41 protein-coding genes are annotated in these 44,014 nt (G+C 61.0%); 14 read left to right on the forward strand and 27 right to left on the reverse strand.

Features of this window, described 5'->3' with window-relative positions; genetic code table 11:
* Positions 1-78 precede the first annotated feature (78 nt).
* The 4 genes from dps to glnQ all read left to right on the forward strand — a co-directional run bounded on the left by dps (position 79) and on the right by glnQ (position 3,105).
* Complete coding sequence (gene dps, locus QMM04_RS03655; RefSeq protein WP_021508421.1) at positions 79-582, forward strand: DNA starvation/stationary phase protection protein Dps; 504 nt, start codon at positions 79-81, stop codon at positions 580-582.
* Between the two features lie 311 nt (positions 583-893).
* Positions 894-1,640: a glutamine ABC transporter substrate-binding protein GlnH gene (glnH, locus tag QMM04_RS03660; RefSeq protein WP_021508422.1), complete on the forward strand. Its 747-nt coding sequence runs from the start codon at positions 894-896 to the stop codon at positions 1,638-1,640.
* Positions 1,641-1,726: 86 nt separating this feature from the next.
* Positions 1,727-2,386, forward strand: coding sequence for a glutamine ABC transporter permease GlnP (gene glnP, locus QMM04_RS03665; RefSeq protein WP_021508423.1), 660 nt, complete (start codon positions 1,727-1,729; stop codon positions 2,384-2,386).
* Positions 2,383-3,105, forward strand: coding sequence for a glutamine ABC transporter ATP-binding protein GlnQ (gene glnQ / locus QMM04_RS03670; RefSeq protein ID WP_021508424.1), 723 nt, complete (start codon positions 2,383-2,385; stop codon positions 3,103-3,105). Before glnP ends, glnQ begins: the two co-directional genes overlap by 4 nt.
* 65 nt (positions 3,106-3,170) lie before the next feature.
* On the opposite strand, the gene rlmF is transcribed toward glnQ, so the two are convergent.
* Entirely contained in the window at positions 3,171-4,097 is a 927-nt protein-coding gene (rlmF, locus tag QMM04_RS03675) for a 23S rRNA (adenine(1618)-N(6))-methyltransferase RlmF (protein ID WP_278427585.1), read from the reverse strand.
* Between the two features lie 179 nt (positions 4,098-4,276).
* On the opposite strand from rlmF, the gene QMM04_RS03680 reads away from it, so the two are divergent.
* Positions 4,277-4,906, forward strand: coding sequence for a flavin reductase family protein (locus tag QMM04_RS03680; protein ID WP_021508426.1), 630 nt, complete (start codon positions 4,277-4,279; stop codon positions 4,904-4,906).
* Between the two features lie 33 nt (positions 4,907-4,939).
* Here the strand turns inward: QMM04_RS03680 and hutH (QMM04_RS03685) are convergent, their stop codons facing one another.
* The 7 genes from hutH (QMM04_RS03685) to hutI all read right to left on the reverse strand — a co-directional run bounded on the left by hutH (QMM04_RS03685) (position 4,940) and on the right by hutI (position 11,897).
* Positions 4,940-6,424, reverse strand: a complete 1,485-nt coding sequence (gene hutH / locus QMM04_RS03685) for a histidine ammonia-lyase (RefSeq protein WP_282995655.1) — start codon at positions 6,422-6,424, stop codon at positions 4,940-4,942.
* Positions 6,421-7,221: an ATP-binding cassette domain-containing protein gene (locus QMM04_RS03690; protein ID WP_021508428.1), complete on the reverse strand. Its 801-nt coding sequence runs from the start codon at positions 7,219-7,221 to the stop codon at positions 6,421-6,423. The genes hutH (QMM04_RS03685) and QMM04_RS03690 overlap by 4 nt, the downstream gene beginning before the upstream one ends.
* Before the next feature lies 1 nt (position 7,222).
* Entirely contained in the window at positions 7,223-7,951 is a 729-nt protein-coding gene (locus tag QMM04_RS03695; protein ID WP_058757808.1) for an ABC transporter permease subunit, read from the reverse strand.
* A gap of 11 nt (positions 7,952-7,962) precedes the next feature.
* Positions 7,963-8,682 (reverse strand): ABC transporter permease subunit, encoded by a 720-nt coding sequence (locus QMM04_RS03700; protein ID WP_031279871.1) that lies wholly within the window; start codon positions 8,680-8,682, stop codon positions 7,963-7,965.
* A gap of 12 nt (positions 8,683-8,694) precedes the next feature.
* Positions 8,695-9,546 (reverse strand): transporter substrate-binding domain-containing protein, encoded by an 852-nt coding sequence (locus QMM04_RS03705; protein ID WP_058775333.1) that lies wholly within the window; start codon positions 9,544-9,546, stop codon positions 8,695-8,697.
* 348 nt (positions 9,547-9,894) lie between these two features.
* Positions 9,895-10,686, reverse strand: coding sequence for an N-formylglutamate deformylase (gene hutG / locus QMM04_RS03710; protein ID WP_282995656.1), 792 nt, complete (start codon positions 10,684-10,686; stop codon positions 9,895-9,897).
* A complete protein-coding gene (gene hutI / locus QMM04_RS03715; protein WP_059009040.1) occupies positions 10,683-11,897 on the reverse strand; it encodes an imidazolonepropionase in 1,215 nt (404 codons plus the stop codon). Before hutI ends, hutG begins: the two co-directional genes overlap by 4 nt.
* 84 nt (positions 11,898-11,981) lie before the next feature.
* On the opposite strand from hutI, the gene QMM04_RS03720 reads away from it, so the two are divergent.
* Positions 11,982-13,337 carry a formimidoylglutamate deiminase gene (locus QMM04_RS03720; RefSeq protein WP_282995657.1) on the forward strand — a complete coding sequence of 452 codons (1,356 nt, stop codon included), beginning with the start codon at positions 11,982-11,984 and terminating at the stop codon, positions 13,335-13,337.
* On the forward strand, positions 13,334-13,870 hold the full coding sequence (locus QMM04_RS03725) for a HutD family protein (protein ID WP_104092736.1): 537 nt from the start codon (positions 13,334-13,336) through the stop codon (positions 13,868-13,870). Before QMM04_RS03720 ends, QMM04_RS03725 begins: the two co-directional genes overlap by 4 nt.
* On the opposite strand, the gene hutC is transcribed toward QMM04_RS03725, so the two are convergent.
* Entirely contained in the window at positions 13,854-14,609 is a 756-nt protein-coding gene (gene hutC, locus QMM04_RS03730; RefSeq protein WP_021508436.1) for a histidine utilization repressor, read from the reverse strand. The two genes, QMM04_RS03725 and hutC, sit on opposite strands and share 17 nt — an antisense overlap.
* 319 nt (positions 14,610-14,928) lie before the next feature.
* Here hutC and hutH (QMM04_RS03735) point away from each other — a divergent pair, with 319 nt between their 5' ends.
* From hutH (QMM04_RS03735) to QMM04_RS03745, 3 genes are all read left to right on the forward strand, one after another.
* Complete coding sequence (gene hutH, locus QMM04_RS03735; protein ID WP_058757812.1) at positions 14,929-16,482, forward strand: histidine ammonia-lyase; 1,554 nt, start codon at positions 14,929-14,931, stop codon at positions 16,480-16,482.
* A 10-nt stretch (positions 16,483-16,492) separates the two neighbouring features.
* A complete protein-coding gene (gene hutU / locus QMM04_RS03740) occupies positions 16,493-18,178 on the forward strand; it encodes a urocanate hydratase (protein ID WP_241797956.1) in 1,686 nt (561 codons plus the stop codon).
* A gap of 342 nt (positions 18,179-18,520) precedes the next feature.
* The gene (locus tag QMM04_RS03745) at positions 18,521-19,678 is read left to right on the forward strand and encodes a M20 aminoacylase family protein (protein WP_282995658.1); all 1,158 of its coding nucleotides are present in this window, start codon (positions 18,521-18,523) and stop codon (positions 19,676-19,678) included.
* 114 nt (positions 19,679-19,792) lie between these two features.
* Here QMM04_RS03745 and ybiB read toward each other — a convergent pair whose 3' ends face one another.
* From ybiB to QMM04_RS03760, 3 genes are all read right to left on the reverse strand, one after another.
* The gene (gene ybiB / locus QMM04_RS03750) at positions 19,793-20,761 is read right to left on the reverse strand and encodes a DNA-binding protein YbiB (protein WP_282995669.1); all 969 of its coding nucleotides are present in this window, start codon (positions 20,759-20,761) and stop codon (positions 19,793-19,795) included.
* Positions 20,762-20,832: 71 nt separating this feature from the next.
* Positions 20,833-22,968, reverse strand: coding sequence for an ATP-dependent DNA helicase DinG (gene dinG, locus QMM04_RS03755; RefSeq protein WP_282995659.1), 2,136 nt, complete (start codon positions 22,966-22,968; stop codon positions 20,833-20,835).
* Positions 22,969-23,022: 54 nt separating this feature from the next.
* Positions 23,023-23,919 (reverse strand): LysR family transcriptional regulator, encoded by an 897-nt coding sequence (locus tag QMM04_RS03760; protein WP_282995660.1) that lies wholly within the window; start codon positions 23,917-23,919, stop codon positions 23,023-23,025.
* Between the two features lie 128 nt (positions 23,920-24,047).
* On the opposite strand from QMM04_RS03760, the gene QMM04_RS03765 reads away from it, so the two are divergent.
* A complete protein-coding gene (locus QMM04_RS03765; protein ID WP_282995661.1) occupies positions 24,048-25,133 on the forward strand; it encodes an iron-containing alcohol dehydrogenase family protein in 1,086 nt (361 codons plus the stop codon).
* Between the two features lie 181 nt (positions 25,134-25,314).
* Here QMM04_RS03765 and QMM04_RS03770 read toward each other — a convergent pair whose 3' ends face one another.
* From QMM04_RS03770 to argH, 7 genes are read right to left on the reverse strand one after another with little or no spacing between them, the layout of a single operon-like run.
* The gene (locus QMM04_RS03770; RefSeq protein WP_282995662.1) at positions 25,315-26,676 is read right to left on the reverse strand and encodes an MmgE/PrpD family protein; all 1,362 of its coding nucleotides are present in this window, start codon (positions 26,674-26,676) and stop codon (positions 25,315-25,317) included.
* A complete protein-coding gene (locus QMM04_RS03775) occupies positions 26,660-27,547 on the reverse strand; it encodes a polysaccharide deacetylase (protein WP_282995663.1) in 888 nt (295 codons plus the stop codon). Before QMM04_RS03775 ends, QMM04_RS03770 begins: the two co-directional genes overlap by 17 nt.
* Positions 27,540-28,385, reverse strand: a complete 846-nt coding sequence (locus QMM04_RS03780) for a polysaccharide deacetylase (RefSeq protein ID WP_021508446.1) — start codon at positions 28,383-28,385, stop codon at positions 27,540-27,542. The genes QMM04_RS03775 and QMM04_RS03780 overlap by 8 nt, the downstream gene beginning before the upstream one ends.
* A gap of 11 nt (positions 28,386-28,396) precedes the next feature.
* Entirely contained in the window at positions 28,397-29,218 is an 822-nt protein-coding gene (locus tag QMM04_RS03785; RefSeq protein WP_282995664.1) for an ABC transporter substrate-binding protein, read from the reverse strand.
* An 18-nt stretch (positions 29,219-29,236) separates the two neighbouring features.
* Positions 29,237-30,001, reverse strand: coding sequence for an amino acid ABC transporter ATP-binding protein (locus QMM04_RS03790; RefSeq protein WP_021508448.1), 765 nt, complete (start codon positions 29,999-30,001; stop codon positions 29,237-29,239).
* Positions 30,002-30,014: 13 nt separating this feature from the next.
* Positions 30,015-30,893: an amino acid ABC transporter permease gene (locus QMM04_RS03795; RefSeq protein WP_282995665.1), complete on the reverse strand. Its 879-nt coding sequence runs from the start codon at positions 30,891-30,893 to the stop codon at positions 30,015-30,017.
* A 9-nt stretch (positions 30,894-30,902) separates the two neighbouring features.
* A complete protein-coding gene (gene argH, locus QMM04_RS03800; protein WP_282995666.1) occupies positions 30,903-32,330 on the reverse strand; it encodes an argininosuccinate lyase in 1,428 nt (475 codons plus the stop codon).
* Positions 32,331-32,486: 156 nt separating this feature from the next.
* Between argH and QMM04_RS03805 the strand changes: the two genes are divergently transcribed.
* On the forward strand, positions 32,487-33,458 hold the full coding sequence (locus tag QMM04_RS03805) for a LysR family transcriptional regulator (RefSeq protein ID WP_282995667.1): 972 nt from the start codon (positions 32,487-32,489) through the stop codon (positions 33,456-33,458).
* Between the two features lie 144 nt (positions 33,459-33,602).
* On the opposite strand, the gene QMM04_RS03810 is transcribed toward QMM04_RS03805, so the two are convergent.
* Entirely contained in the window at positions 33,603-34,121 is a 519-nt protein-coding gene (locus QMM04_RS03810; RefSeq protein WP_021508452.1) for a GNAT family N-acetyltransferase, read from the reverse strand.
* Entirely contained in the window at positions 34,118-34,681 is a 564-nt protein-coding gene (locus QMM04_RS03815; RefSeq protein ID WP_058775322.1) for an XRE family transcriptional regulator, read from the reverse strand. Before QMM04_RS03815 ends, QMM04_RS03810 begins: the two co-directional genes overlap by 4 nt.
* A gap of 152 nt (positions 34,682-34,833) precedes the next feature.
* Between QMM04_RS03815 and QMM04_RS03820 the strand changes: the two genes are divergently transcribed.
* Complete coding sequence (locus QMM04_RS03820; protein ID WP_031279872.1) at positions 34,834-35,568, forward strand: MerR family transcriptional regulator; 735 nt, start codon at positions 34,834-34,836, stop codon at positions 35,566-35,568.
* A 167-nt stretch (positions 35,569-35,735) separates the two neighbouring features.
* Here QMM04_RS03820 and QMM04_RS03825 read toward each other — a convergent pair whose 3' ends face one another.
* From QMM04_RS03825 to QMM04_RS03840, 4 genes are read right to left on the reverse strand one after another with little or no spacing between them, the layout of a single operon-like run.
* Positions 35,736-36,467 (reverse strand): ABC transporter permease, encoded by a 732-nt coding sequence (locus tag QMM04_RS03825; protein ID WP_125308403.1) that lies wholly within the window; start codon positions 36,465-36,467, stop codon positions 35,736-35,738.
* Complete coding sequence (locus tag QMM04_RS03830) at positions 36,467-37,402, reverse strand: ABC transporter ATP-binding protein (RefSeq protein WP_021508457.1); 936 nt, start codon at positions 37,400-37,402, stop codon at positions 36,467-36,469. The genes QMM04_RS03825 and QMM04_RS03830 overlap by 1 nt, the downstream gene beginning before the upstream one ends.
* Positions 37,395-38,561: an ABC transporter permease gene (locus QMM04_RS03835; RefSeq protein WP_282995668.1), complete on the reverse strand. Its 1,167-nt coding sequence runs from the start codon at positions 38,559-38,561 to the stop codon at positions 37,395-37,397. Before QMM04_RS03835 ends, QMM04_RS03830 begins: the two co-directional genes overlap by 8 nt.
* A 3-nt stretch (positions 38,562-38,564) precedes the next feature.
* Positions 38,565-39,473, reverse strand: coding sequence for an ABC transporter substrate-binding protein (locus tag QMM04_RS03840; protein WP_058780854.1), 909 nt, complete (start codon positions 39,471-39,473; stop codon positions 38,565-38,567).
* A gap of 217 nt (positions 39,474-39,690) precedes the next feature.
* Here QMM04_RS03840 and QMM04_RS03845 point away from each other — a divergent pair, with 217 nt between their 5' ends.
* A complete protein-coding gene (locus tag QMM04_RS03845) occupies positions 39,691-41,157 on the forward strand; it encodes an MFS transporter (RefSeq protein WP_104092730.1) in 1,467 nt (488 codons plus the stop codon).
* A 31-nt stretch (positions 41,158-41,188) separates the two neighbouring features.
* Here QMM04_RS03845 and idi read toward each other — a convergent pair whose 3' ends face one another.
* Complete coding sequence (gene idi, locus QMM04_RS03850) at positions 41,189-41,722, reverse strand: isopentenyl-diphosphate Delta-isomerase (RefSeq protein WP_152391206.1); 534 nt, start codon at positions 41,720-41,722, stop codon at positions 41,189-41,191.
* 193 nt (positions 41,723-41,915) lie between these two features.
* The gene (locus QMM04_RS03855) at positions 41,916-43,811 is read right to left on the reverse strand and encodes a methyl-accepting chemotaxis protein (RefSeq protein WP_058769488.1); all 1,896 of its coding nucleotides are present in this window, start codon (positions 43,809-43,811) and stop codon (positions 41,916-41,918) included.
* Positions 43,812-44,014 lie beyond the last annotated feature (203 nt).

Here is a 44,014-nt window from a genome sequence, read left to right on the forward strand (position 1 = left end):
ATCCTGCAGAGTGAAAAACTGCTGCTATACTTATTCCCGTGCTTGATTAGGACAACCATCAATAAGAGGACATTAATGATGAGTACCGCAAAACTGGTTAAAACAAAATCTTCCGATCTGATTTATACCCGCAATGACGTGGCTGATAGCGAGAAGAAAGCTACCATCGAGGTGCTCAACCGTCTGGTCGTGGAATTTATTGACCTGTCGCTGATCACCAAGCAGGCGCACTGGAACATGCGTGGCGCGAACTTCATTGGCGTACATGAAATGCTGGATGGCTTCCGTACCGCGATTACCGATCACCAGGACACCATTGCAGAACGTGTGGTGCAGCTGGGCGGCGTGGCGCTGGGCACCACGCAGGTGGTTAACGACAAGTCACCGCTGAAAAGCTACCCGCTGAACATTCACAGCGTACAAGATCACCTGAAAGCGCTGGCCGACCGTTATGCTGTGGTGGCTAACGATACACGCAAAGCCATCAGCGAAGTGAAAGACGAAGACACGGCGGATATCTTTACTGCCGCATCGCGTGACCTTGATAAGTTCCTGTGGTTCATCGAATCCAACATCGAGTAATGCTCAATCAGGCGGGTTATCCCGCCTTTTTTATGCCTGCTACCCGCCCGGCTTTTTTGACGCCGTTAACAATTCCTTAATCCTTTCTTTCCCTTATTATCACTCTGATGCACACTGTGCCTGCACCACCACAGCACAATGCACCATTTTGGTGATTCATTCTGGTGCAAACTTTTCCCCGCGTGCAGAATCGTGTCAGCCTGCCCCGGCAATCTGTTGATTTTGGCGTTTGAGAAAAGTTGGCATAATTTTTTCATATGATGAGCCGTACATCGGGCCACCAGGCCTGACGGGTAATAAGGAAAAAAATGATGAAGTCGTTGATTAAAGTCTCCGTGGCCGCGCTGGCGCTGGCCTTCTCGCTTTCCTCCACTGCAGCAGACAAAAAACTGGTAGTCGCTACCGACACCGCCTTCGTTCCGTTTGAATTTAAACAGGGCGACAAGTACGTCGGCTTCGATATCGACCTGTGGGACGCTATCGCTAAACAGCTGAAGCTGGATTACACCCTGAAGCCGATGGATTTCAGCGGCATCATTCCGGCGCTGCAAACCAAAAACGTTGACCTGGCGCTGGCCGGCATCACCATTACCGAAGAACGTAAAAAAGCCATCGAATTCTCTGATGGCTACTACAAAAGCGGCCTGCTGGTAATGGTGCGTAACAACGAAAATGACATCAAAGGCATCGACGATCTGAACGGTAAAGTGGTCGCAGTGAAAAGCGGCACCGGTTCGGTGGATTACGCCAAAGCGCATATCAAAACTAAAGACCTGCGCCAGTTCCCGAACATCGATAACGCGTACATGGAGTTAGGCACTAACCGTGCTGACGCCGTACTGCACGACACGCCAAACATCCTGTACTTCATCCACACCGCTGGCAAAGGCCGTTTCAAAGCCGTCGGTGACTCCATCGAAGCGCAGCAGTATGGCATCGCTTTCCCGAAAGGCAGCGACGACCTGCGTGAGAAAGTGAATGGCGCGCTGAAAACCCTGCACGACAACGGTACCTACAACACTATCTATAAAAAATGGTTCGGCAGCGAACCTAAATAATTCAGGCCTGACGCCTTTTTATCAGCAGGGAGCTTTGTTCTCCCTGCTTTTTACATTTCCACTGCAACAGATTCTGGAGTCACACCATGGAGTTTGACTGGAGCGTCATCTGGCCCGCCTTACCGATCCTGATCGAAGGCGCCAAAATGACCCTGCTTATCTCGATCCTCGGCCTGATTGGCGGCCTGGTTATCGGCCTCGTGGCCGGTTTCGCCCGCGCCTACGGCGGCTGGATCACCAACAACATCGCGTTAGTGTTTATCGAACTGATTCGCGGCACGCCAATCGTGGTGCAGGTGATGTTCATCTACTTCGCCCTGCCGATGGCCTTCCCGGACCTGCGCATCGACCCGTTCACCGCTGCCGTGGTGACCATCATGATCAACTCCGGTGCTTACATTGCGGAGATCACCCGCGGTGCGGTGCTGTCGATCAACAAAGGCTTCCGTGAAGCTGGTCTGGCGCTTGGCCTGTCGCGCCGCGAAACGCTGCGCTACGTAATCATGCCGCTGGCGCTGCGCCGCATGCTGCCGCCGCTGGGTAACCAGTGGATCGTCAGCATCAAAGACACCTCGCTGTTCATCGTGATTGGCGTGGCGGAACTGACCCGTCAGGGCCAGGAGATCATCGCCGGTAACTTCCGCGCGCTGGAGATCTGGAGCGCCGTTGCCATCATTTACCTGGTTATTACGCTGGTGTTGAGCTTTGTGCTGCGCCGTATTGAGAAAAGGGTGAAAATCCTGTGATTGAATTTAAAAACGTCTCGAAAAACTTCGGCCAGACTCAGGTACTGCACGACATCAACCTGAAAATTAATCAGGGTGAAGTGGTGGTAATCATCGGGCCGTCCGGCTCCGGTAAATCGACCCTGCTGCGCTGCATCAACAAGCTGGAAGAGATCAGCAGCGGCGAACTGATTGTCGATGGCATGAAAGTTAACGATCCGAAAGTGGATGAACGCCTGATTCGTCAGGAAGCCGGCATGGTGTTCCAGCAGTTCCATCTGTTCCCGCAGATGAGCGCGCTGGACAACGTGGCCTTTGGTCCGATCCGCGTGCGCGGTGCAAAGAAAGACGCCGCACACAAGCTGGCGCGTGAGCTGCTGGGCAAAGTAGGTCTCGCCGAGCGTGCGCACCACTTCCCTTCTGAGCTGTCCGGCGGCCAGCAGCAGCGCGTGGCGATTGCCCGTGCGCTGGCGGTGAAGCCGAAGATGATGCTGTTCGATGAGCCTACCTCGGCACTCGATCCCGAGCTGCGTCACGAAGTGCTGAAAGTGATGCAGGATCTGGCGGAAGAAGGCATGACCATGGTGATCGTGACCCATGAAGTGGGCTTCGCGCAGAAAGTGGCGTCGCGCCTGATCTTTATCGACAAAGGCACCATCGCGGAAGATGGTAATCCGGACGATCTGATCACCAACCCGCCAAGCGACCGCCTGCGTGAGTTCCTGCAGCACGTCTCTTAATACGGCGTAAAAACAACAAAGCCGCTGCGGTTCCCCGTAGCGGCTTTTTTTTACCTGAGCAGCGCTTAGCGTGCCAGCCGCTGTGCGCGCGTGGCGGGCGGTAAAAATGTCCAGGCGATAAAGCGGCTCTGCTTCTGGCCCTGCGCCATGTCGACAATGCGTACCTGATAAGCGTCCTGCGCCTTCAGGCGATCGCGCAGCTCAGGCAGGTGCTCTTTGCGCGACACCAGCGAGGTAAACCAGACGATGCGATCGCCTAATGCGACGCTTTCATCAATCATCCGGCCGATAAACGCGCGTTCACCGCCGTCACACCACAGCTCGTTATGCTGACCGCCAAAGTTCAGCGGTGCCTGCTTGCCGAGGCCAAGATTGCGCACTTTACGCTGGCTGCCGGCCGCCGCATCGGCCGCCGAGGCGTGGAACGGCGGATTACACAGTACTGCGTGATAGCGTTCGTTCTTATGCACCACGCCAGCAAAAATCGCGCTCTCCTGCTTCTGACGGCGCAGGCGAATGGCGCGCTGCAGGCCGGGATTGCTGGACACAATCTGACTGGCGGCGTTAACAGCGTCCGCGCTGATGTCGGTGCCGGTAAAGCGCCAGCCATACTCCGCGTGACCGATCAGCGGATAGATGCAGTTGGCACCGCAGCCAATATCCATCACGTCGAGATCGCGCGGCAGCACGCCACCGTTATCGCTGGCCAGCAGATCCGCCAGCGCATGGATATAGTCAGCGCGGCCTGGCACCGGCGGCGTCAGATAGCCTTCCGGCAGCTGCCAGTTCAGATTATAAAACAGTTTCAGCAGCGCCTGATTCAGCAGCAGCACCGCGTGCGGATCGGCGAAATCAACCGACAGCTCACCGTAACCGTTGGGGCGCACTTTGTCCGCCAGCGGCGGATGCGCGGCAGTCAGGGCAGCAAAATCATAACGGCCCTGATGGCGGTTACGCGGATGAAAGAGCGCGGTAGCGGCAGGCTTGTTCATAGATTCTCCGGACATTAATGCGCGCGTAAGATACGCTGGATGACGGCAGCGCACAATCCGCCAGGAAAATTTAGTGCAACGAATTTAAATCTATTCTCCCTAAAACTGCATCCGCAATACTGCGTCCAGCCGCCAGCGCCGCCGGAACACGCAGTATAAAGGACGAATCAGGAGCGCAAATGCGTCAACGTTACACTTATCAGCCACGCAGTGGACACGGTCTGCCTCACGATCCGCTCAACGCCATCGTCGGCCCGCGCCCGATTGGCTGGGTCAGCTCGCAAAGCGCCAGCGGCCAGCGCAATCTGGCGCCCTATAGTTTCTTTAACTGTTTTAACTACCATCCGCCAATCATTGGTTTTGCCAGCAGCGGCTGGAAAGACAGCGTGCAGAATATCAGTGAAACCGGCGAGTTCGTCTGGAACCTGGCGACGCGTCCGCTGGCAGAAGCCATGAATGAGAGTTCCGCCTCAGTACCGCCCGATCACGACGAGTTTGCCCTCGCCGGCCTGACGCCGCTGGCCGCTTCCCACGTTAACGTCAGCATGGTGGCAGAAAGCCCGGTAAACTTTGAGTGTCGCCTGACGCAGCTGATTCGCCTGCAGGATGCACAGGGAGGCGAGCTGGAGAGCTGGCTGGTACTGGGCGAAGCGGTGGCGATTCACATCGATGAAGCGCTGCTGGAGAACGGCATCTACCAGACCGCCAAAGCGCAGCCGATTCTGCGCGCTGGCGGACCTTCCGCCTATTACGCGATCAGCGAAGATCAGCGTTTTGATCTGGTGCGCCCGGACGCGCGCCGCGGTTAAATCAGGCCACTGGCGGCGCGACACATTGCGCCGCTAGCAGGCCAGCGTCTGTAACACCTTCACCGCCCGGGCTATCTCCGGTGCCAGCCAGCGATCCTCCTGCCAGGTAGCAACCTCAGCGCGCAGCGCGCGTAGCGCCCGGCCCGTGCCGCTGGCCAGCTGCGCCTCACCGTGAAAATCCAGCGCCTGCGCCGCCAGCAGGTACTCAATCGCCAGCACCTGCCAGAGGTTATTCAGCAGCCTGAGCAGCTTGAGCGCCGCGCCGGTACCGAGGCTGAGGTGATCCTCCTGCAGTCCCGAGGTGACGTAATTGTCCAGCACCGCCGGCTGCGCCAGCTGACGATTCTCCGCGCACAGGGAAGCCGCCACGTATTGCGCGATCATCATGCCGGAGTTGACGCCCGGTTGCGCCACCAGAAACGGCGGCAGCCCGCTGACCAGCGGATTGACCAACCGGTCCAGCCGGCGCTCGGCTATGCTGCCAATCTCCGCCATGGCAATCGCCAGCAGATCGGCCGCCATGGCGACCGATTCACCGTGCGGATTGGCCTGCGACACCACGCGCCAGTCGTCCGGCGTGCCCAGCACCAGCGGATTATCGGTGCAGGCATTCAGCTCGATCTCAACCTGACGCGCCGCGTGAGCGAACTGATCGCGGCTGGCGCCGTGCACCTGCGGCATCGAACGCAGGCTGAGCGCATCCTGGGTGCGTATGCCGCAGCTCGCCGCCAGCAGCGGGCTGTCGCTCAGCAGCGCACGCAGACGCTGGCCGCTGTGCTGCATGCCGGGGCTGGCTTTCAGCGCAATCACCTCGGCGTCAAACGCCGCCAGCTGACCGCGCAGCGCTTCGAAGCTCATCGCGCCGGTGACATCCGCGCAATCCAGCAGCCGCGCCGCATCGTCCAGCGCCAGACAGCTCAGCCCGGTCATGCACGGCGTACCGTTGACCAGGCTCAGACCCTCTTTGGCGCCGGGGCGATACGGCTGCAAGCCAGCCAGCCGCAGCGCCTGCTCCGCCGGCATCACCTGTTGCTGATACTCAACGTCGCCCACGCCAATCAGCGCCAGCCCGATATGCGCCATGTGGGTGAGATAACCGACCGAACCCTTCGACGGCACCTGCGGCGTGATCTGCTGATTGAGCAGCGCCAGCAGATGCTGCACCAGCGCCACCGAAACGCCGGATTTGCCGTGGCTGTAGTTGGCGATGGCCGCACACAGAATGGCGCGCGTCTGCTCGCGCGTCAGCAGCGGACCGACGCCGCAGGCGTGGCTCAGCAACGTATTGCGTGACAGCTGGCTGAGCTGGTCTTCCGGCAGCGTGATGTTACACAGCGCCCCCAGCCCGGTGTTGATGCCATAGGCAATCTGGCCGCTGGCAACGATCTGTTCGACGATCTCGCGACCGCGCGCAATGCGCTGCCAGGCGGCGGCGCTCAGCGTCAGTTCGGCGTTATGTCGCGCTACCTGTACCAGCGCCTGCCAGGTCAGCGGCGCATCGCCCCAGACGACGGTCATACTGGCTGCTCCGCGTGATGGCTCTGATGGCTGGAGATAAACTGCTTAAAGCGCGATGAACCGCTGGCGCCAAACATCGCTTCCGGCGTGCCCTCGCAATCAATGTTGCCCTGATGCATAAACACCACGCGATTAGAGACGTTGCGCGCGAAGCCCATCTCGTGCGTCACCACCAGCATGGTGCGCCCCTCTTCCGCCAGGCTGCGCATCACCTTCAGCACCTCGCCGACCAGTTCCGGATCGAGCGCCGAGGTTGGCTCATCAAACAGCATCACCTCCGGATCCATCGCCAGCGCGCGGGCAATCGCCACGCGCTGCTGCTGGCCGCCGGAGAGCTGCGCCGGATAAAAATCCTTGCGGTTAAGCAGCCCGACGCGATCCAGCAACTGCTCTGCCTGGGCGATACAACTCTTTTTGTCGCGCTTCAGCACATAGTGCGGACCTTCAATCACGTTCTGCAGCACCGTCATGTGCGACCACAGATTGAAGCTTTGAAACACCATGCCCAGCCGCGAGCGCAGGCGTTCGATCTGCTTAGGATTCGCCGCAAGCTGATGACCGCGCGCGTGGCGCTTCATTTCAATGGTTTCGCCGCCGACGCTCACCACGCCGGCATCCGGCGTTTCCAGCAGATTGATGCAGCGCAGCAAGGTACTTTTGCCCGAGCCGCTGGCACCAAGAATTGAAATAACATCGCCCTGATGCGCCTGCAGCGAGATGCCTTTGAGCACCTCCATAGCGCCAAAGGATTTATGGATATCAGTGGCGGACAAGGTGACTGGTGAAGTGGAATGCATATTACTCTCCGGCAAGCGGTTTAACGGCGGGCAGCGGCTTTTTTTCAGCGCGGTGCACCGGGGTCAGACGGCGCTCTAGCAGCGCGTACAGCTGGACGATAATAAAGTTGAGAATCAGGTAGATCGCCGCAGCGCAGACAAACACTTCCATGGTGCGATAGGTACGCTGGATGATCTGCTGCGCCACGCCGGTGACATCCCACACCGTGACCAGGCTGGCGAGCGCGGTGGACTTCACCAGCAGAATCGCCTCGGTGGAGTACGCCGGCAGCGCATAGCGCAGCATGATCGGCGCGATGATGCGGCGCAGCAGCAGCCAGCGTGACATGCCGCAGGCCAGCCCGGCTTCGACCTGACCTGCCGGCACCGCCAGCAGCGCACCGCGCAGGATCTCAGCGGTGTAAGCGGCGGTACACAGCGACAGCGCCAGCACCGCGCAGATAAACGGCTCGCGCAGAAACGGCCAGACGAAGCTGTGGCGAATCACGCCAAACTGGCCGAGCCCGTAGTAGATGAGAAACAGCTGAATCAGCAGCGGCGAGCCGCGAAACACCAGAATATAGCCGCGGGCAAAACCGCTCAGCAGCCGCCAGCGGCTCATGCGCAGCGCCAGAATGCCCAGCGCCAGCAGCCCGCCGCAGACAAAGGCGCTGATAAACAGCCCGAGCGTCACCGGCAGCGCCGCGCTCAGCTTAAGAAAAGTGTCGGCAAGAAAAGCGAAGTCGATCATGCTGCTGCTCCTTAGTGCTGTGCCGCAGTGCGACTTTGCCATGCGCGGCCGAGGCGCGATTCCGCGCGGCGAAACGCATGGTTCGACAGCAGTGTCAGCAGCAGATAGCAGCCACCGCCAATCAGATAAAAGGTGAAGTAATCGCGCGTTGAACCGGCCGCCACCTGGCTGGCGCGCATCAGCTCGACGATGCCGGTCACTGACACCAGCGCCGAATCTTTCAGGCTCATCTGCCAGACGTTGGACATCCCCGGCAGCGCGTAGCGCACAATCTGCGGGACGAGAATGCGCTGGGCGATACGCCAGCGCGGCATCCCGATGGCTACCGCCGCTTCGACTTCGCCCTTGGCCAGCGCCAGGCGCGCAGCGCGATACACTTCACCCTGATAGGATCCGGAGATGAGCCCGATAGCCAGCGCGCCAATCAGGAACGGCGGTGCCTCAATAAAGCCGTCAGCACCAAACAGCTGGCCGACCAGCGTGATCAATCCCGATCCACCGAAGTAGAACAGGTAGATCACCAGCAGTTCCGGGATGCCGCGAAACACCACCGAATAGCTTTCACCCAGCCAGCGCAGCCAGCGCTGGTGCGAGAGTTTCGCCGCCGCCACGCCGGAACCGACCACGGCGCCAATCATCAGCGCCGCCAGCGACAGCAGCAGCGTGGTACCGGCGGCGCTCAGAATCAGGCGACCCCAGCCATCTGCACCAAAACTCAGCAGGCTCATCATCTTTCACCTCACTTACGGCGTTACGTCAGTTTTAAACCACTTCTCGCTCAGCTTTTTCACCGTGCCGTCCGCCAGCGCAGCGTGAATAGCGGCATCGAGTTTGGCCTTCAGATCGTTATCAGCCATGCGCACGCCCATCGCTTCGCCTTCACCCCAGATCGGGCCGCCCAGTTGCGGGCCGCTGAACGTCAGGTTGCTGTTCTCTTTACGCGCCAGCATTGACTGCGCAAAGGTCTCGTCGTCAAACACCGCATCGATGCGGCCCGCCTGCAGGTCGAGAATCGCATCCGCTGAAGCGGTGTATTCGCGCACCTCGGCCACGTCTTTGAAGTATTTATCGATGAACGGCGTATACACGGTGCCTGACGCAATACCGATGGTTTTGCCCTTGAGCGCCGCCTTCAGCGGGGCGATGGCCGCATTGATGGCAGCCTCGTCGTCGTGCAGTTTGATGATGTTCTTATCGGCCGGCAGCAGCGGGTTATCTTTGCTGGTGATGAAGGTCGCCGGCGTTGACGCATACGGCGTGGTGAAGTTGACCACTTTTTTCCGGTCTGGCGTAATCACAATCGCATCCATGATGACGTCATATTTCCCGGCGTTCAGTCCGGCAATCATCCCGTCCCAGTTCTGCACCACCAGCTTGCACTGAATGCTCATGCGCTTGCACAGATCTTCCATCAGTTCAGGTTCGAAGCCGCCCAGCTTGCCGCCCGGCAGCGTCAGGTTCCACGGCTCATAGCTGCCTTCAGTGGCGATGGTGATGGATTTCCACTCTTTAGCCTCGGCAGCCACGCCGGCCAGCATCAGGCTGGCAAACAGCGTGGTAAGGCAAAAACGGCGAAACGGGGCACGGTGTGTCATACGTCTTCTCCTGGTGGTTAACAAATCTGGCTGTCTCTGTTGGCTGATACAGCGCAAATGACATTTCATGTATATACAAGTTAGCTTGCGGCAGATCATTGTCGGCATAAGCTTTTTGTGAGCCAGCCAGAATAAATAGTCATCATTGCCGCGCGGTCTTTACTTGTACATACAAGCTAGCAAGGGCTGTGCCAGATCGGCAAAGACGGTAAACGGAGGGGATCGGCGTCAGGCGGTACGCGTCGTGCACACTTTCAGGGCAGGGGTTGCACAGGATTGGGGAGTGAGGCAGCGGTTGTACATCCGCCACATGAGAAACGGGGTCACCGTGATGGCGACCCGCATCAATTAAACGGCTTTCCCCGCCTGCAGAAACGCCTGCAGCAGCGGCTTCAGCACGTGCTGCAACCGCGTGGCGCGATCCTGCTGCCAGGCAAACGGCGGCGCCTCATCCATGTAATTCAGCTGCGCCAGCTCCAGCTGCACCGCCTGCACGCCCTGCGCTGGCTGACCGTAAGCGCGCGTGATGTAGCCGCCTTTAAAGCGTCCATTCACCACCCAGCTGTAGTCGCTTTGCGCGGCGCACACCTGCTCAATCGCCGCGATGCTGGCCGCCGAACAGCTGGCGCCATCGTTGGTGCCGATGTTCAGATCCGGCAGCTGGCCATCGAACAGGCGCGGAATCACCGAAGCGATGGAGTGCGCATCAAACAGCAGCGCATAGCCATGTTCAGCTTTCAGCCGCGCCAGCTCCTGCTGAATCTGCTGATGATAGGGCTGCCAGATAGTGTCCAGATAGCGCTGGCGTGCCGCGCTGTCCGGCGTCATGCCCGGCTGGAACGTCGGCGTGCCGTCAAACAGCGTCTCCGGATAGAGTCCGGTGGTGGCCGTGCTGTACAGCGGCTGGTTGTCCGGCGGACGGTTGAGATCGATCACGAAGCGCGAGTAGTGACCGATCAGCACGCTGGCACCGAGGTCGCGCACAAAGTCGTACAGCAGCGGAATATGCCAGTCGGTATCCGGCAGGCCGCGCGCGGCCTCGCTCAGCCCGGCGTCAACCTCCGGCGTCAGTTGGGTACCGGCATGCGGAATACTGACCAGCAGCGGCAGCTTACCGGCGGTGAAATGAAAAGGGGTCATTGCGCTTCTCCACGATAGATAACCTGGCACGGCAGTTCGCCGCCCAGCCAGTAAACCAGCTCAGCCGGGCGAGCCAGCGGCCAGTGGACAAAATTGGCTACTTTGCCTGGCTCCAGCGAGCCGTGCGTGGCCTGCAGGCCAAGCGCCTTCGCGCCCCACAGCGTGACGCCGGCCAGCGCTTCCTCCGGCGTCAGGCCAAACAGCGTACAGCCCATGTTCAGCATCAGCCGTAGCGACAGCGCCGGTGACGTGCCCGGATTGGCATCGCTGGCCAGCGCCATCGGCACGCCGTGCTGGCGGAACAGTTCGACCGGCGGACGCTGCGTCTCGCGCAGCAGATAGAACGCTCCGGGCAGCAGTACCGCCACCGTGCCATGCTCCGCCATCGCGCGCGCATCCTGTTCGGTGGCATATTCGAGGTGATCGGCAGAGAGCGCACCATAGCGCGCCGCCAGTGCGGCACCGCCGAGTGCCGACAACTGTTCAGCGTGCAGCTTCACCGGCAGGCCGAGCGCTTTGGCGGCATCAAATACCGCGCTCACCTGCTGCGGTGACAGCGCCAGGTGTTCGCAAAACGCGTCGACCGCATCCGCCAGCCCCTCCGCTTTCACCCGCGGCAACAGGCGCTGACAGATAATATCAATCCAGCCCTGCGGGTTATCCCTGAACTCTGGCGGGAAGCCGTGCGCTGCCAGGCAGGTGGCCTGCACATCGGCAGGCACCGACTGCGCCAGCTCGCGGATAGCGCGCAGCAGAGTGAGCTCGCTCTCCTCGTCCAGCCCGTAGCCGGATTTAATCTCCACCGTGGTCACGCCTTCGGCCAGCAGGCGATCGAGCCGCCAGCGCGTTGACGCCACCAGCTGCTGCTGACTGGCCGCGCGCGTGGCGCGCACCGTTGATAGGATGCCGCCACCCTGCGCGGCGATTTCCGCATAGCTCACGCCGTTGAGCCGCTGTTCGAACTCCTGGCTGCGATCGCCGCCAAACACCAGATGCGTGTGGCAATCCACCAGACCGGGCGTAATGATGCCGCCGTCAAACTGCTGCTGCCGGCGCGGGGCAAAGTCCGGTAACGCGCTGCGCGGGCCGACCCACACCAGCTCGCCGTTATCCACCGCCACGGCGCCATCCTCAATCAGGTTATAGCGACCGTCACGCATGGTGACCACATCAGCCCCCAGCCACAGGCTGTCGATCTGTTTACTTGCCATCCCACTCCCCTTTTGTCTGGCGATTTACACTGCGCCTCAAAGTATGTATATGTATATACAACTTTCCGCCATTGAGGATCAACCATGGCAGTTTATTTTGCCCCACGCGCACGGCTGGCCGACGGCTGGCAGGAAAACGTGCTGATCGCAACCGACGATCAGGGATTTATTCGCGCTCTTACCGCCGACAGTACGCCCGGCGATGCCGTTCGTCTGGCCGGCCCGGTGATTCCGGCAATGGCCAACCTGCATTCCCATGCCTTCCAGCGCGCCATGGCCGGGCTGGCGGAAGTGGCAGGCGATCCGCAGGACAGCTTCTGGACGTGGCGCGATCTGATGTACCGCATGGTGCAGCGCCTGTCGCCTGAGCAGGTCGGTGCCATCGCCACCCATCTCTACATTGATATGCTCAAGGGCGGCTACAGCCAGGTGGCGGAATTTCACTATCTGCATCACGATCCGCACGGCCAGCCCTACGCTGATGATGCGATGCTGCACCAGCTGATGCAGGCAGCGCACACCGCCGGAATCGGCCAGACGCTGCTGCCGGTGCTGTACAGCTACAGCGGCTTCGGTGCGCAGCCGGCCAGCGACGGTCAGCGACGCTTTATTCAGCACACCGATGCCTATCTGCAGCAGCAGCAGCGTGTCGCGCAGTGGAGCGCGCAGCAGCCGCTGATCAACCACGGCCTGTGTTTCCACTCGCTGCGGGCGGTAAGCGAAGCCCAGATGCATGAGGTGCTGGCCGCCAGCGCTGCGCATCTGCCGGTGCACATTCACGTTGCCGAGCAGGAAAAAGAGGTTAATGACAGTCTGGCATGGAGCGGCGAACGGCCGGTGGCGTGGCTGTATAATCGCTTTGCCGTTGATGCACGCTGGTGCCTGATTCACGCCACCCATCTCGATCAGCAGGAGATCGCGCGCATGGCGGACAGCGGCGCGATTGCCGGTCTGTGTCCCACCACCGAGGCCAATCTCGGCGACGGCATCTTCCCGGCGGTGGAGTACATCGGGCGCGGCGGACGCTGGGGCATTGGCTCTGACAGCCACGTTTCGCTCAGTGCGCTGGAGGAGCTGCGCTGGCTGGAGTATGGCCAGCGGCTGCGCGATCGTCGCCGCAACCGCATCACGCTAACCGATCAACCCTCGGTCGGCGATCTGCTGTGGCAGCAGGCGGCGCAGGGCGGCGCGCAGGCCTGTGGCATTGCCAGCGGTGAGCTGGCGGTGGGCAAACGCGCCGACTGGCTGGTGCTGGAGGAGGATGCGTTGCTGGCCAGCGTCAGCTCCGCCGCGCTGATCAATCGCTGGCTGTTTGCCGGCAGCAGCCAGCAAATTCGAGACGTGTTTGTTGCCGGACAGGCGGTGATTCAGCAGGGCCACCACGTGGCGGAAGAAGCGGCCGCCGCTGGCTTCGCCCGGGCAATGCGGGCGCTGCAATGATCGCGCGCTTTGACTACGCGCAGCTGCCGGTCAGCCGCTGGCGCAACGGCGGCGGGGAGACGCGCGAAATTATCAGCTATCCGCCGGGCGCAGCGCAGTTCGAGTGGCGCGCCAGCATCGCCACCATCGACGCCGACGGGCCATTCTCGCCCTTCCCCGGTGTCGATCGGGTGATCACTTTGCTGCATGGCGATAGCGTGCTGCTGCGCTGTGAACAGGCCGAACAGACGTTACTGCCCCATCAGCCGTGGGCCTTTCCCGGCGAATGGGCGATAGAGGCGCAGGTCAGCGGCAGCTGTCAGGACTTCAATATCATGACGCGGCGCGACGCATGGCGCGCGGCGGTAAGCGTGGAGCAGCTGGCGGTCAGCAGCCTGCATGGCGTGGCGTATGTGCTGGCCGGTACATGGCGCAGCAGTGCGGGCGAGACGCTGCAGGCGCAGCAGGGAATGTGGTGGCTGCAGGAGCAGCAGCTGGTGCCGCAAACGGCAGAGGCCAGCCTGCTGTTTATCGCGCTTAGCCGTGTCCCCTGAAGCGGCCCAGCAATTTGTAGCGTGAGCCTGGATAGAGCAGGCGCGCATAGGTGACGATTTTGTTGTCGCTCCACGTCTGGCGACGGATAAGCAGGCACGGCTCGTGCTCGTCCAGCGCCAGATGCTTACGCTGGCGCAAATCCGGCAGTACCGCTTCAACGATATGCTCACCGGCGGTCAGCGGGGCGACGCGCATCAGATAGGTGTACGGCGTCAGGCTGTGGTAATCCTGGCTGAGGTAGTCAGGCGCGACCAGCGGATTGACCAGACGATCTTCCAACTGCACCGGCAGCTCATTTTCATAGTGCACGATCAGCGAATGATACAGCGTCTGGCCGGTGGAGAGTCCCAGCACCGCCGCCTGTTCCGGATCGGCCTTCATCTGACCTATCGAGAGAATTTTGCAGCTGTGCGTATGGCCGCGCTGGGCAATTTCATCGGCGATGTTATGCACTTCCAGCATTGCGGTGTAGCCCTTCATCTCCGCGACAAAGGTCCCGACGCCCTGCATGCGCACCAGAAACCCTTCGCTGGTGAGTTCGCGCAGCGCGCGGTTGATGGTCATGCGGCTGACGCCCAGTTCATTGACCAGCTCGCTCTCTGACGGCACCCGCTGGTTGGCTTTCCAGTGACCTTCGCGGATCTGGCTGACGATTGCCTGCTTAACGCGCTGGTAAATGGGCGCGGGTTCATCCCCCATCGCTGCCGCCAGCTGTGCGATTGCCGTTTGCTCCGCCATTTCCTGTTCCTTTTCCGAATGATATGTGAAGTTTACTGTCTCGCCGCCTAAATGTATATACATCCAATGGTGCAAAGCCTGCCCGCGTGGTGCAACCGCCGCCCGATTTTGGTGCAGCGTACCAGGCTGAAGGTTGCCGCGCCCGCATTGCGGCACGTTTCACAGAATACGATCAATCTGGCACAGCGCTTGCTACTTGTATAGACAAGATTAGACACTTATGCTTCACTCACAACACTTATAGCGCCTCTGGCGGATGCCATCGCAACTTGCGCTCCGCCACAACGTGGCAGATAACTTGTATAGACAGGAGTAGACTATGTCAGGTTCGGTTCAGGCAATTCGCCTCGTTCCCGGTGAAGTGGACCTCGCCACCTTACGCCGTATTTATCAGGAGAAGGTGACGCTGCAGCTGGCAGAGGAAGCGCGGGCGGATATTGACCGCGCACGTGAAACCGTCGAGGCCATCGTCGCCTCGGGCAAGGTGGTGTACGGCATCAACACCGGCTTCGGCAAGCTGGCGCAAACGCAGATCCCCGCCGAACGCCTGGCGGAACTGCAGCGTAACCTGGTGCTGTCACACAGCGTCGGCCTCGGCGATCTGCTGCCGGACAACGTCACCCGCCTGGTGGTCGCCAGCAAAATCATCAGCCTTGCACGCGGCCACTCGGGCATCCGCATGGAACTGATTGACGCGCTGCTGGCGCTGTTCAACGCAGGCGTGATGCCGTGCATCCCGGCGAAGGGATCGGTTGGTGCGTCCGGCGATCTGGCGCCGCTGGCGCATCTCTCCCTGATGCTGCTCGGTGAAGGCCAGGTACGCATTGACGGCCAGCTGGTGCCCGCCAGCGAAGGCCTGGCTCGCGTCGGCCTGCAGCCGATTGTGCTGGGGCCAAAAGAGGGTCTGGCGTTGCTCAACGGCACCCAGGTCTCTACCGCGCTGGCGCTGCGTGGTCTGTTTGAAGCCGAAAATCTGTTTGCCGCCGGGCTGATGGCCGGCGCGCTGTCGCTGGAAGCAATTAAAGGCTCGGTTAAACCGTTTGATGCGCGCATCCATCAGGCGCGCGGCCAGCACGGGCAGATTGCCGTCGCCGCTGCAGTGGCGACGCTGCTCGAAGGCAGCGAAATTCTCAGTTCGCACAGCAACTGCGGGCGCGTGCAGGATCCCTATTCGATCCGCTGCGTACCGCAGGTGATGGGCGCCTGTCTTGATAACCTCAGCCACGCCGCGCGCGTGCTGCAGATTGAAGCCAACGCCGCTTCTGACAACCCGCTGGTCTTCAGCGACAGCGGCGACGTGATCTCCGGCGGTAACTTCCACGCCGAGCCGGTGGCCTTTGCCGCCGACATCATCGCACTGGCGATAGCCGAAGTCGGTGCCATCTCCGAACGCCGCCTGGCGCTGCTGCTCGACACCGGTCTCTCCGGCCTGCCGCCCTTCCTGGTGCGCGACGGCGGTGTGAACTCGGGCTTCATGATTGCGCAGGTTACCGCTGCCGCGCTGGCCTCGGAGAACAAATCGCTGGCGCACCCGGGCAGCGTCGACAGCCTGCCGACCTCAGCCAATCAGGAAGATCACGTATCGATGGCCACCTACGCGGCACGCCGCCTGGGCGAGATGTGCTTCAACACCGCTGCCGTGGTCGGCATTGAAGCGATGGCGGCGGCGCAGGGCATCGACTTCCACCGCCCGCTGCAAAGCTCTGCCGCGATCGAACAGGAGATGAGTCGCATTCGTGCGCAAGTCGCCTTCCTCGATCAGGACCGTTTACTGGCGCCGGACATTGATGCCATGCGCCTGTGGGCCAGCAGTTACGTCTGGCCTGAAACCCTTACTGCGCTGCTGCCAAGCCAGCGTTCTACTGCTAATTAAGGAACCGATGATGAGCGAAACTTTGACTCAGGCTGTTGCCCGTGAAATCCGTGCGCCGCGCGGTAATGAACTGCACTGCGCCAACTGGCTGATTGAAGCGGCATACCGCATGATTCAGAACAACCTCGATCCTGACGTGGCCGAACGCCCGGAGGATCTGGTGGTGTATGGCGGAATCGGCAAAGCCGCGCGCAACTGGGCGTGCTTTGAGCAGATTCTGCGCTCGCTGCGTGCGCTGCAGCCGGAAGAGACGCTGCTGATTCAGTCCGGCAAGCCGGTCGGTGTGTTCCGCACCCATGCCGATGCGCCGCGCGTACTGCTGGCCAACTCCAACCTGGTGCCGCACTGGGCAACGTGGGATCACTTCCACGAACTGGATAAGGCCGGGCTGATGATGTATGGCCAGATGACCGCCGGCTCATGGATCTATATCGGCGCGCAGGGCATCGTGCAGGGTACCTTTGAAACCTTCGCCGAAGCCGGTCGCCAGCACTATAACAGTGACCTGACCGGCCGCTGGATCCTCACCGCCGGTCTGGGCGGCATGGGCGGCGCGCAGCCGCTGGCGGGCGTGCTGGCCGGTGCCTGCGTGCTGGCGATTGAGTGCCAGGAGTCGCGCATCGATTTCCGTCTGCGCACCCGCTACCTCGACCATAAAGCCTACAGCCTGGATGAGGCGCTGGCGCTGATCAAAGACGCCACCGAAGCCGGCCAGGCGATCTCCGTGGGCCTGCTGGGCAACGCGGCCGAGCTGGTCCCGGAACTGGTGCAGCGCGCGAAAGCGGGCGGCATGAAGCCTGACATCGTGACCGATCAGACCTCCGCGCACGACCCGATCAACGGCTATCTGCCGGTGGGCTGGGACGTGGCACACTGGGAAGCCGAGCGCGTCAGCAATCCGAAAGCGGTAGAGAAAGCGGCACGCGCCTCCATGGCGCAGCACGTACAGGCGATGCTCGACTTCCACCACATGGGTGTGCCGACCGTGGATTACGGCAACAACATTCGTCAGGTAGCGCTGGATGAAGGGGTGAAAAACGCCTTTGATTTCCCGGGCTTTGTGCCGGCGTATATCCGTCCGCTCTTCTGCGAGGGCAAAGGCCCGTTCCGCTGGGTGGCGCTCTCGGGCGATGCGGAAGATATCTATAAAACCGACGCCAAACTGAAAGAGCTGTTCCCGGATCACAAAAACCTGCACCGCTGGCTGGATATGGCGCAGGAGCGCATCGCCTTCCAGGGCCTGCCGGCGCGTATTTGCTGGCTGGGGCTGGGCGAGCGTCATAAAGCCGCGCTGGCATTCAATGAGATGGTGCGCAACGGCGAGCTGAAAGCGCCGATCGTGATTGGTCGTGACCACCTCGACTGCGGCTCGGTGGCGTCACCTAACCGTGAAACCGAGGCGATGAAGGATGGCTCGGATGCGGTGTCAGACTGGCCGCTGCTGAACGCGCTGCTGAACACCGCCGGCGGGGCCACCTGGGTGAGCCTGCACCACGGCGGCGGCGTCGGTATGGGCTTCTCGCAGCACTCTGGTGTGGTGATCGTCTGTGACGGTACGGCTGAAGCGGATGCGCGCCTTGGTCGCGTACTGTGGAACGACCCGGCCACCGGCGTGATGCGTCATGCCGATGCGGGCTACGAGCTGGCGCAGTCCTGCGCAGAGCAGCACGGTCTCAATTTGCCGATGCTGAAGTAGTTCCAGGTGCGCATCAATGCGCACCCTACGGTAGGTTACCCCGGCTGAGCAATGCCGCAATGTGGGTCTGTTAAGACTTAACACTGTTCCCAAAGGTTGCACTGTATAAGGTCGGCATTGATGCCGACCGCGTGCAGCGCCAGCACGGCGGTATCCCATCGCGCCCTGTAGGGTCGGCATTCATGCCGACCTTGCCCCCATCCCCTTATGCCAATCCGCTATAGCCTATAGCCAAATTATTCCTTTCCACGATAGACGCCCCCCACGCTTACCACTACAGTGGACACTTAACTTCCCGCGTCGGAGATTGCGCAGCTGACGCTGCTGATGGAGCCTTACCTTATGAGCCTGCCTGCTGTCCTGCTGGAAAACGCCCTCACCTGGCGTCGTCAGTTACATCAACACCCTGAACTGGGTTACCAGGAGCAGCAGACCAGCGAGCTGGTGGCCCAGGTGCTGACCGATGCCGGACTGCAGGTGTTTCGCGGCCTCGCCGGCACTGGCGTGATCGGCACGCTGGAAAACGGTCCCGGTCCGGTCATCGGGCTGCGCGCCGATATGGATGCCCTGCCGATCACCGAAAAAGGCGAGCCGCAGTGGAAATCGAGCCGGCCTGGCGTGATGCACGCCTGCGGTCACGATGGCCACACCGCGATACTGCTGGCCGCAGCCTGTCAGCTGGCCGCCACGCGTAATTTCAAAGGTACGGTACACTTCCTGTTTCAGCCGGCCGAAGAGAATCTCGGTGGTGCGCGCAAAATGGTGGAGGAAGGTCTATTTCAGCGCTTCCCGATGGATGCCGTGTACGCGATGCACAACTGGCCGGGATTGCCGGTGGGATCGCTGGCGGTAAATCCGGGCGCGATGATGGCATCGCTGGATTCGTTTGAGATTACGCTGCACGGCAAAAGCTGCCATGCGGCGATGCCGGAAAGCGGTGCCGACCCGATGGTGGTCGCCGCCGAGCTGATTCTGGCGCTGCAAACCATCCCGTCGCGCCGCCTGTCACCGCTGGCGTCGGCGGTGGTCAGCGTCACCAAGATTCACGGTGGCGAGGCCATTAACGTCATTCCGGAGCAGATCACGCTGCGCGGTACGGTGCGATGTCTGCAGACCGACGTGCGCAATCGCGTGCGCGGTCTGATTGAAGATTTTGTCACCACCCTGCCGCGCCCGTTTGGCGTCAGCGGCGAGATTCACTGGTATCCCGGCTATCCGGTTACCGCCAACCATGTCGCCCCGGCGGAGCAGGTGCGTGACGTGGCGTGCCAGCTGCTGGGTGAACAGCAGGTGCACTGGCAGGTTAACCCGTCGATGGCGTCTGAAGATTTCGCCTGCATGCTGGAAGCCTGTCCCGGCGCCTATTTCTGGCTCGGCGCTGACGGTGCCACGCCTTCAGCCCCGCTGCACAATGCCAACTATGATTTCAACGATGCGCTGCTGCCGATTGGTATTACGTTCTGGCAGCAACTGGTGGAGAGCGTACTGATTAAACGCTGATGGCGCTGCTCAGCAAACCATTTCAGCTGCGCAGGCGTGCCCCCCCTGCGCAACCGCTGCGGTGACCGCCGTCACCGCCCAGGTTTTTCGTGCATGGCCAGCCGGGCAGCCCGGTTAAATCCCCGCCTGCTGTAACCGCGTTTCGGCATCGGCGATTGTTGCGGCTTCGCCGGTCGCCACCAGACAGCACGCCAGCTGCAGGCGCAGCGCCTGCGGCACCGCGCGTTCACCGGCCAGCACCTGACGGATCCACGCTGCGGTATCCTGGGCGCCTTTGCTCTCTGCTAACGCCAGCGCGACCTCCGGCTGCCGCTCGACCCACACTTCCGCTTCTGCGCCGGCACCGCGAATATAATTAATCGCCGGGCAGCGCTGCGGATTGGCATAGACCTCACCTTCAGTGCCGTTTAACAGAATGGCCGGTGCATCGATATCCTGGAAGAATTTACCCACGCGCGGCACATATTCCGGATGCGACACACTCGCCAGCCGCAGCGCGGCGCGTTCGGCAAACGGCGTCGCCAGCTTGGCCAGCGTGTGCGCGCTGTTGCGCACGCCCATGCGCCAGCGCAGCGCCAGCTGTTTAGCCATTGGCGCACATAAATCATCGATGGTGATGAACGCCAGCTCGCCAGCGTCGAGTTTCGCCTGCGCCTGCTGTGCACTGGTCACCGGCGCAATATCCAGCGCCGCCAGCACCGCTTCGCTGGTCACGCGGGTTGGGTCGTCGCTGACGCCGTGCAGCAACACCGGAAAACCGAGCTTCACCAGCAGCAGCGCCAGCAGCGGCGTCAGGTTGCCCTGGCGACGCGCGCCGTTATAACTGGGGATGACGATGGGCATCGGACGCTGTGCCGGGGCCTGCAGCCGCATCATGCGCTGCTGCATCGCGTGGTAGAAGCCGCGCATCTCTGCTTCCCCTTCGCCTTTGATGCGCAGCGCAATCAGCACGCCACCCAGTTCGAGATCCGGCACCTCGTCCGCCAGCATCGCGCTGTAAAGCGCCACGGCAGTGTCAAAGTCGATATCGCGTGCGTGATTCTTGCCGCGGCCAATCTCTTTAATGATCTTATTCAGTTCCATCATACTTCCCGCTTCCAGGGCGCGCCGTCACGCGGCGGCCAACAATCGTGCATCCGGCTGTTGCCGCATACTCAGGATTTCTTGCTGCGCTTCGCCGGTTTGTCCGCTTCCGGCACCGGCGGTTGTTCAATCGGAAACACCGGCAGCGCAGCCAGCAGGCGGCTGCCGTAGGTTTTGCTCAGCAGCCGGCGATCGTAAATGACGATTTCACCAAAACACTGATGGCTGCGGATCAGACGCCCGACCTGCTGGATCAGCGTAAACGATGCGCTGGGTAAACTTTGTACTTCAAACGGGTAGCGTTTGAGGCTCTTCAGCCACTCCCCTTCGGTCAAAATTACCGGACTGTCTACCGGCGGAAAAGCAATTTTATGGATGTGCACCTGCGACAACAGATCGCCTTTCAAATCGAGCCCTTCGGCAAAGGATTGCAGGCCAACCAGAATGCTGCTTTGTCCGGCGGTCACCCGTTGCCGGTGAAGCTCCACCAGCCGTGAACGCGGCTGATCGCCCTGCACCAGCATCGACAGACGCAGCTCCGGCACCAGGCTGACAAACTGCTGCATCGCCCGTCCGCTGGCAAACAGCACCAGCACGCCTTTGTGCTGCTGCGCCTTTATTTGCTGGCGAAAGAAGCGCGCCATCTCAGCAATGTGCTCCGCTTCATTGGCCAGCAGCGGCTCATAGCGCATTTGCGGGATAATCAGCTTGCCCTGATCGACATGATTAAACGGCGAGTCGAGTGCCACAAAGCGGTCGCCGGCCTTTTGGTTCAGGCCGGACATCTCCTGCAGGCGATTAAAGCTGTTCAGCGAACGCAGGGTAGCCGAGGTCACCACCACGTGCGGGATTTTGCGCCACAGCAGCTTTTCCAGCTGGTCGCTGACGCGAATCCCGGCGCAGTGAAACAGCAGATGCGCCTGGCCGTCACGAATTTCACGCGTCACCCATTTCGACACCGGCGCGTTGGACGCTTTTTCCATCGCCGCCAGCCGCCACAGTTTGCTGATGGATTCAAACCAGCCGAAGTGGCGATTGAGCTGCAGGATGGCTTTGTGCAGCCGCATGATATCGGCCTTGCCGGTCTGTTCGCCCAGCTCGTTGAGCAGCCCTTCGCTCAGACCACGCAGCGCATCACTCAGCTTAAACAGCCGCGCGCACAGGGTCAGCAGTTCTGGCGGCAGCTCACCGAGCACAAAGCGAAACTCGCCTGGCTGATTGTCGCGCGGCAGCAGAGGATTGAGCGCGTTGCACAGCGTCTGCAGCTGCTCGCGCATCTCATCACAGTGCCCTTTCAGACGCTCGGGATTGCTCAGCGGCGGCGGGGATTTCGGCCGGAACTGCGCCATGATGGTCTCCACCAGCCGCACAAACAGATCAAGCTGCAGGCTGCTCCAGCCCGGCGTGATCTCCGCGCTCATCTCCAGCGCATCCCGCGCCACTTCCGGCAGATGGTGCCCTTCATCCAGTACCAGCATCAGGTGTTTGGCCGGCGGCAGCACCGACTCATTCTCCATTGCCGCCATCACCAGCGCATGGTTCGCCACCACCACATCGGCCTGCTCGATTTCGCGTCGCGCCACAAAGAACGGGCATTCGCGATACCAGCGGCAGTGGTGTGCCAGGCAGTTCGCTTTATCAGTGGAGAGGCGCTGCCACAGGCTGTCGTCAATCGCCACGTCGCTGTGATCGCGCAGGCCATCCCACTTATAGCTGCTGAGGTCTTTTTCCAGCCGCGCGCAAAATTTCTGCTCCTCTTTCGAACCGGTCACCGCCTGTTCGTCGAGATACAGCAGCAGATCGCCTTGCTGATCGTCCGTGGCTGCCAGTGCGGTCAGGTTGCGCGGACAGACATAGCGTCCGCGACCAAAAGCCGCGGTGAAGGTGAGGTCAGGAATGATTTTCTTTAATAGCGGCAGATCTTTGCTGAAGATCTGATCCTGCAGCGCCACGTTGGCGGTGCTGATGACTAAACGTTTCTCTTCGGCGCGGCTGACCGCAATGCCGGGAATCAGGTAGGACAAGGTTTTGCCGACGCCGGTGGGCGCCTCAATGGCCAGATGGCGCCCCTCGTCACCGGCCAGACTCTTCGCCACTTCGGCGATCATCTGGCGTTGCGGCGCGCGTGGGATAAAGTCAGGAACCTGCTGCTGCAGCGCCTTATACCATTGCGCAATCTGGCTTTTTATCGCTGCTGTCAGGGCCATAGTGAATACTGTTGGTTAAACCGGCCTGTATTTTTACACAGTATTGTCGCAGCGTCAGCTTTCGCGCTCAGTTTTTCGCGCTGGATTCAGAATTTCGCGCATCGCGCGGATCAGCGGCTCGCGCGCGCGGCCGCGCCGGAAGGCGAACGAAAACGGCGCACGAAAGTGAAAATGGTGGGGCAGCAGGCGCAGCAACTGGCCCTGCTGCTCGCGGCTGCGCGCGTAATGCTCGGGCAAAAAGCCGATATAGCGCCCGGAGAGAATCAGCGTCAGCTGCGCTTCAATGCTCTCCACCGAGGCGGTGCTATGGCGGAAACCGCGCTTGTTCAGCTCCTGCTGGTTCCAGTAGCGCCGCGTTACCATGCCGGTCTGCTGCACGCGACGCACATCCGCATCGCCCTGCGCCAGCGCATGTTGCGGACTGCAGTACAGCCACTGCTGCTCCTCGTACAGCGGCAGCGTCACCAGATTGCTGGCGCGCAGCGGAAAGTGCCCGATGGCCAGGTCGAGCCGATCTTCCAGCACCTGCTGCTGCAGTTCGTTGGGCTCGCACACGCTGAGGGTGAGAAACACCGCCGGAAAGCGCTGGTTAAAACAGGCGATAACCGCCGGCAGATCCAGCGTGCTGTCGGTGACGGTGGCGTCGACCACGCCGAGCGCAAATGTGCCGCCCTGCGCGCTTTTCAGCGTCTCCACCTGCAACTGCCAGCCGCTCAGGGTCGCCAGCATTTCCCGGGTATAGGCGTAGAACTGTTCGCCTTTGCTGGTCAGCGCAAAGCCCGCGCGGCCGCGCTGGCACAGAATAAAGCCCAGCTGGCTTTCCAGTTCACTCATGTAGGCGCTGATGGCCGGTGTGGTCATGTTCAGCGCCTGCTGCGCACGCGAATAGCCCTGGTTTTCCACCACGCTGGCGAACACCTGCAGCAGTTTCAGATTGGGTAAGGTTGGCACCGCACTTCCTTCAGGGATTGCTGACAATAGTTAACGAATCGCTGAAGTGATTATCGGCTGACAGGGATTTTTTCTGCAAGCCGCTTTGGCGATGATGCAGCCATTCCCTGAAAAAGAGAGCTTTCGCTATGTCGCAACAAAATTTGCTGTTCCCGGCGCGCGTGCTGCGTGGTGCGGGTGTGATTAACCAGCTGGGGGCCATCTGCGCCGGGCTGGGCCAGCGGGCACTGCTGATTGGCGGCCAGCGCGCGATCCAGGCGGTGGCGACGCAGGTAAAGACGCAGCTCGACGCCGCTGGCGTCACGCTGCTGGCACCGGTGTGGTTTGGTGGCGAAACCTCGCTTAACCATATCGAACGGCTGGCGGCGTTAGCGGTTGAACAACAGGCAGAAGTGCTGATCGGTGCGGGCGGCGGCAAGGCGCTGGACACGGTTAAAGCGGTGGGCGCACAGCTCGGGCTGCCGGTGATAACCGTCCCGACGATTGCCGCCACCTGCGCTGCGGTGACCCCGCTGACCATTCGCTACGACGATAACGGCAACTTCTTTGATATTTTCCCGCTGCCACAGGCGCCGGCGGCAGTGCTCATCGACAGTGAGTTGCTGGCAGCCGCCCCTGCCCGCTGGCTGGCCGCGGGTCTCGGCGATACGCTGGCTAAATGGTATGAGTTCCGCGCGGTAAGCACGCGCCATCCGGCGCGCACCGGCAATGCGCTGTCATCGCTGGCGCACAGCCAGATCTGCTATGAGGTGATCGCAGAGCACGGTCCGGCGGCTTACGCAGCGGTGCTGCGCGGCGAGAGCGGCACCTCGCTTGATCAGGTGCTGGACGCGATTTTTACCTGGGCCGGTCTGACCTCGCTGATGAGCAATGGCGCCCACGCCGCCGCTGCGCATGCCATTTATGAAGGTTTCACCTTCTGCGACAAAACGCGCGAGTTTGGTCACGGCCTGCTGGTGGGTTACGGCAATTTGTGCCTGCTGGCGCTGGAGGATCGCAGCGACGAAGAGCTGGTGGATGAGATGCGCCTGGCGCGCGACTGCGGCGTACCGTTGACGCTGGCCGAGATTGCCGCGCTGGATGAAAGCGAGCTGGCGTTGATTATACGCGAATCTGTCCACGCGCCGGATATGGCCAACATGGCCGAACCGGTCAACGAAGCGCGGTTGCGGGCGGCGATGGCGCGGATTGAAGGGCTGGCGGAACGGGTTTGATTGCGGTCGCAATGGATGTGGTAAATCCCAGGTCACCGTAAACGGGAAATCCCAGGTCACCGTAAACGGCGACCCTACGGGCCAGCGCGCGTTTTTGTAGGGTGCGCATTTATGCGCACCGTCATCATCAGGTCGCGCTGGCCTGACCGAGCTGCATTACGCCATGGCTGGCGCCCCACTGTTACCGGGTCGCCAGCAACGCCGCGACTTGCCGCACATCCGCCACGTTATCCAGCGTCAGGCACAGCGTTTCCAGCTGCTGCACCTGTGCCGCCGGCAAGACGCGCGCGGCGAGGCTGCGGTATTTGGCGTGCAGCGCCGCGTCGCTCAGCGGATTCGCCGGCGATCCGGACGGCACCGCGACGTGCTGCTGCCACTGCTGGCCCTGCACCGTTTCCAGCCGGACCCACGGCTCATCATCGCGCCCCTGCTGGTGGTCAATCTCCAGCTCAATACGCGCCATCAGCGCGGCAGCTTCCGCACTCAGGCGACGGCTGTCGTCATAACTCGCCAGCTCCGCAGAGCCGAACAGCGCTCGCGCCGTCAGCGCATACGGCAGGCTCATTTGCGCGGCGGCGAGGCTGGTGAGCTCACGCGTGCCGCACATCTCCAGCAGGAACGGATTGAGCCCAACCACAATGCGTGCAATATCCCCGGTCGCCACCGCATGCTGCTTAAGCAGCAGACCCAGCGCATCGATCGCCGCATGCGTACCGCGACAGGCGGCGTACGGCTTGATGGAACAGCGCGCCAGTTTCCACACCTCGCCCAGTTGGTCCGTGAGCGCGGCGGGCTGTTGCGTTTCACCGGCCAGCGTTTGCAGAAAGCCGCCCCAGCGTGCCTCAAATACCGCGGCCGGTCCGCTGATGCCGCGTTGTGCCAGCAGCGCCGCCTGTACGCCCCCTTCCGCCGCGCGCGCCGCGTGCAGCTTTTTGGTGTGCGAGCCATCATGAATAAAGCCCCACAGGCCACCACTGAAGCTGGCAGCGATGCCCAGCGCCGAGGCACACTGCGCGGCCGGCAGCCGCAGCAAACAACTGACGGCGGCAGCCGCGCCAAAAACGCCACAGCTGGCAGTCGAGTGCCAGCCCGCACCGTTGTGCGCCGCATACCCCCCGCAGGCTTCCAGCACGCGACGGCCGATGTCATAACCCACGACCATCGCGGTGAGAAACTCCCGGCCGTCGACCGGCTGCGTCGCCAGCGGCAGTGCCGCCAGCAGCGCCGGTAACACCACGGCACCGGAGTGATCGCAGCCGCCGGTGTCGTCCAGTTCATACATGTGCGCAGCCACGCCGTTGAGCCACGCCGCCTGGCGCGGGGAAGCTTGCTGTGCGCACCCCCACAGTTGCGCCACGGCGCTGCCGCCCTCTTCGGCCACCAGCGCCCGGCATTCGCGCCAGATCGGGCTGTCACAGCCCGCCAGCGCCGCGCCGAGCGTATCCAGCAGATGGCGCTTCGCCTGCGCTACCAGCGGTTCCGGCAGCTGGGCAAAGCGGGTGGTCGCGATGAAATCCGCCAGCCGATCAAGCGTGGTGTTCATGTTCACCTCCGCTGACCCGGGCAAATACCTCTGCCGGATGATCGGCATCGTTATCCGCCTGCGTCTGCCAGTGCGCGGCCACCTGGCCGGCAGTAGCGATCCACACGTCATGCTGCTGCAGCGTCTCCAGCAGCTGACGCAGCAGGCCAATGCGTCCGGCGGTGCCGATAATTTCCGGGTGCAGCCTCAGCAGGTAGCACAGGCCGAAACGGTGAAAACCGTGGAAATCCTGCGTCAGGTTGGCCAGCGTTTCGCCATAGGGCGCGATACGCGACTGTCCGGGCGGAATCGCCGGGCTGAGGTTGAAGGCAAAATAGGGCGCATCCTCCAGCGTGTAGTGCATGGGCAGCTCCACCAGCCGGGTGCCGGGGTGAAAATAGGGTAAATCATCACCGCGCCAGCTGGAGGACCAGCGGATGCCGTGCGTTGCCAGCGCCGCAGCAAGGCCCGGTTTCCACTGGCCGGCCGGCGTGCGAAACCCTGCAATCGGCTGGCCGCTCAGCTGCGCCAGCTGCTCGCAGCCGCGCGTTACGCTGGCAATCTGCTGCGCCAGCGTCAGCGCCGAGAAGTCTTCGTGTCGCTCACCGCTACAGGCGATCTCATGGCCGGCGGCGACAATACGCTGCAGCACCTGCGGCTGCTCTTCGGCGACGATGGCCGGTAAGCACCAGCTGGCCAGCAGCTGTTTTTCCGCCAGCAGATCCAGCAGACGATCAACGCCGCGCAGCGTGCCATAGCGCCACACCGACAGGGTTTTATCGCGCCCGGCGACCGCAGGGGCCTGCGTCAGGATGCCGTGAATATCGTGATAGTCGATGGTAATGATGGCCGCCGATTGTTTGCCCGACGGCCAGCGTGAATGTTCAGTCATGTTGCTGCTCCTGCAAATACCACGCGGCCACCGCATCACAGCGCGCAAACCACACATCGTCGCGCGCCGTCATGTGGGCAAACAGCTGCTCCAGCAACAGCAAACGGCCGGGCTGCCCGGAAATTTTCGGGTGGAACAGCGTGGTCAGGCACAGTCCTTCGGCCATCGCGCCGTCAAATTCGCGCTGCCAGTTGTCACCGGTGTGCGCATAGCTGGCGATGCGGTCGCCGCCCTGTGGAAAATCCGGCTGGCGCGTGTAGGCCAGCGAGGCGTAATCATCCATCTCCCATTTGCCGGGAATCTCCACCAGCGGCGTATGCCCGGCGACGGCAATGCTGTACGGCCGATCGTCACCACGCATGCTGCTGGAGTAAATCACCCCGGCTTCCCGCAGAATCTGCGGCGTTTCGGCGTGCCAGTCGCCGGAAGGAGTACGAAAACCGCAGGCGCGGATACCAAGATGTTGCTGAAAGATGGCGGCAGAGCGCGCCATCACGGCGCGCTGTTCATCTGGCGTAATCGCCCAGAACGATTCGTGGCGATAACCGTGATAGGCCACTTCGTGGCCCTGTTCGATAATCGCCTGGCACTGCCGCGGCCACTGCTCCACCACCCACGCCGGGACAAAAAACGTGGCCGGCAGTTGGAAGGCGCGCAGCAGATCCAGCAGCCGACCGAGCGCGCGAAACGGCCCGTAGGCGCCAAAGGTGAAATACTCTGGTGTTGACCACAGGCTGCCATTAAGCATGGCATCGCCAGTGGGACCATCAAGATCAAACGCCAGCGCCATACAGCCACGCTTGCCCTGCGGCCAGCGCACTGCGCCCGGTTGTTGCATACGCCCGCCCCTTAGCCCTGATTCACCGTGGCTTCGGCAATGCCGTTGTCGCTCAGGCCCCATTTACTGAGGATTTTCTGGTAGCTGCCATCGGCAATCATGGCATTGATGGCGGCCTGAATCGCCGTGGTCAGCTCACCGGCATCTTTACCCAGCGCCATGCCGGTGTACTGGAAGGAGAAGGCTTTATCCAGCGGCTTAAAGGTGCCTTTTTCCAGGTTCATGATGTACGGCAGGGTTTCGCTGCCCTGTACCGCGCCATCCAGACGACGCTGACGCAGCTGCGTGCGCGCATCGGCGGTGCCTTCCGCGCCCACCACGATAATCGCGGGTTTACCGGCCGCTTCGCAGTGCGCTTTTGACCAGGTAGCAATCTCCTGCGGGAAGGTGGTGCGGCGGCTGGTGCCTACTTTTTTGCCGCACAGATCGGTGGCGCTGTTGATGTCGCTGCGCGCCGCCAGGGTGTAGAACTGCGGACCGGTTTTGAAGTAGTCGATAAAGTTAACTACCTTCTGCCGCTCTTTGGTGTCGGTCATGCCGGACATCACCAGATCGACGCGTTTGGTCATCACCGCGTTGACCATCTGTTCAAACGCGATCTCCTGCCAGTTAACCTTCACGCCGAGCTTCTCGCCAATTGCCTGGCCCAGCTCATAATCGACGCCGCTCAGCTGATTGGTGGCCGGATCTTTAAAATCCATCGGCGGGTAGTTCGGCATGATGGCGACGGTCAGCCCTTTCTCTTTGATACTGGCCGGTACGGCAATCTCCGCCCAGGCAGAGGATTGCAGCAGCAGCGCGGCACTGATGGAACTCAATAACAATTTTTTCATCTATTCACCCCGGTCACGTTAAAGAAGAATCGCGTTGATAAAGTTTTTCATCCGTGGGTTTTGCGGGTTCAGCAGAATCTCTTCCGGTGCGCCCTGCTCAATAATGCGTCCCTCATCCATAAACACCACCTGGTTGGCGACCTCACGCGCAAAGCCCATTTCGTGGGTCACCACCAGCATGGTGGTGCCTTCTTTTGCCAGCTGGCGCATCACCGCCAGCACTTCACCGACCATCTCCGGATCGAGCGCCGAGGTCGGTTCATCAAACAGCATCAGTTTGGGTTTCATCGCCAGCGCGCGGGCAATCGCCACGCGCTGCTGCTGACCGCCGGAGAGCGACTGCGGATAGTCGTGCGCTTTGTGCGCCAGTCCGACGCGATCCAGCAGCGCCATCGCCTCTTCGCTGGCCTCGCGTTTCGGGCGCAGCAGCACGCGACACGGTCCCTCGATGATGTTCTCCAGCGCGGTCTTGTGCGGAAACAGGTTGAAGCGCTGAAATACCATGCCGGTCTGCAGCCGCTGGCGCGCAATCTGTTTGTCACTCAGCGGGTGCAGCTTGTTGCCGGCAATGCGATAGCCCGCCAGTTCGTTGTCGACCCAGATACCGCCCTGATCCACTTTCTCCAGCTGGTTGATACAGCGCAGGAAGGTACTTTTACCGGAACCCGACGGGCCGAGAATGCACATCACCTCGCCGTAGTTCACTTCCAGGCTGACGTCCTTCAGCGCGTGGAACTGATCGAAATATTTGTTCACCTTGACGGCGCGCACGATGTTTCTCATCTCTCACTCCCGGTTACTGGCGACGACGATGGCCGCGTGAGAAGTAGCGTTCCAGCTGGCTCTGCCCGAACGACAGCAGCGTCACGATAATCAGGTACCAGATACCCGCTACAAACAGCAGCTCCATCACGCGCGCGTTGGCGAAGTAGATGGTTTGCGCGTTGTACAGCAGCTCGGAGTACTGAATCATGCTGGCCAGACTGGTGGTTTTGATCATGCTGATGAACTCATTGCCGACCGGCGGCAGAATCACCCGCATCGCCTGCGGCAGAATGATGCGCTGCAGCGCCTGCAGACGCGGCATGCCGATGGCTTTGGCGGCTTCATACTGACCGGTATCCACCGACAACAGTCCGGCGCGCACCACTTCTGAGGTGTACGCGCCCTGATTGATGCTCAGGCCGAGCAGCGCGGCGAGAAACGGCGTCATCACCGTGACGGTTTGCACACTGAACAGGCCGGGAATGCTGATGGTGGGGAACACCAGCGCCAGGTTGAACCACAGCAGCAGCTGCAAAATCAGCGGCGTGCCGCGAAAGATCCACGCGTAGCCCACCGCAATGTAGTGCAGCACCGGATTCGGCGACATGTACATGATGGCGGTAATAACACCAAACAGAATGCCCAGCGCCATCGCCAGCACCGACATGATCAGCGTGTTAACCACGCCATTCAGGATCGCCTGCGCGGTGAAGAACTGGCCGACGAACGACCATTCAATGTTGCCGTGCGCAAAGGCGTTGACCAGCAGCGCCAGCAGCACGAGGATCACAGCCGATGCGGTGATGCGGCCATAATAGCGGCGCGGCACCACCTGATAGCGATCGAGATCGTAATGGGGCTGGACGCGGCCATTGCTGACCGACGGTTCAACCGGTGTGGTGTGTGACATAGGCTCTCCTCAGGCGCGCGGTCCGGCGTAATCATCGGCCCAGCGCTGCTGGTCCTGCATCAGGGTTTGCAGACGGGCCAGCTGCTCGCGCACCCGTGCCGGCGCGGTGCCGCCGTAGCCGCTGCGGGCTGCCAGCGCCGCTTCCAGCGTTAACGCCTGACGCACCTTGGGCGTGAGCCGTGCATCGACGCCGTGCAGCTGCGCATCGCTGAGATCGGCCAGGCCGCAGTTTTCGCGTTCGCACAGCTGCACCAGCTGGCCGGTAATCTCGTGCGCCTCACGGAACGGCACGCCGCGCATTGCCAGCCAGTCGGCCACTTCGGTCGCCAGCGTAAAGCCATCCGGCGCCTGCTCGCGCATCACCTCAGTATTGAATTTCAGCGTCGCCATCATGCCGGCCATGGCAGGCAGCACCATCAGCAGCGTGTCGACCGCATCAATCACATTACGTTTGTCGTCGCTGAGATCGCGGTTGTAAGAGAGCGGCATGGCTTTCATGGTGGTCAGCAGCGCCATCAGGTTACCGACCAGCCGGCCGCTGCGGCCGCGCGTCAGCTCGGCAATGTCCGGATTTTTCTTCTGCGGCATGATCGAACTGCCGGTGGCATAACTGTCGTGCAGCTCCACCCAGCGGAACTGCCGTGACGCCCACAGGCACACCTCTTCACACAGCCGGGACAGGTTGATGCCGATCATGCTGGTGACGAACAGGAATTCCGCGGCGTAGTCGCGGCTGGCGACCGCATCGATCGAGTTTTCACACGGCGCCAGATAAGCGAGATCGGCAGCGGCCAGCTGTGGCTGACGCGCAATCGCCGAACCGGCCATCGCCGCCGCGCCCAGCGGACAGCGCGCGCTGCGGCGATCCCAGTCCTGCATACGCTCGATGTCACGCGCGAAGGATTGGGCATGCGCCAGCAGCTGATGGCCAAACACAATCGGCTGCGCTTGCTGCAGATGGGTGAAGCCGGGCGCGACGCTGTCGGTGTGTTGCGCGGCCTGCGTCACCAGCGCCTGCTGCAACTGCAACAGCGCGCTCACCAGCTTGCGGCCGTTATCCCGCAGGTAGAGACGCAGATCGTTGACGGTCTGATCGTTGCGTGAACGGCCGGCACGCAGCTTGCCGCCCAGCGCGCCAAGGCGTTCTGTCAGCGCGCGTTCGATGAAGGTATGCACGTCTTCATCGGCGGCAATCGGCTGCAGCTGGCCAGCGCGATAATCGGCGTCCAGCGCGTCAATCGCCGCCAGCATGGTATCCAGCTCGTCAGCACTCAATAGCCCGGCACGCGCCAGCTCGCGCGCATGGGCGCGGCAACCGGCGAGGTCGTACGGCGCCAGCGCAAAGTAATAATCCGGGCTACGCGACAGCGCGGTTAAACTGGCTGCCGGAGCCGCTTTAAAACGTGCGCCCCATAACAGTTCGGCATTCTCAGACATGCTATTTCCCTCACAAATCAGCCGCAGCAATATGAAAAAGTTTGGATTCAGCCGGCAGCGATAATAAAAACTTATTTTATTGCCACGCTGGCAAATAGGTGGTATTTCAGATTCACTGTACTTTCACCGCAATTATTCCGGAGTTGAATAGCAAAAATGGAAAGTAAAGTTTCCCAGTCTGGAAACAATGCGAATAATCGCGGCGATAATGCGGTTCTGGCGCTGAGTAATATCGACTTAAAATTGCTGCGGGTATTTAAATGCGTGGTGGAAGCCGGCGGATTAACCGCCGCCAGTCACGAATTAAATATTGGCCTGGCGGCGATCAGTAAACAGGTTTCTGACCTGGAGATTCGGCTGGGCATGACGCTGTGCAGCCGCGGCCGTGAAGGTTTTGAGCTGACGCAGTACGGCATCAATGTTTATCAGGCCACGCTGGAGCTGTTCGTATCGCTCAACCTGTTTCGCGAGCGGCTGCACAATAGTCGCAACGAGCTGCTGGGCGACATCGCGATTTGCGTGGTGGATAACACCATTAGCGATCCGCACTCGCCGGTCACCAGTGCGGTGCAACAGTTGCACCAGAAAGCGCCAAAGGTGCAGATTCGTCTGCAGACCGCACAGCTGGATGATATTGAACGCGGCATAAGCGAAGGGCGTTTTCATTGCGGCATTGCGCCCGTGTATGAAATGAAAAATGATTTCGATTATTTCGAACTTTATAAAGAATACGCAAAATTATATTGCGCTGCGTCACATCCTCTCTATTGCGGATCTTGCGATAAAAATATTTCGGTGGATGTATTACGTCAGCAGAAAATTATTAATCATTTATATGTTACCCCACGCGATGAACGCCGCCTGATTCCGGTGCAGGAGAGCGGTGTGCAGGCGGTGCAGGTGGAATCGGTAGCCATGCTGATTTTAACCGGTCACTTTATTGGGTATTTACCGGAACATTATGCCGCTCCGTTTATTGCCCGCGGACAACTGTGTGAGCTGGGCGATGACACGCTGCGGCGCGAAACCGCATTTTGTCTGGTGATGAAGAAAGGCCGGAAAATAAATCCGATCATCCGGCTGTTTATGCAGGCGCTGGGGTTGAGCGATGCGGCGGCGGCGCACTGATTTGGTGCGTGCGACCGGGTTTCTGCTGGCACGGGATGGGAAAGTGTACGCTGATGCCCTCACCCCGGCCCTCTCCCACCGGGAAAGGGAGAGGCAGCCTGCGGACAAGGGAGAGGCGGCGTCCGGTAACAGCAACCAGGACGCTTACGTCAGCCGCTTATACATCACCGTGGTAGCATCCAGCTCGCCGGCCGTGGATTCGGCATAGTACGGAATCGAACCCGCCACCTGCCAGCCGAGCGACAGATAGAGCGCGCTGGCAACATCGCCGCTGCGCGTATCCAGCACCAGCAGTGTTTTCCCCTGCTGCTGCGCCAGCTGTTCGGCACGTAACATCAGACGGCGCGCAATGCCCTGACGACGCGCACGCGGATGCACCAGCAACTTGCTGATCTCCGCACGATGGCGGCCGTTGGGCATACTGCTGAAGCCCAGCATCACCGTGGCCACTATCTCGCCCGCTTGCCAGGCCACCAGCAGCTGGTTATCGCCGCTCGCCAGGCTGTAAATTTTGTCCTGCCAGAAACGCGCCATCACTGCGCGATCGTCTGCGTCAATGAAGCCGACGCTGGCACCGTCTGCCACGCAGCCGTGCAGCACTTCACACAATGACGCCAGCAGCGGCTGCGCCTGGGTAGCGCTGAGAGAGTCGATTTCAATCATGGTTTGCACACCACCAGAATGTAGCGCGCGCCGCCTTCGGCATGCGCCTGAAAAGAGGAACGTCCGCTGAGGTGGAAGCGCAGGCAATCGCCGGCCTGTAGCGTCCAGCTCTGCGTCTCCATGGTGATGGTCAGCTCGCCCGACTGCAGCCAGATGTGCTGTTCCAGCCCCTGTACCGGCGGCGCATCATAATCAATGCGCGCGCCCGGACGCAGCACGCCCTCCACCAGCTCCGCTTTAAACTGACTGGCCGGCGGCGAGACGTTGCGCCGCTGGAAGCCGCTGAGCGTATCCTGCCAGACCGGCTGCTGCTCCGCTTTCAGCAGCAGCGCCGCTTCTTCTTCTACTTCGCTGAGCAGTCGCGACATGGTTAAACCGTAGGCCACGCACAAGCGATTAAGCAAAGCGGCGGTAGGGCTGGTCTCGGCGCGCTCAATGCGCGACAATGATGCCCGGCTAATGCCGGTTGCCAGAGCCAGTTCATCCAGCGACCAGCCGCGCTGCAGGCGTAATTCCGCCAGACGTGCCGCAAGCCGATCTTCCGTATTTAGAGCAGACATCTTTAACCTCTCATTTTCGGGAAATAATTCTCACATAAGAGATAAAGCCCGAAATCGTGCAGTGGGTCAAGTTGTACAATAAAATAATCATTGTACAAGCTCACTCTGGCGGTTAAGGTGTTGTTATGCAGGTCAGAATTTTAGAGGATGCCATGGCCTTATACAGTATCGGTGATGTTGCCGAGCGCTGTGGAATTAACCCGGTAACCCTGCGCGCCTGGCAGCGTCGTTATGGATTGTTAAAGCCGCAGCGCACTGAGGGTGGTCATCGACAATTTGATGATGAAGATGTTCAGCGGATCGAAGAGATCAAACGCTGGATAGAGAGCGGTGTGCCTGTTGGCAAAGTCAAAGCCCTGCTTGAAGGAGAGACCTTCAACGTGCATGACGGCTGGACGGCGCTGCAGGAAGAGCTGATGAGCGTGCTGCGCCACGTGCGCGCCTCCAAGCTACGCACCAAAATCGCCACCATTGGCCGTGAACACCCGGTCGATGCGCTGATTGACCACGTTTTTGTACCGGTACGCCAGCGTCTCGGGCTGGATCAAAATACCGCCCGCACCATGTGCAGTCTGCTGGACGGCGCACTGATTGATTATGTCGCGTTCTGTCTGGCAGGCGCGCGTAAAAAAGCCGGCAAAGATGCCTTAATGATTGGCTGGGGCGTAGAAGATCGCACCCGCATCTGGCTGGAAGCCTGGCGCTTAGCGCAGCAGGGCTGGCGCATTGATGTGCTGGCGGAACCGCTGGATATGCCGCGTCCGGAGCTGTTTCCCGGCCAGCATCTGTTTATCTGGACCGGTAAAAAGCCGACGCGCCGCCAGCTGGAGCAGTTCGAACACTGGCAGGCTCAGGGCTTCTCGATTCACGTCCACGAACCGACCTGAAAAATCGCACATGCGGCCTTTGCCTTACCGCATGTGCGCGTTATCATGCCGCACTTCATGACTTTTCTCAGGTTTACCTATGAACTGGAATAAAATTCTCATTGGCACCCTGTTTGCCATAATGGCGATTGGCGGCATGGGCGGCATGATGCTGGTTGGCTACAGCCTTATTCTGCATACCCACTGAGTGCGTGCTGCAACCGCTCCAGCAGCCGGTCGCAGATCAGCGCCAGCAGCGCCACCAGCAGCGCGCCCTGAATCACATAAGCGGTATTGAAGCCGCTCAGACCGATAATCACCGGCGAACCCAGACTCTCCGCTCCGACGGTTGAGGCGATGGTCGCGGTGCCGATGTTGATCATCACTGAGGTGCGCACGCCCGCCATAATCACCGGTGCCGCCAGCGCCAGCTCTATCTGCCACAGACGCCGCCACGGTCCCATTCCCAGACCGACGGCGATCTCACGGCTGCTGGCCGGAACGCTGTCCAGTCCCGCCAGCGTGCCCTGCAGAATCGGCAACAGCCCATATAGAAACAGCGCCATCACCGCCGGCGCAGCGCCAAAGCCCATGACCGGCACGGCAATCGCCAGCACCGCCACCGGCGGAAAGGTCTGACCGGCAGCCGCCAGCGTCTCCAGCAGCGGGCGGAACGCCCTGCCGCCGTGACGGGTAGCGAAGACCGCACAGCCAACGCCCACCACTATCGCCAGCACGCTGCCGCTGATCACCAGCAGCAGATGGGCCAGCGCCAGCTGCCAGAAACTCTCCTGCTGGTACAGCGGACGCTCCAGCTGCGGAAACCAGTGCGCAAACAGCGGCGCACTGTGCGGTAACCCCCACAGCAACAGCAGAAATATCCCCAGCAGCCAGTAGAGCGGATCGCGCAGCATTCGCATCAGCCCGCCTCCTGCTGTCGCAGCAAATCGCTAAAGTGCAGCACGCCCAGCGGCTGCTGATGCTGATCGACAACCGGTAATTTGTCGGTGCGGCGCGCAATAAACTGCGACAGCGCCTCGCGCAGCGTCAGCCCGGCGGCGATCGGTTCCGCCTCCAGCCACTCACCGCGTCGTGCCGCACTGCCGGCCCGCCCCAGCGCCAGCAGACGCACGCCCAGCTCGCTGCGGCCAAAGAACTGGCGCGCGAAATCACTGGCAGGCTGCGTCAGCAGGTCAATCGGCCGTCCCTGCTGCACAATCTCTCCGCCGTCCATCAGCACCAGCTGATCGGCGAGAGTTAACGCTTCGTCGATATCGTGCGTCACCAGCACCACAGTGCGCCCCGACAGCTGCTGAATGCGCAGCATCTCCTGCTGCAGCGCCTGCCGGTTGACCGGATCGAGCGCGCCGAACGGTTCATCCATCAGCAGCAGTTCCGGGTCGGCCGCCAGCGCGCGCGCCACACCAACACGCTGCTGCTGGCCGCCGGAGAGCTGGTGCGGATAGCGCGACGCCAGCTGACTGTCGAGATTGAGCAGCGCCAGCAGCTCCTCAACCCGTGCGGCAATTTTTTCCCGCGGCCAGCCGAGCAGCGATGGCACGGTGGCGATATTTTTGGCCACATTCCAGTGTGGAAACAGGCCGATGGACTGAATGGCATAGCCAATGCGCCGCCGCAGCGCGCGCGCATCCATCTGCTCGATCGGCTCACCGGCAAAACGGATTTCGCCGCTGTCATGCTCAACCAGCCGGTTAATCATCTTCAGCGTGGTGGATTTACCCGAGCCGGACGTGCCGATCAGCACGGTAAAACTGCCCTTCTCAATCTTCAACGACAGGTTGCGAATCGCCTCTTTACCGGCGAACGCTTTGCTCACCTGATGAAATTCAATCATGTCCTCTCTCCAGCAGCGCCGACAGCAATCGCAGCAGCGCATCGAATATCACCGCCAGCGCCACCACCGGAATCACACCCAGCAGCACCAGATCCAGTGCGCTGCTCAGCAGTCCCTGAAACACAATGGCGCCGAAGCCGCCCGCTCCAATCAGTGCGGCGACTACCGCCAGCCCGACGGTTTGCACCACCACCACGCGCAGTCCGGAGAGCCACACCGGCAGCGCCAGCGGCAGCTCAGCTTGCCAGAACTGCTGCCAGCTACTCATGCCCATGCCGCGCGCGGTTTCACGCACCTCCTGCGGCACCTGCTGCAGCCCCGCAACCACGCTGCGCACCAGCGGCAGCAGTGCATACAGCACCAGCGCAATCAGCGCCGGCGCGACGCCAATCCCGCTGATACCGAGGCGCGCCAGCTGCGGAAAATGCGCCGCCAGCCCGGCCAGCGGTGCAATCAGCAGGCCAAACAGCGCCACAGACGGCACGGTCTGGATCAGATTCAGCACGCTGAAGGCGGCATGTTGCCAGCGGGCGCGACGCGCGATGGCGAGTCCCAGCGGTAGACCAATCAGTAAGGTGGGCAGCAGCGTGCCGCCCAGCAGCAGCAGATGCTGGCTGAACGCGGCGTTAAAGACAGCGGTGCGATTGCTGTACTCTTTTAGCAGCGACAGCGCGTCCAGCTGACCACTCAGCAGCAGTATCAGCGGCGGCAGCCACAGTTGCAGATTAAGCAGAATACGTAGTGGCGTCTGCTGGCTAAGCTGGCGAATCGCTTCGGCTGCCAGCAGTAGCGCTAATCCTGCCGCACACCATAGGCCGCTGCCCAGCGCGGTGCGCGCCAGCGGGCTGCCGCTGCGGGCCAGCTCACTGGCGGCGTGGCCGCCGATGCCAATCAGCAGGGCGAACAGTAGCTCCGCGCCCAGCAACTGCGCCAGCGCCGCACCGCGTCCCGGCGGCCACCACAATCCCAGCCATAGCCATAACAGCGGCAGCAGCAGCAGCCAGCCTGCCGTTACCTGCCAAAGCATCAGCGGCTGTCCGGAGACCAGCCGGTTGGCCGCATAGCTCAGCAGCGGTAGCGCTCCCAGCGCCAGCGTGATCAGCAACGTCAGCACCAGCAGCACCGGCTGCTGGCGCGGTCGGTTTATCCGTGACAGCACCGCTTACAGCAACTTATTCTGCTGCAGCCACTGCTGCGCCACCTGGCTGGCGTCCTGACCGTCAACGGCGATTTGCGCGTTGAGCTGCTGCAGGGTTTTCTCATCCAGCTTGCTGAATACCGGCTGCAGCCAGTCGGCAATCTGCGGGTACTGTTGCAGCACGCTGGCGCGGATCACCGGCGCGGGCGCGTAAATCGGCTGTACGCCCTTCGGGTCGCTCAGGGTTTGCAGGCCGAGCGCCGCGACCGGGCCGTCGGTACCGTAAGCCATCGCCGCATTGACGCCGGACGTTTGCTGGGCGGCCGCTTTGATGGTAACAGCGGTGTCCCCGCCAGCCAGCGACAGCAGCTGTGACTGGCCCAGCTTGAAGTTGTAGGCTTTCTCAAACGCCGGCAGCGCATCGCTGCGCTCGATGAACTCCGCCGACGCCGCCAGCTTAAAGGTGCCGCCTTTTTTCAGGTAAGCGCTGAGATCGTCGAGGGATTGCAGGTTATTCTGCTGCGCGACATCGCCGCGCACCGCAATGGTCCAGGTGTTGTTGGCCGGTGCTGGCGTCAGCCACACCAGATGATTTTTCTCTGCATCAAGCTTTTTCACCTTCTCATAGCCCTGCTGCGCGTTTTTCCACGCCGCGTCCTTCTCATCATTGAAGAAGAACGCCCCGTTGCCGGTATATTCCGGATAGATATCCAGCTCACCGGCGGTAATTGCGCCGCGCACCACCTGCGTGGTACCTAGCTGGATTTTATTCACGGTTTTTACCCCATGCTGGTTCAGCACCTGCAGAATGATGTTGCCGAGCAGCGAACCTTCAGTATCAATCTTGGAACCTACCTTGACCGGGTCCGCTGCCTGCACGGCCCCGACACTCATCGCGAATGCGATCATCCCCAATAAACCCTGCTTAATCATGGCGCTTTCCTCAGCATTATTTTCTTTCAGTGATTATCAAGCGTAGCCTGGCGAAACGGGATGGGTGCGGTCAAGCGGCGCAATTCGTTCTTTTTCTGCTATCCGTTGCCGGTTTTATAGAACGCTTTGGTTGCACTTATAACCAAATAGAATTTTTCACATCCGTGGCGCGGCTTATGCTCATAGCCCCACTCTTTACAATAAATCACACAACATCATGTCTGACTTAACTTCTTCGGCGCACGTGGCGCTGGCAGGGAATACGCCGCAGGGCGAGACGCAGTGGATTCGCAGCGCGGCCGACGTGACGCGGCTGGTCAATAACAGTAACGCCTCGCGCAGCAATGCACGCATCGTCATCGCCATTGCGCTGGGCGGGGTTTTTCTCGATGCCTACGATCTCGGTGCGCTGGCCTTCGGTATTAAAGATGTCACGCGCGAATTCAATCTGACGCCCGCCGGCACTGGCATGGTGGCGTCGGCTATCACCTTTGGCGCGATTGTTGGCGCGCTGATCGGTGGCTATCTCACCGATAAAATTGGCCGCTATCGGGTCTTTATGGCCGATATGTTCTTTTTCGTGGTGGCGGCACTGGCCTGTGCCTTTGCGCCGAACGAGTACGTGCTGGCGGCGGCGCGCTTTGTAATGGGGCTCGGCGTCGGCATCGATCTGCCGGTGGCGATGGCGTTTCTGGCGGAGTTTTCCCGACTGCGCGGTCAGGGCAATAAGGCCGCCAGCGTCGCGATGTGGTGTCCCACCTGGTACGCGGCGATAAGCATCTCCTATCTGCTGGTGCTGCTGCTATATGCGGTGCTGCCAGAGAGCCATACTGACTGGCTGTGGCGGCTGATCCTCGGCTTTGGCGCGGTACCGGCGCTGTTGATCATCGCCATCCGCAGTCGTTACATGAGCGAATCACCGATCTGGGCGGCAAATCAGGGCAACCTGCAGGGTGCAGCGGCAATCCTGCGGCGGTCATATAACATCAACGCGGAGGTCGCGCAGGATGCCGAGCTCACTGCCGTACAGCCAGTACGTAAAGCCAGCTGGCGCAACTATGGCGCGCTGCTGCAAGGCGTTTACCGCCGCCGTACGCTGCTGGCAACGATAACCTCGATTGCCTCGTCGTTCGCCTATAACGCCGTGGCCTTTGGCCTGCCGGTGATCATCTCCAGCTTCCTCGCGCAGTCGATGCTGACCACCATTCTGGTCTCGCTGGCGCTTAACCTGCTGTTTGCGTTTGTTGGCGGCCTGCTGGCGGTGCGGCTGGTGCCACGGCTGGGCGCGTGGAAGATGTCGGTGGCCGGTTACGCCTGCCAGTGTGCGGCGCTGCTGGGCCTGGCGCTGATTGGTCGCCCGGCCGGCGGCGAGGAAGCGGCCCTGGCGATTGCCATGCTGGCGCTGTTCCTGTTCGGTCAGGGGTTTGGTCCGGGTTCGCACACCATGACCTTTGCCTCGCTGAGCTATCCGGCTTCGCTGCGCGGCGTGGGCGTCGGCTTTAACCAGACGCTGATGCGCGCCAGTTCGACGGTATCCCTGTTTGTGTTTCCGCTGCTGGTCGCGGCGTTCGGCACCGGCGTGTTCTGGGTGATCCTGCTCGCACCGCTGGCTGGATTACTGGCGCTGCTGGCGATTCGCTGGGAACCGTCAGGCTATGATGTCGATGCGGAAGATTTTCAGTAAGCGGATAACGCCTCAGCGATGAGGCGTTGGCTCAGGCGGTGAGGCGGAAATCGCCCAGCGTATTGGGGATGCGCGGGAATGTGTGCAGGAACCACGGCGTGAATTTTGCCGGATTCTCGCGCATCTCCTGCTGAATCTGTTCGACTGAGCGGTAACACCAGTCGTCAGCCTCATCAAGGTTGAGCACCGGCACTTCGTCACTGATGGCGAAAAACACATGACCGTACTCATGTTCGATCAGACCGTTGCTGAGGGGCAGGTTATAGCTCAGTTCAAACACCGGCGTTAACGCCAGATCCAGTCCCATCTCTTCACGCAGGCGGCGCTCAGCCGCATCGCGCGTCGGCTCCTGCGGGTAAGGATGGCTGCAGCAGGTATTGCTCCACAAACCGCCGCAGTGATACTTGCTTTGCGCCCGGCGCTGCAGCAACAGTTCATGGCGCGAATTGAACACGTAAACCGTTACCGCACGATGCAGCAATCCTTTCTCATGCACTTCCAGCTTTTCCATCTTGCCGGTGGGACGATCGAGGTGGTCAACGAGGATAACTTCAATGGCGGGCATGACAACTCCTTCGGAAAAATCCCCACTATTGTACACAATAGCGGAAGCGGCAGCGGAGAAAATCGCGCACATTCCGTGCGCTGGCGCGATAAGCAGTAAGCTTAGCAGCCAGCGGATAATTCTGGAGAATAAGGCAGGAAAAAGCGTGACAGCGGCGCAAAAAACGCGCCGCTGTGCTCTCTGACGGGATGAATTACAGTTTGAAGCCGTGCACCACCTGCTCAAGCTGCACGCTCTGCTCCTCCATGGCGCGCGCCGCTGCCGAGACCTGCTCCACCAGCGCCGCGTTCTGCTGGGTGCTGCCGTCGAGCTGGGTAATCGCCACGTTCACCTGTTCGATCCCCATGCTCTGCTCGCGGCTGGCGGACATGATTTCGCTCATCAGCGTTGTGACGCTGCTGACGCCCTGCATCAGCTCATCCATGGTTTGTCCGGCCTGCTCCACCAGCTGGCTGCCGGTGTCGATATTAGCTACCGACTCTTCAATCAGCTTCTTGATTTCGCGCGCGGAGTTAGCGGAACGCTGCGCCAGATTGCGTACCTCCGAAGCCACCACGGCAAACCCGCGGCCCTGTTCACCGGCGCGTGCCGCTTCTACCGCCGCGTTGAGCGCCAGAATGTTGGTCTGGAAGGCGATGCTGTCGATGACGCTGATGATATCCACCACCTTACGCGAGGAGTGATGGATTTCACCCATGGTGCTGACCACCTGACGCACCACTTCACTGCCGCGCGCCGCGACCTGGGATGCGCCATCTGCCAGCTGGTTGGCGTGCGTGGCGTTGTCGGCGTTCTGACGCACCGTGCCGGTCAGCTCTTCCATTGACGCGGCGGTTTGCACAATGGAACTCGCCTGCGATTCCGTCCGCGCCGAGAGATCGGCGTTGCCGCTGGCGATTTCACGTGAAGCCGCAGTAATCGCCAGTGCGCTGTCGCCCACCTGGCGCATCAGCCCCTGCAAATGGGCGATGAACTGGTTAAAGCTTTGCGCCACAGCGTTGAATTCCGGGCTATTGCTGGCCGGCAGACGCTGCGTCAGATCCGCACCACCGGTCGACAGCGCTTCGATGTTTTGATGCAGCAGATTCAGGCGTTTCATCATCGCGCGGACAAAGCCAAGCAGCACCAGCAGCAGCAGAATCGCCAGCGGGATCTGGACCAGGCCGAGACGGGTCAGCATGCTGTGCGTCTGCGCATCCAGCAGCGCGGACGGCACGTCGCTGGCCAGATACCATGGGCTGCCGGGAATGGCCTGCAGGAACAGCGTGTGCTCACCATCTTCTCCGCTGAAGGTGGTTTGCGACGGCTGAGAACCGGCCTGTGCCAGCAACCCTTTCAGCGCCGCCGCCATTGGCAGCTGGGTGTCAGCCAGATTTTCCAGCTTCGGCGTACCCTCCAGCAGCGCGGCATTGCCGACCACTTTGCCGTCCGCTTCGACAATCAGTACGCGGCCATGAATCGCCTCACCCATCTGCTGCGCCAGCTGATTGAAAAAACCGAGCGTGACGTCAATGGTTGAGACGCCCCACACAGTGCCGTTACGGTAAATCGCCATGGCGCAGTTGGTGCGCGGCTGCGGGCTGGCGGCATCCTGATAAGCCTTCGCCCACGCGCACTGGCCTTTTTCTGCGGCCATGCCATCTTTGTACCACGGCTGCTCCCAGTATTTGTCGGCAGCATCGGAGTTCCAGTAGGTGTTGACCTGCAGCTGGTTGCTGGCGTTACGCGCAAAGAACGAGCTGTCTTTCTCTTTCGCCGGATCGCGCCGGTTGGGTAACGGCCAGATACCGCCGCCGAACACGTTGCTGTCCTGATACTGGTTAACCAGCGCCGGCAGCAGCGTATCAATGGCGGCGCTGTCCATCACGCCCGCCGCTTCGGTAATGGCACGCTGCTGCGCCTGCACGCGGTTCATCTGCTCGACGATACGTCCGGCGAGACCATCCACCTCATAGCGCACCAGCCGGCTTTCGTTCTGGCTAAGCTGCGGCGCGATGAACTGGTTAATCACCAGGACGGTGACCAGCATAAGAACAACGAAGAATGCGACTAAGGTCGCGGTAAAACGGGATTGTGTGGTTTTTAACATCGGTGTGCCCTTACCCTGGTGTGGCGAGTTGCCTGATCGAGGTTAACGGCGTGTTACAGAGGAACTTGAGGTGCGCGAGATCACAAAATGGTTAACTGATTGAATAGCGTGACCATAAGAGCGCTTATTGTCACCGGCCTTACCCTGCTGTTCCTCAGCAATGAAGAGAGTGCAAAGAATGAAACGTAACTTTATGGTGCTCC

Origin of the sequence: Pantoea sp. Pa-EAmG, from assembly GCF_030024295.1 — a bacterium.
In the GTDB taxonomy this organism is placed as follows: domain Bacteria; phylum Pseudomonadota; class Gammaproteobacteria; order Enterobacterales; family Enterobacteriaceae; genus Pantoea; species Pantoea dispersa.

Bases quoted from the DNA above. Each gene is read 5' to 3' on its own strand.
- dps (WP_021508421.1), top strand. From the start codon at position 79: ATGAGTACCGCAAAACTGGTTAAAACAAAATCTTCCGATCTGATTTAT.
- hutG (WP_282995656.1), bottom strand. From the start codon at position 10,686: ATGACCCCTTTTCATTTCACCGCCGGTAAGCTGCCGCTGCTGGTCAGT.
- hutI (WP_059009040.1), bottom strand. From the start codon at position 11,897: ATGGCAAGTAAACAGATCGACAGCCTGTGGCTGGGGGCTGATGTGGTC.
- QMM04_RS03705 (WP_058775333.1), bottom strand. From the start codon at position 9,546: ATGACACACCGTGCCCCGTTTCGCCGTTTTTGCCTTACCACGCTGTTT.
- QMM04_RS03745 (WP_282995658.1), top strand. From the start codon at position 18,521: ATGAGCCTGCCTGCTGTCCTGCTGGAAAACGCCCTCACCTGGCGTCGT.
- QMM04_RS03840 (WP_058780854.1), bottom strand. From the start codon at position 39,473: ATGATTAAGCAGGGTTTATTGGGGATGATCGCATTCGCGATGAGTGTC.
- hutH (WP_282995655.1), bottom strand. From the start codon at position 6,424: ATGACCGTCGTCTGGGGCGATGCGCCGCTGACCTGGCAGGCGCTGGTA.
- hutC (WP_021508436.1), bottom strand. From the start codon at position 14,609: ATGGCGGAGCAAACGGCAATCGCACAGCTGGCGGCAGCGATGGGGGAT.
- ybiB (WP_282995669.1), bottom strand. From the start codon at position 20,761: ATGGAACTGAATAAGATCATTAAAGAGATTGGCCGCGGCAAGAATCAC.
- dinG (WP_282995659.1), bottom strand. From the start codon at position 22,968: ATGGCCCTGACAGCAGCGATAAAAAGCCAGATTGCGCAATGGTATAAG.
- QMM04_RS03845 (WP_104092730.1), top strand. From the start codon at position 39,691: ATGTCTGACTTAACTTCTTCGGCGCACGTGGCGCTGGCAGGGAATACG.
- QMM04_RS03765 (WP_282995661.1), top strand. From the start codon at position 24,048: ATGTCGCAACAAAATTTGCTGTTCCCGGCGCGCGTGCTGCGTGGTGCG.
- QMM04_RS03770 (WP_282995662.1), bottom strand. From the start codon at position 26,676: ATGAACACCACGCTTGATCGGCTGGCGGATTTCATCGCGACCACCCGC.
- QMM04_RS03790 (WP_021508448.1), bottom strand. From the start codon at position 30,001: ATGAGAAACATCGTGCGCGCCGTCAAGGTGAACAAATATTTCGATCAG.
- QMM04_RS03810 (WP_021508452.1), bottom strand. From the start codon at position 34,121: ATGATTGAAATCGACTCTCTCAGCGCTACCCAGGCGCAGCCGCTGCTG.
- idi (WP_152391206.1), bottom strand. From the start codon at position 41,722: ATGCCCGCCATTGAAGTTATCCTCGTTGACCACCTCGATCGTCCCACC.
- QMM04_RS03690 (WP_021508428.1), bottom strand. From the start codon at position 7,221: ATGCATTCCACTTCACCAGTCACCTTGTCCGCCACTGATATCCATAAA.
- QMM04_RS03700 (WP_031279871.1), bottom strand. From the start codon at position 8,682: ATGATGAGCCTGCTGAGTTTTGGTGCAGATGGCTGGGGTCGCCTGATT.
- hutH (WP_058757812.1), top strand. From the start codon at position 14,929: ATGTCAGGTTCGGTTCAGGCAATTCGCCTCGTTCCCGGTGAAGTGGAC.
- QMM04_RS03825 (WP_125308403.1), bottom strand. From the start codon at position 36,467: ATGCGAATGCTGCGCGATCCGCTCTACTGGCTGCTGGGGATATTTCTG.
- QMM04_RS03830 (WP_021508457.1), bottom strand. From the start codon at position 37,402: ATGATTGAATTTCATCAGGTGAGCAAAGCGTTCGCCGGTAAAGAGGCG.
- QMM04_RS03775 (WP_282995663.1), bottom strand. From the start codon at position 27,547: ATGACTGAACATTCACGCTGGCCGTCGGGCAAACAATCGGCGGCCATC.
- QMM04_RS03725 (WP_104092736.1), top strand. From the start codon at position 13,334: ATGATCGCGCGCTTTGACTACGCGCAGCTGCCGGTCAGCCGCTGGCGC.
- QMM04_RS03805 (WP_282995667.1), top strand. From the start codon at position 32,487: ATGGAAAGTAAAGTTTCCCAGTCTGGAAACAATGCGAATAATCGCGGC.
- QMM04_RS03785 (WP_282995664.1), bottom strand. From the start codon at position 29,218: ATGAAAAAATTGTTATTGAGTTCCATCAGTGCCGCGCTGCTGCTGCAA.
- argH (WP_282995666.1), bottom strand. From the start codon at position 32,330: ATGTCTGAGAATGCCGAACTGTTATGGGGCGCACGTTTTAAAGCGGCT.
- hutU (WP_241797956.1), top strand. From the start codon at position 16,493: ATGAGCGAAACTTTGACTCAGGCTGTTGCCCGTGAAATCCGTGCGCCG.
- QMM04_RS03780 (WP_021508446.1), bottom strand. From the start codon at position 28,385: ATGCAACAACCGGGCGCAGTGCGCTGGCCGCAGGGCAAGCGTGGCTGT.
- QMM04_RS03680 (WP_021508426.1), top strand. From the start codon at position 4,277: ATGCGTCAACGTTACACTTATCAGCCACGCAGTGGACACGGTCTGCCT.
- glnP (WP_021508423.1), top strand. From the start codon at position 1,727: ATGGAGTTTGACTGGAGCGTCATCTGGCCCGCCTTACCGATCCTGATC.
- QMM04_RS03820 (WP_031279872.1), top strand. From the start codon at position 34,834: ATGGCCTTATACAGTATCGGTGATGTTGCCGAGCGCTGTGGAATTAAC.
- QMM04_RS03795 (WP_282995665.1), bottom strand. From the start codon at position 30,893: ATGTCACACACCACACCGGTTGAACCGTCGGTCAGCAATGGCCGCGTC.
- QMM04_RS03720 (WP_282995657.1), top strand. From the start codon at position 11,982: ATGGCAGTTTATTTTGCCCCACGCGCACGGCTGGCCGACGGCTGGCAG.
- QMM04_RS03855 (WP_058769488.1), bottom strand. From the start codon at position 43,811: ATGTTAAAAACCACACAATCCCGTTTTACCGCGACCTTAGTCGCATTC.
- glnH (WP_021508422.1), top strand. From the start codon at position 894: ATGAAGTCGTTGATTAAAGTCTCCGTGGCCGCGCTGGCGCTGGCCTTC.
- QMM04_RS03815 (WP_058775322.1), bottom strand. From the start codon at position 34,681: ATGTCTGCTCTAAATACGGAAGATCGGCTTGCGGCACGTCTGGCGGAA.
- rlmF (WP_278427585.1), bottom strand. From the start codon at position 4,097: ATGAACAAGCCTGCCGCTACCGCGCTCTTTCATCCGCGTAACCGCCAT.
- QMM04_RS03695 (WP_058757808.1), bottom strand. From the start codon at position 7,951: ATGATCGACTTCGCTTTTCTTGCCGACACTTTTCTTAAGCTGAGCGCG.